At 35.5% G+C, this 57,671-nt stretch carries 62 protein-coding genes, 1 tRNA gene and 5 pseudogenes (1 of these 68 running past the window's edge); 10 read left to right on the forward strand and 58 right to left on the reverse strand.

Features of this window, described 5'->3' with window-relative positions; genetic code table 11:
* Positions 1–113 precede the first annotated feature (113 nt).
* On the reverse strand, positions 114–452 hold the full coding sequence (locus ACSU6B_RS21110; protein WP_410888278.1) for a winged helix-turn-helix transcriptional regulator: 339 nt from the start codon (positions 450–452) through the stop codon (positions 114–116).
* Positions 453–557: 105 nt separating this feature from the next.
* On the opposite strand from ACSU6B_RS21110, the gene ACSU6B_RS21115 reads away from it, so the two are divergent.
* Positions 558–1,415 carry a pirin family protein gene (locus tag ACSU6B_RS21115; protein WP_410888280.1) on the forward strand — a complete coding sequence of 286 codons (858 nt, stop codon included), beginning with the start codon at positions 558–560 and terminating at the stop codon, positions 1,413–1,415.
* 79 nt (positions 1,416–1,494) lie between these two features.
* A complete protein-coding gene (locus tag ACSU6B_RS21120; protein WP_410888282.1) occupies positions 1,495–1,893 on the forward strand; it encodes a DoxX family protein in 399 nt (132 codons plus the stop codon).
* Positions 1,894–2,157: 264 nt separating this feature from the next.
* Here ACSU6B_RS21120 and ACSU6B_RS21125 read toward each other — a convergent pair whose 3' ends face one another.
* The 4 genes from ACSU6B_RS21125 to ACSU6B_RS21140 form a co-directional block, all read right to left on the reverse strand.
* Positions 2,158–2,547 carry a hypothetical protein gene (locus ACSU6B_RS21125; RefSeq protein ID WP_410888284.1) on the reverse strand — a complete coding sequence of 130 codons (390 nt, stop codon included), beginning with the start codon at positions 2,545–2,547 and terminating at the stop codon, positions 2,158–2,160.
* 197 nt (positions 2,548–2,744) lie between these two features.
* On the reverse strand, positions 2,745–3,248 hold the full coding sequence (locus ACSU6B_RS21130) for a GNAT family N-acetyltransferase (RefSeq protein WP_410888286.1): 504 nt from the start codon (positions 3,246–3,248) through the stop codon (positions 2,745–2,747).
* 216 nt (positions 3,249–3,464) lie between these two features.
* The gene (locus ACSU6B_RS21135; protein WP_410888288.1) at positions 3,465–3,884 is read right to left on the reverse strand and encodes a DUF4279 domain-containing protein; all 420 of its coding nucleotides are present in this window, start codon (positions 3,882–3,884) and stop codon (positions 3,465–3,467) included.
* 287 nt (positions 3,885–4,171) lie between these two features.
* Positions 4,172–4,939 (reverse strand): SDR family NAD(P)-dependent oxidoreductase, encoded by a 768-nt coding sequence (locus ACSU6B_RS21140; RefSeq protein WP_410888290.1) that lies wholly within the window; start codon positions 4,937–4,939, stop codon positions 4,172–4,174.
* Between the two features lie 139 nt (positions 4,940–5,078).
* On the opposite strand from ACSU6B_RS21140, the gene ACSU6B_RS21145 reads away from it, so the two are divergent.
* Positions 5,079–5,459, forward strand: a complete 381-nt coding sequence (locus tag ACSU6B_RS21145; protein WP_410888292.1) for a MerR family transcriptional regulator — start codon at positions 5,079–5,081, stop codon at positions 5,457–5,459.
* A gap of 168 nt (positions 5,460–5,627) precedes the next feature.
* Here ACSU6B_RS21145 and ACSU6B_RS21150 read toward each other — a convergent pair whose 3' ends face one another.
* The 5 genes from ACSU6B_RS21150 to ACSU6B_RS21170 all read right to left on the reverse strand — a co-directional run bounded on the left by ACSU6B_RS21150 (position 5,628) and on the right by ACSU6B_RS21170 (position 8,880).
* A complete protein-coding gene (locus ACSU6B_RS21150; protein WP_410888294.1) occupies positions 5,628–6,566 on the reverse strand; it encodes a peptidase MA family metallohydrolase in 939 nt (312 codons plus the stop codon).
* A 336-nt stretch (positions 6,567–6,902) separates the two neighbouring features.
* On the reverse strand, positions 6,903–7,304 hold the full coding sequence (locus ACSU6B_RS21155; RefSeq protein ID WP_410888296.1) for a hypothetical protein: 402 nt from the start codon (positions 7,302–7,304) through the stop codon (positions 6,903–6,905).
* A gap of 263 nt (positions 7,305–7,567) precedes the next feature.
* Positions 7,568–7,762: a hypothetical protein gene (locus ACSU6B_RS21160; RefSeq protein ID WP_410888298.1), complete on the reverse strand. Its 195-nt coding sequence runs from the start codon at positions 7,760–7,762 to the stop codon at positions 7,568–7,570.
* Entirely contained in the window at positions 7,762–8,073 is a 312-nt protein-coding gene (locus ACSU6B_RS21165) for a hypothetical protein (RefSeq protein WP_410888300.1), read from the reverse strand. The genes ACSU6B_RS21160 and ACSU6B_RS21165 overlap by 1 nt, the downstream gene beginning before the upstream one ends.
* A gap of 414 nt (positions 8,074–8,487) precedes the next feature.
* A complete protein-coding gene (locus tag ACSU6B_RS21170) occupies positions 8,488–8,880 on the reverse strand; it encodes a hypothetical protein (protein WP_410888302.1) in 393 nt (130 codons plus the stop codon).
* Positions 8,881–9,060: 180 nt separating this feature from the next.
* Between ACSU6B_RS21170 and istA the strand changes: the two genes are divergently transcribed.
* Both istA and istB read left to right on the forward strand, forming a co-directional pair.
* Positions 9,061–10,620, forward strand: a complete 1,560-nt coding sequence (gene istA, locus ACSU6B_RS21175) for an IS21 family transposase (protein WP_410888304.1) — start codon at positions 9,061–9,063, stop codon at positions 10,618–10,620.
* Positions 10,617–11,381, forward strand: coding sequence for an IS21-like element helper ATPase IstB (gene istB / locus ACSU6B_RS21180; RefSeq protein ID WP_410888306.1), 765 nt, complete (start codon positions 10,617–10,619; stop codon positions 11,379–11,381). Before istA ends, istB begins: the two co-directional genes overlap by 4 nt.
* Before the next feature lie 91 nt (positions 11,382–11,472).
* Here istB and ACSU6B_RS21185 read toward each other — a convergent pair whose 3' ends face one another.
* The 6 genes from ACSU6B_RS21185 to ACSU6B_RS21210 all read right to left on the reverse strand — a co-directional run bounded on the left by ACSU6B_RS21185 (position 11,473) and on the right by ACSU6B_RS21210 (position 17,182).
* Positions 11,473–11,958, reverse strand: a complete 486-nt coding sequence (locus ACSU6B_RS21185) for a CBO0543 family protein (RefSeq protein ID WP_410888308.1) — start codon at positions 11,956–11,958, stop codon at positions 11,473–11,475.
* A 107-nt stretch (positions 11,959–12,065) separates the two neighbouring features.
* A complete protein-coding gene (locus ACSU6B_RS21190; protein ID WP_410888310.1) occupies positions 12,066–13,172 on the reverse strand; it encodes a GerAB/ArcD/ProY family transporter in 1,107 nt (368 codons plus the stop codon).
* A gap of 19 nt (positions 13,173–13,191) precedes the next feature.
* On the reverse strand, positions 13,192–14,295 hold the full coding sequence (locus tag ACSU6B_RS21195) for a Ger(x)C family spore germination protein (protein ID WP_410888312.1): 1,104 nt from the start codon (positions 14,293–14,295) through the stop codon (positions 13,192–13,194).
* On the reverse strand, positions 14,288–15,802 hold the full coding sequence (locus ACSU6B_RS21200) for a spore germination protein (RefSeq protein ID WP_410888314.1): 1,515 nt from the start codon (positions 15,800–15,802) through the stop codon (positions 14,288–14,290). Before ACSU6B_RS21200 ends, ACSU6B_RS21195 begins: the two co-directional genes overlap by 8 nt.
* Before the next feature lie 188 nt (positions 15,803–15,990).
* Positions 15,991–16,614, reverse strand: a complete 624-nt coding sequence (gene wrbA / locus ACSU6B_RS21205) for an NAD(P)H:quinone oxidoreductase (protein WP_410888316.1) — start codon at positions 16,612–16,614, stop codon at positions 15,991–15,993.
* 136 nt (positions 16,615–16,750) lie between these two features.
* The gene (locus ACSU6B_RS21210; RefSeq protein WP_410888318.1) at positions 16,751–17,182 is read right to left on the reverse strand and encodes an organic hydroperoxide resistance protein; all 432 of its coding nucleotides are present in this window, start codon (positions 17,180–17,182) and stop codon (positions 16,751–16,753) included.
* Positions 17,183–17,486: 304 nt separating this feature from the next.
* Here ACSU6B_RS21210 and ACSU6B_RS21215 point away from each other — a divergent pair.
* Positions 17,487–18,493 (forward strand): annotated as a pseudogene (locus ACSU6B_RS21215) (low temperature requirement protein A).
* A gap of 101 nt (positions 18,494–18,594) precedes the next feature.
* On the opposite strand, the gene wrbA (ACSU6B_RS21220) reads toward ACSU6B_RS21215, so the two are convergent.
* The 10 genes from wrbA (ACSU6B_RS21220) to ACSU6B_RS21265 all read right to left on the reverse strand — a co-directional run bounded on the left by wrbA (ACSU6B_RS21220) (position 18,595) and on the right by ACSU6B_RS21265 (position 26,348).
* The gene (gene wrbA, locus ACSU6B_RS21220) at positions 18,595–19,260 is read right to left on the reverse strand and encodes an NAD(P)H:quinone oxidoreductase (RefSeq protein ID WP_410888320.1); all 666 of its coding nucleotides are present in this window, start codon (positions 19,258–19,260) and stop codon (positions 18,595–18,597) included.
* Between the two features lie 49 nt (positions 19,261–19,309).
* Positions 19,310–19,735, reverse strand: a complete 426-nt coding sequence (locus ACSU6B_RS21225; protein WP_410888322.1) for a DoxX family protein — start codon at positions 19,733–19,735, stop codon at positions 19,310–19,312.
* A gap of 25 nt (positions 19,736–19,760) precedes the next feature.
* Positions 19,761–20,372, reverse strand: a complete 612-nt coding sequence (locus tag ACSU6B_RS21230) for an alpha/beta hydrolase (RefSeq protein ID WP_410888324.1) — start codon at positions 20,370–20,372, stop codon at positions 19,761–19,763.
* Positions 20,372–21,316: a ring-cleaving dioxygenase gene (locus ACSU6B_RS21235; RefSeq protein ID WP_410888326.1), complete on the reverse strand. Its 945-nt coding sequence runs from the start codon at positions 21,314–21,316 to the stop codon at positions 20,372–20,374. Before ACSU6B_RS21235 ends, ACSU6B_RS21230 begins: the two co-directional genes overlap by 1 nt.
* A gap of 35 nt (positions 21,317–21,351) precedes the next feature.
* Entirely contained in the window at positions 21,352–21,957 is a 606-nt protein-coding gene (locus tag ACSU6B_RS21240; protein ID WP_168243571.1) for a flavin reductase family protein, read from the reverse strand.
* A 23-nt stretch (positions 21,958–21,980) separates the two neighbouring features.
* Positions 21,981–22,919 (reverse strand): ring-cleaving dioxygenase, encoded by a 939-nt coding sequence (locus ACSU6B_RS21245; protein ID WP_410888328.1) that lies wholly within the window; start codon positions 22,917–22,919, stop codon positions 21,981–21,983.
* A 125-nt stretch (positions 22,920–23,044) separates the two neighbouring features.
* Positions 23,045–23,443: a DoxX family protein gene (locus tag ACSU6B_RS21250; RefSeq protein ID WP_410888330.1), complete on the reverse strand. Its 399-nt coding sequence runs from the start codon at positions 23,441–23,443 to the stop codon at positions 23,045–23,047.
* 61 nt (positions 23,444–23,504) lie between these two features.
* Positions 23,505–23,927, reverse strand: coding sequence for a MarR family winged helix-turn-helix transcriptional regulator (locus tag ACSU6B_RS21255; RefSeq protein ID WP_410888332.1), 423 nt, complete (start codon positions 23,925–23,927; stop codon positions 23,505–23,507).
* Positions 23,928–24,165: 238 nt separating this feature from the next.
* Positions 24,166–24,429, reverse strand: coding sequence for a hypothetical protein (locus tag ACSU6B_RS21260; RefSeq protein WP_410888334.1), 264 nt, complete (start codon positions 24,427–24,429; stop codon positions 24,166–24,168).
* A gap of 1,181 nt (positions 24,430–25,610) precedes the next feature.
* Complete coding sequence (locus ACSU6B_RS21265) at positions 25,611–26,348, reverse strand: SDR family NAD(P)-dependent oxidoreductase (RefSeq protein ID WP_088087428.1); 738 nt, start codon at positions 26,346–26,348, stop codon at positions 25,611–25,613.
* 200 nt (positions 26,349–26,548) lie between these two features.
* Here ACSU6B_RS21265 and ACSU6B_RS21270 point away from each other — a divergent pair, with 200 nt between their 5' ends.
* Positions 26,549–27,151 (forward strand): TetR/AcrR family transcriptional regulator, encoded by a 603-nt coding sequence (locus ACSU6B_RS21270; protein ID WP_088087427.1) that lies wholly within the window; start codon positions 26,549–26,551, stop codon positions 27,149–27,151.
* Between the two features lie 384 nt (positions 27,152–27,535).
* Here the strand turns inward: ACSU6B_RS21270 and ACSU6B_RS21275 are convergent, their stop codons facing one another.
* The 10 genes and pseudogenes from ACSU6B_RS21275 to ACSU6B_RS21320 all read right to left on the reverse strand — a co-directional run bounded on the left by ACSU6B_RS21275 (position 27,536) and on the right by ACSU6B_RS21320 (position 34,611).
* Positions 27,536–27,970, reverse strand: a complete 435-nt coding sequence (locus ACSU6B_RS21275; RefSeq protein WP_410888336.1) for a hypothetical protein — start codon at positions 27,968–27,970, stop codon at positions 27,536–27,538.
* Positions 27,971–29,254: 1,284 nt separating this feature from the next.
* A complete protein-coding gene (locus ACSU6B_RS21280; RefSeq protein ID WP_410888338.1) occupies positions 29,255–29,788 on the reverse strand; it encodes an SDR family oxidoreductase in 534 nt (177 codons plus the stop codon).
* On the reverse strand, positions 29,755–30,087 hold the full coding sequence (locus ACSU6B_RS21285; RefSeq protein WP_410888340.1) for an SDR family NAD(P)-dependent oxidoreductase: 333 nt from the start codon (positions 30,085–30,087) through the stop codon (positions 29,755–29,757). Before ACSU6B_RS21285 ends, ACSU6B_RS21280 begins: the two co-directional genes overlap by 34 nt.
* A 169-nt stretch (positions 30,088–30,256) precedes the next feature.
* Positions 30,257–30,847: an SDR family oxidoreductase gene (locus tag ACSU6B_RS21290; protein ID WP_410888342.1), complete on the reverse strand. Its 591-nt coding sequence runs from the start codon at positions 30,845–30,847 to the stop codon at positions 30,257–30,259.
* Positions 30,848–30,948: 101 nt separating this feature from the next.
* A pseudogene (locus tag ACSU6B_RS21295) lies at positions 30,949–32,087 on the reverse strand (multidrug effflux MFS transporter).
* Positions 32,088–32,182: 95 nt separating this feature from the next.
* Complete coding sequence (locus tag ACSU6B_RS21300) at positions 32,183–32,632, reverse strand: nuclear transport factor 2 family protein (protein WP_410888344.1); 450 nt, start codon at positions 32,630–32,632, stop codon at positions 32,183–32,185.
* Positions 32,633–32,657: 25 nt separating this feature from the next.
* Positions 32,658–33,125: a nuclear transport factor 2 family protein gene (locus tag ACSU6B_RS21305; protein WP_410888346.1), complete on the reverse strand. Its 468-nt coding sequence runs from the start codon at positions 33,123–33,125 to the stop codon at positions 32,658–32,660.
* Positions 33,126–33,180: 55 nt separating this feature from the next.
* A complete protein-coding gene (locus tag ACSU6B_RS21310; RefSeq protein ID WP_410888348.1) occupies positions 33,181–33,426 on the reverse strand; it encodes a hypothetical protein in 246 nt (81 codons plus the stop codon).
* A gap of 51 nt (positions 33,427–33,477) precedes the next feature.
* Positions 33,478–33,744, reverse strand: coding sequence for an SDR family NAD(P)-dependent oxidoreductase (locus ACSU6B_RS21315; RefSeq protein ID WP_410888350.1), 267 nt, complete (start codon positions 33,742–33,744; stop codon positions 33,478–33,480).
* Positions 33,745–33,759: 15 nt separating this feature from the next.
* Positions 33,760–34,611 carry an aldo/keto reductase gene (locus ACSU6B_RS21320; RefSeq protein ID WP_410888352.1) on the reverse strand — a complete coding sequence of 284 codons (852 nt, stop codon included), beginning with the start codon at positions 34,609–34,611 and terminating at the stop codon, positions 33,760–33,762.
* 161 nt (positions 34,612–34,772) lie between these two features.
* Between ACSU6B_RS21320 and ACSU6B_RS21325 the strand changes: the two genes are divergently transcribed.
* Positions 34,773–35,318 carry a TetR/AcrR family transcriptional regulator gene (locus tag ACSU6B_RS21325; protein WP_410888354.1) on the forward strand — a complete coding sequence of 182 codons (546 nt, stop codon included), beginning with the start codon at positions 34,773–34,775 and terminating at the stop codon, positions 35,316–35,318.
* Between the two features lie 231 nt (positions 35,319–35,549).
* Here the strand turns inward: ACSU6B_RS21325 and ACSU6B_RS21330 are convergent.
* The 6 genes and pseudogenes from ACSU6B_RS21330 to pfkB form a co-directional block, all read right to left on the reverse strand.
* A pseudogene (locus ACSU6B_RS21330) lies at positions 35,550–35,882 on the reverse strand (LD-carboxypeptidase); the annotation flags it as partial.
* Positions 35,883–36,091: 209 nt separating this feature from the next.
* Positions 36,092–37,669, reverse strand: coding sequence for a glutamate synthase-related protein (locus ACSU6B_RS21335; protein WP_410888356.1), 1,578 nt, complete (start codon positions 37,667–37,669; stop codon positions 36,092–36,094).
* Positions 37,670–38,792: 1,123 nt separating this feature from the next.
* On the reverse strand, positions 38,793–40,247 hold the full coding sequence (locus tag ACSU6B_RS21340; protein ID WP_410888358.1) for an NADP-dependent glyceraldehyde-3-phosphate dehydrogenase: 1,455 nt from the start codon (positions 40,245–40,247) through the stop codon (positions 38,793–38,795).
* Positions 40,248–40,475: 228 nt separating this feature from the next.
* Positions 40,476–40,742, reverse strand: coding sequence for a phosphocarrier protein HPr (locus ACSU6B_RS21345; protein WP_168243898.1), 267 nt, complete (start codon positions 40,740–40,742; stop codon positions 40,476–40,478).
* A gap of 213 nt (positions 40,743–40,955) precedes the next feature.
* Positions 40,956–42,860, reverse strand: coding sequence for a PTS fructose transporter subunit IIABC (locus tag ACSU6B_RS21350; RefSeq protein ID WP_410888360.1), 1,905 nt, complete (start codon positions 42,858–42,860; stop codon positions 40,956–40,958).
* Positions 42,857–43,792, reverse strand: coding sequence for a 1-phosphofructokinase (pfkB, locus tag ACSU6B_RS21355; RefSeq protein WP_410888393.1), 936 nt, complete (start codon positions 43,790–43,792; stop codon positions 42,857–42,859). The genes ACSU6B_RS21350 and pfkB overlap by 4 nt, the downstream gene beginning before the upstream one ends.
* Before the next feature lie 781 nt (positions 43,793–44,573).
* Between pfkB and ACSU6B_RS21360 the strand changes: the two genes are divergently transcribed.
* Complete coding sequence (locus ACSU6B_RS21360) at positions 44,574–45,134, forward strand: HPP family protein (RefSeq protein WP_410888361.1); 561 nt, start codon at positions 44,574–44,576, stop codon at positions 45,132–45,134.
* Between the two features lie 231 nt (positions 45,135–45,365).
* On the opposite strand, the gene ACSU6B_RS21365 is transcribed toward ACSU6B_RS21360, so the two are convergent.
* The 14 genes from ACSU6B_RS21365 to ACSU6B_RS21430 form a co-directional block, all read right to left on the reverse strand.
* Positions 45,366–45,447, reverse strand: a tRNA-Leu gene (locus ACSU6B_RS21365).
* 481 nt (positions 45,448–45,928) lie between these two features.
* A complete protein-coding gene (locus tag ACSU6B_RS21370; RefSeq protein ID WP_410888362.1) occupies positions 45,929–47,245 on the reverse strand; it encodes an MATE family efflux transporter in 1,317 nt (438 codons plus the stop codon).
* A gap of 94 nt (positions 47,246–47,339) precedes the next feature.
* Entirely contained in the window at positions 47,340–48,149 is an 810-nt protein-coding gene (gene nikE, locus ACSU6B_RS21375) for a nickel import ATP-binding protein NikE (RefSeq protein WP_410888363.1), read from the reverse strand.
* Between the two features lie 26 nt (positions 48,150–48,175).
* Positions 48,176–49,003, reverse strand: coding sequence for a nickel import ATP-binding protein NikD (nikD, locus tag ACSU6B_RS21380; protein ID WP_410888394.1), 828 nt, complete (start codon positions 49,001–49,003; stop codon positions 48,176–48,178).
* A 15-nt stretch (positions 49,004–49,018) separates the two neighbouring features.
* The gene (nikC, locus tag ACSU6B_RS21385; protein ID WP_410888364.1) at positions 49,019–49,852 is read right to left on the reverse strand and encodes a nickel ABC transporter permease subunit NikC; all 834 of its coding nucleotides are present in this window, start codon (positions 49,850–49,852) and stop codon (positions 49,019–49,021) included.
* Complete coding sequence (gene nikB, locus ACSU6B_RS21390) at positions 49,849–50,793, reverse strand: nickel ABC transporter permease subunit NikB (protein WP_410888365.1); 945 nt, start codon at positions 50,791–50,793, stop codon at positions 49,849–49,851. The genes nikC and nikB overlap by 4 nt, the downstream gene beginning before the upstream one ends.
* Positions 50,794–50,810: 17 nt before the next feature.
* Positions 50,811–52,436 carry a nickel ABC transporter substrate-binding protein gene (gene nikA / locus ACSU6B_RS21395; RefSeq protein WP_410888366.1) on the reverse strand — a complete coding sequence of 542 codons (1,626 nt, stop codon included), beginning with the start codon at positions 52,434–52,436 and terminating at the stop codon, positions 50,811–50,813.
* 118 nt (positions 52,437–52,554) lie between these two features.
* Complete coding sequence (locus ACSU6B_RS21400; RefSeq protein WP_410888367.1) at positions 52,555–52,707, reverse strand: hypothetical protein; 153 nt, start codon at positions 52,705–52,707, stop codon at positions 52,555–52,557.
* Positions 52,708–52,709: 2 nt separating this feature from the next.
* A complete protein-coding gene (locus tag ACSU6B_RS21405) occupies positions 52,710–53,009 on the reverse strand; it encodes a DnaD domain protein (protein ID WP_410888368.1) in 300 nt (99 codons plus the stop codon).
* 92 nt (positions 53,010–53,101) lie between these two features.
* A complete protein-coding gene (locus tag ACSU6B_RS21410) occupies positions 53,102–53,455 on the reverse strand; it encodes a hypothetical protein (protein ID WP_410888369.1) in 354 nt (117 codons plus the stop codon).
* A gap of 151 nt (positions 53,456–53,606) precedes the next feature.
* Positions 53,607–53,852 (reverse strand): GNAT family N-acetyltransferase, encoded by a 246-nt coding sequence (locus tag ACSU6B_RS21415; RefSeq protein ID WP_410888370.1) that lies wholly within the window; start codon positions 53,850–53,852, stop codon positions 53,607–53,609.
* A 221-nt stretch (positions 53,853–54,073) separates the two neighbouring features.
* Positions 54,074–54,628: a hypothetical protein gene (locus tag ACSU6B_RS21420; protein WP_410888371.1), complete on the reverse strand. Its 555-nt coding sequence runs from the start codon at positions 54,626–54,628 to the stop codon at positions 54,074–54,076.
* A gap of 15 nt (positions 54,629–54,643) precedes the next feature.
* Positions 54,644–54,769: a hypothetical protein gene (locus ACSU6B_RS21425; protein WP_410888372.1), complete on the reverse strand. Its 126-nt coding sequence runs from the start codon at positions 54,767–54,769 to the stop codon at positions 54,644–54,646.
* A gap of 258 nt (positions 54,770–55,027) precedes the next feature.
* Positions 55,028–56,179, reverse strand: coding sequence for a methyltransferase domain-containing protein (locus ACSU6B_RS21430; RefSeq protein WP_410888373.1), 1,152 nt, complete (start codon positions 56,177–56,179; stop codon positions 55,028–55,030).
* Positions 56,180–56,659: 480 nt separating this feature from the next.
* Between ACSU6B_RS21430 and ACSU6B_RS21435 the strand changes: the two are divergent.
* Positions 56,660–56,971, forward strand: a pseudogene (locus ACSU6B_RS21435) (group II intron maturase-specific domain-containing protein); the annotation flags it as partial.
* On the opposite strand, the pseudogene ACSU6B_RS21440 reads toward ACSU6B_RS21435, so the two are convergent.
* Both ACSU6B_RS21440 and ACSU6B_RS21445 read right to left on the reverse strand, forming a co-directional pair.
* Positions 56,956–57,063 (reverse strand): annotated as a pseudogene (locus ACSU6B_RS21440) (VOC family protein); the annotation flags it as partial. The pseudogenes ACSU6B_RS21435 and ACSU6B_RS21440 overlap by 16 nt on opposite strands.
* A 236-nt stretch (positions 57,064–57,299) precedes the next feature.
* Positions 57,300–57,671: the end of a TatD family hydrolase gene (locus ACSU6B_RS21445; RefSeq protein WP_410888374.1), read on the reverse strand. It continues 396 nt past the right edge of the window; 372 of the gene's 768 nt are visible here — the last part of the coding sequence; its start codon lies beyond the right edge, outside the window; the stop codon is at positions 57,300–57,302.

Genomic DNA, 57,671 nt, shown 5'->3' on the forward strand with positions numbered 1-57,671 from the left:
GCATGCATCTATTTTAAAATATTAATAACGATTTTAAACTTACACACCACGTTAGTTGAAGAACAAAATTCAGAAAATGTATTTTGTTCTTCATTATCAAAAGGAAGGAAATGTTAATCCATTGTATTTTGCAATTTTCTCTTTTTATGTTCCATACTCCATTCGTGCATTGAATCTAAAATCGGCTTCAATGTCATTCCATACTCAGTTATAGAATATTCCACTTTAGGTGGGACTTCACGATATACCTCTCGACTTATGAGCCCCTCCTCCTCTAGTTCTCGTAATTGATTTGTTAGCATTTTTGGGGTAATGCCTACAAGTGCTTTTTTTAATTCTCCATATCTCATTGTGCCTTGCGACATTAGATACAATAAGATGATAGGCTTCCATTTCCCAACCAAGATGGAAAGAGCGTCGTGTACTTTACAATATTCAGGTTTTATTTTCATCTTTACCTCCAATAGTATCTTTTTACATACTATATATCTTCAAAGTGCATACTTATGTAATTGATTTTAATGGTTTATTATGATTATGAAAAGGGGGCAAATAATATGAATACCGAAAATATTAAACGTCGTGAAATAAAAAAAGTATGGACAGTAACCGAACAAAAAATAAGCAATATTCATACCGCAAGTCCTATCCTTGCACCTGGCAACTGGGTAGATTATGACCCGTTCTTATTACTAATGGAAGATAAATTTCAAAAAGGAGCATTTAGTGAGCATCCTCATCGTGGTATAGAGACCTTAACATTTATCATTGACGGAAGGCTTAATCATTATGACAATGCTACGGGGGCGGGTGGAATCCTAGAAAAAGGGGACCTTCAATTTATGACTGCTGGTAGAGGCGTGATCCATAATGAATCACCACTTGACGGTGAAACAGTTCATCTTCTTCAGCTTTGGGTTAATCTACCTCGTAAATATAAAATGGTAAAACCCCGTTATCAAAATATGCACGCAAAAGATATGCCTGTTCGTCAAGAGAACGGTGCCTTAATTCGAGTATATTCAGGTTCGTCTAGAGATATTTTATCGAACACCCTGAATTACGCACCTGTCACGTTTGTAGAAATGGTGTTGGAAAAAGGAGCATTCATTAGTCAAGACCTTCCTGGTACCTATAATGGCTATATTTATGTATTAGAAGGAAGTGGAACATTTGGTGAAAATAAAGTTGTGGCGAAAAAAGGGCAAGCAATGTGGCTAGGTTCCGCAAATGATGGGGAAATGAGCAGTATTCACATTTCTGCAAACGAAAAATTAAGATTTTTTCTTTTTGCAGGTGAACCTCTCAGAGAACCTGTTGTAGCATATGGACCTTTCGTAATGAATTCAGAAGAAGAAATACGACAGGCTTATCGGGATTATCAGGAGGGTAAATTCGAAACTCCAGTAGATTAAAGATTTATGGAAACGGTGAATGAATTTGATTAACTCATCAACGAACAAATTAAATAAAGATAATTAAAGGAGCAAAAATATGATAGGGTTAGGTTTATTGTTAATACGCTTAGTATTTGGATTGTCATTCATAGCTCACGGAGCCCAAAAGTTATTCGGCTTTGGTGGCAGCGGTGGTTTAAAAGTAACTGGGGAGCATTTTGAAAAATTGGGAATAAGACCAGGTGTAACAATGGCGTTACTCGCTGGGCTATCGGAATTAATAGGTGGAGCTATGTTTGCGTTAGGGTTACTTACCCCACTTGCAGGCATTGTGATTGCTGGAACAATGGTAGTAGGGATTTTAAAAGTTCACGGACCAAATGGTTACTGGATTACAAAGGGTGGATATGAATACTGTCTTGCTGTATTAGTTGTAGCAATTGGTGTAGCTCTCACGGGGGCAGGACAATATTCACTCGATGCTATTTTATTTTAAATTATAACATTTTTAACGGCAAATTTTTTTGATTCAAGGAATCAGACGCTCAGAAGCTAATTCTGAGCGTTTGTTGTGAAACCATCATTAAGCATTTCTATAATAATTAAAGGGTCTTTGTATGGGACAGGCAGCAACATTCTTTCTTCAACTAAACTGCTTCTTTAGTTAAATAAGAGTAATGAAAAAGGACTGGTCAAAACAGTCCAGTTGTTGTCAAAATTAAAATAATCCGTTGAAAAAAGGAAAGCGAGTAAATGAAGATCAATGAAGTATCTTCTCATTATTTTTTAAATTTACGGTTTCAGTTTTATCATTCCAAGTTATGGTTGCTGTTATTTTTTCATTTTCTTGGGTAATTGAACAACCACTGCAAGAATCTTCACCTGTTCCCAATACCCCATTCTCGATAGTAGTTTCACCGCCCGTTTTTCCAGTAGCAGTTTCAACAGTATATTTTATCTTTTTAGGAACTGGCTTTTCCCCGATATATCTTATTGTAACTTTTGATGATTCACTTTTCTCGTCAAACACATTTACTGAATATTTAACTTGCCAATTTTTACTTTCTCCAAAGAAATTCATCAATTTATCCTCTGAACAAGCAGTTAATAAAACGGAAATAAGAGAAAACATTAAAAGCTTTTTTATCATACAAAACCCCCTCCCTGTTATTAATTATATATGAAAGAAATGGATTTTTCTTCCTTTTTCTTTTTCAACTAACCTACTTCGTTAGTGCAATAAGAAAAAGGGATCGCCGCAGCCATCCCAATCTTTAACTCTTGCACCCGTTTGTTTAAGTACATTTCTTCACAAACTTTTTTAAAAATTAAGAACTGAAAAATCAGCTATTGTCCAATTAAGTAATAACGCCAATTATTGCAGTGCATAAAGTTTCCTGGAGGATATTCAAATTCGCATTCAGAAATAAACTGAAAGTTAAGCTTCCGACAAATTGCATTAGAAGCAGGATTATCAATCGATGGGAATGCGTGAATGTATTTATATTTGTTCTCATTAGATGCCTCTTCTATTGCTAACTTTACTGCTTTTGTAGCTATTCCTTTTCCTTGATACGAGGGTAGAATGCTCCATCCAGTTTCATATACACTTTCATTATTCCAAGTAGTTTCCCAATAACCCACAGAACCTACTGATTCTAATTCTGGTAACAATATAATGCTGAACATACGTCCTCTATTACCAAGCTCAAGATATCGTTTATGTCGTTTCAAAACCTGCTCTTTACTCTCTGGACCTCCAAGATGCTGCATCATTTCTGGAGCGTTTATACGAAAAAGTAAATCAAGGTCATTATCCTCCCAAGGCTTTATCTGGCTGATATACTCCAAATTTTTTTCATCTCCTCATTTTTTATTATTTACTCTTTCTTTACGAAAGCTAAAAATCCTCTATTTAATGATATTGTTGTTTAATTAACCTAATCCGTTAGCACAAAAAGAAAATGAGCTGCGACAGCACCTCATTGTTTAACTCTTGCACCCGTTAGTTTAAGTGCATTATTTCACAATGAAGGAATTCAGAAAAGGGTTATCTACCACTTTTGTTCAACAAGAGGTATCTTCAACCTCACCAAATGAAAGAATATGCACTTCAAATCTAATATTTAATTCAGCTAATGATTTTATAGTCTTCGGCTGTAAATCAAACCCTAATTGTCCTAAATTTGATCGTAAGCTAAAATTTATATAAATATCATTACCATTCGAAATTTCACCAATAAAGGATTTATGAGTATGAAGAGTTTTCAACAACTCGTCAAAAGCTAAATAAAGCTCATCATAGCTTTTAAACTTTATCTGATAACTCCAATAGGAATCCTTCATTTTTATATCTTTGGCGATTAATTCACCTTTTCTTCTCACTTTTGAAGGTTTAAGGATTATATTTTTCTTAATTTCATCAGGGTTTAAATCTATCCCTCGAATAATGAAATTAAATGACCATGCGACAAAATTCTCTTCCATTTCTATGCACATCCCCAAGAAAACATATGTTATTTTTCTCCTTAAGTGTACCAAAATCCTTCTTCAACAAAACTGCTTACGTTAGCACTATAAGAAAAAGCCGCCATTTATGACAGCTGGATCTTCAACTCTTGCACCCGTTAGTTGAACAAATATATGAAAGGTTCTCCTAATGGAAGAACCTCTTTTTGATAAGATAATACAATTAGTAAAGAACTTATTATATACGTAAAATTATAAAGATAATAATCCAGAAATTTTTGAATACCGCTGATGAATCAACCTTATTAGCTTCTCATTCTTACTGCATAAGGATAAATTGGATCTTTTAATTGAAATTCATAAGTAAGACCATCTACAATTCCAACTATTTTTTCGCTATCGTAAAGATCAAGCATAAATCCAGCCATTTCTTTGGCTGTATGGTATTTAGGAATAAGTCCTTCAAACTTAACATTTTCTTCTAAATCATTCGATACTTTTGCAAATTCAGTTTCAGTTGCAGCAGGTGCTAATACTTTTGCTTGCATGCTTGCACCTTTTTCTTTTAATTCATGTGCAAGCCCTTCAGTAAAGGCACTTACATAGAATTTAGAAGCACAGTATGTGATTGCATTTCCAATAATCGTATAACCCCCACCTGATGAAACGTTAATTAATTGTGTTCCTTCAACTGTTGAATAGTCACGCACATAAAGAGAAGTTAAAATAGTTAAAGCCTCGATATTTAAATTAAGCATTCTTTCAATTTTAGTTAAATTTTGATCTCCAACTGATGCAAAATTACCAAATCCTGCGTTATTAATCCACGTTTCAATTTCATATTCCTTTAAATCTTCATATAATGTATAAGCATTTTTCGTATTTGATAAATCAACTGTTTTTATAACGACATCTAATTCTGCATTTACTTTCACAATCTCTGATTTTAGTTTTTCAAGCTCCTCAGTTCTACGTGCCACAATGACTAAATTTTTACCACGAGCAGCAAAAGCAAGAGCTGTTTCATATCCAATACCAGAACTTGAACCTGTAATAACTGTATATTTTTTCATTTTATTGCCTCCTAATATTTTGTTATACTAACAAAAATTGATTGTTAACATTTATGGATTTATTATAGTGGTTAGAGTAAACTCTAAGTCAAACCTATTTTTTACACTTGATTAGCATTGGTTAAAAATGGAGGGTTTTATGTATACAATTGGCGAAGTGGCACAACTAGTAGGAGTTAGCACACATACATTACGTTACTATGAAAAAGAGAATATCATTCTTCCAGATCGGAATGAACATGGAGAAAGAAAATATACTGAATCGCATCTTCAATGGCTAAAATTTGTTTTAAAATTAAAAGAGACGCAAATGCCGATCACAAAAATCAAAGAGTATGCCTTCTTGTATACTGAAGGAGAACATACAGCAATTAATCGATTAAAACTATTAGAAGATCATAAAAGTTCCATAGAAAACCAGTTAAAGACACTGAAAGAAACGAATAAATTGTTAGAACATAAAATTACTTCATATAAAGAAATGATTTTGAAAAGTAATGAAGTAGATACAAATGCATAATATTATATGAAAATGAAATATTCTTTAGTATTATTATATTTAGGGTAAATAACGTAAACACATAAAAAAAGGAACGCACATATTAGATGTGTATAATATGTGCGTTCCTTAATTAATTGTTATTGAACTAACGCACCCGTTAGCTTAAGTACATTTTTTCACAAAGACTTACTGATAATGGTTGATAATGTCTCTTTCAAGTTCCACTATGTCTTTCCCAGTAAAAGATTCGAGAGTCTGATAAAAGTCCTGAGTATTCGAAGTTTCCTTCAATAATGAGGAAATAATATTATCTCCATATGTATTAATTAAAAAAGCAATTGTGAAATAGCCCTGAAAATATGGATTTTCACCTTTTTCACTTTTAAGTGACCTAGCAAATTGCCATTCCTTTTCTGTATTTAACTTTGTTAATTCGATAAAGTGTGTTCCAAATGAATGATAATCGAGATTTTCCTCATTTTCCCCAATATATTCTGCAATGCCTTCAATAAACCAGACTGGAAAATCATCTATTTTCGCCTTTGTTCCAATCTCATCTAATACCCTGTACGTTGCATAATGAGTATACTCGTGCAGTATTGACTTTTGAAAAAGATATAAAGATGTTTCATTTTTATTAAGAATATTCCCTACTTCCGCATCTTCAAGGTCAACTGCTATTACTTTTTCAAAGTCCGAATATGACCCCGAAATATCATTTAGCTTACTAAATCTTTGTAACTGATTTGAATCCATAAAAATAAAGTCAACTGGTCTACCTTGATATTCTCCCAGATACTTTTTCGTAAGTTTTTCTGCTCGGTCTATAGTCTCCTTGGTAAGTGGAAGAATATCTTTTTGATTTGTACCATAGTAAAGTGTTATTTGTTTTATCTTTTGTGTTTTATGGTCCTTTTTTAGCTTTTTCTCATCAATACCATCGTAATTCAAAGTCGTTACAGCCTTAATCGCTTCAAAAAATTTAACGTCTTCTCCTACTTTTTGTGAGAGTTCCTTTTGAATTCCTTTAAATAAAAGGAAAGCAAGACCAGCAATTAGAATAGTAATACAACTAAAAACAATGAGGATAATTTTAGTTCGTTTTTTTAAGTACAACGACTTCATTAACTCACCTACCGTAAATTTACATTTACAGTAAACATTCGACAAAAATCGTATTTATCCTTTATCTTTTAGTTTTTTGAACAAACCTGCTTCTTTAGTTGAATAAGAAAAAGACCGAAATTGACCCAAATGTAATAAAATATATATTATGTTACATTTTTTAAGGTACAAAAAAAGTTGCATATTCAGCTAATGCTTTGCAACTATCGCGCCCGATTACGGAAGATATCTGTAATGCTCACAGATAAATCAAAAAAATCCAATCTTCCGGTACTATGAAAAAAAATTAAGCCATATTAAATACAATTCCCTTTAAATTAATAAAGGGGATTTACTTTATCTATCTGAATCATGATTAAAATAAATAGGAATGAAAGACAAACCCTTTTCTTTTCTAACTTTTTCAGCTTCTTCTGGATTTCCAGCCTGAATTTCACTAAGAATACCAGATGTTTGTGATATGGCAACTTCTATAACTTTTGAATTTTCCTGATTTTTCACTTTTCCTATTACAGTTCTATCAATTGAAAATTTTTTTGTATATTTTTCAAGATATAAATCCATTTCTTTCATTTCATCATTCGACAGTGGTTCTGCTGTAAATCCATTTTCAGCTAACAATGCGTCTATATTTGGTTTTTTACTACCTTCCGCTTGGTTTTCTATAGTTCCACTACCGAAGATTAATCCTGCTGACATGATTCCTACTCCCACTAAACCAAAAATTATTCTTTTCATTTTATGATATCCTTTCTATATTCAATTATGTATAAAGGCGATTTTATTATTTTTAATCATAATATTGAGCATACAAATTATCAATTACCACTAGCAATCATTTTTGGCTTTTTGGGTTCCTTCAATGTAACAAAACATCCATTAAGTTACATTCATTTTTACGCCAGATTCCATAAAAAAAGCTGCATTGCAGCTTTTTTTAACTATCGCACCCTTTAGTTGAATATGTATAAAGAAGCCATCAAATGACTTTGCTTGATTAACTAAGTAGTTTGTTGTTGCTGCTGTTGCTCTTGTTGCTTCTGCTCTTGTTCAGCTTTTTTCTTATCTCTTGCATCCTTTACGATTAGCATTAAAAACTCCCACAATAATTCCATTATTTTGTCTTGATGTTTTATGAAGAAGATCTTTATAAAATTGTAAATGACTTTTATAATAGAGAACACTTTATTTACCATTATTTCTCCCACCACTTATCGTTTAGCATTTTAGATGCTATTTTTTTCATGAATTTATTCTCGCCATTGGCGGCTACTTCCTTAAGTAGACTAATAGCAACCTCAGTATCAGATAGTTTTTCATTTTTTTCAATTAGTCTACTTGCCACATTGGACAAATTTTGTGTATCTACTTTAAAATCCTTATGTAATTGTGCCATTAGCTGATCTATTTCACTCGGAGCAATAATATTATTTTCTTTGGCTGCTGTTAATGCTAAGTCTGTAACTTTTTTATTAAAATCTTGTTCAACTTTATCTAAGTTTGACATAAAATCTCCTTTCTCCTGAACCAATATCTGTTTTATTTTACCATTAAATTCAAATTGTTACCAAAAATTAAGATAATTAAGGAGTACCCATAAAAGGTACCAACATTTTTCGTAACGGTTTCCGTTACCTATCGCTAATCTGAAAATGCAACCAAATTCGCACGGTGTTTTGTATATGTATTTGTAATTAAAAATAAAATGGGTCAGTTCACTATGCTGAGACAAATCTTAATATCAATTTTCGATAGCTTGTTCAACTAACGCACCCTATAGTTTAAGTACATTGCTTCACAATCTTTTCGCATATAATAAAAAAGGGTTGCCGTAGCAACCATTAATTCCTATAACCTAATATATACTGTAAAATTATCTTTTGATTCAATTTCCAAAAAGATTTACTTCCCTTATCCTTTATTAAGAAGGTTTCCCATTATAATCGGGTTTAGAACCTATTTTTATTAAAATATGACGAATGATAAATCCAATTCCTAACCCAGGAATCAAAGACAACATTGGAAGCCAAATAGGACCAAATGATATACCAAAAATAATATTAGGTGAATACATAAGACCTATTGTGACAAAATAGGCTGCAAAAGCAAATGGGACAAACGATAACCGGGGATTTTCCCCTTCCGCAAATTTATATGCATCATACATGGCAAACATATAAACACATGGATAAAACATAAGCCATTGATGATCAACCACTCTGGCAGCCTCATTTATCTTCCCAAGAAAACTAAACATGATAGCTTGGTTAAATAAACTATTAACATTAATTGTGAATTCTAAAATAATAAACATAATTCCTTTTATAAGATGACCATTTAATAGTTGACCAAAACCGGGAAATGCCACACTTGTAAGTGCTAGACTAAATTGAACAGTTTACGACAATTAAATTTGAACACTTATTTACTAAGATTGTTCTCCACCTTATGATAGATTTTTATACTTCTATGATTAGGCGGAGGAATTGAAAAGGTGGATAAGTTTGAAATGTATGTTGAAATTAGAGGAATGCTCAATCAGAAATACAGTATTTCTACTATCGCTAGGAAACTAAATATATCAAGAAATACGGTTTACAATTATATTCGTAAATCACCAGAGGAAATGGCAGAGTGGACGGCATCGACAATGACTAGAAGTAAGAAGTTAGACATTCATAAGGAATTAATCCTTCATTGGTTAAGAGAATTTCCAGATTTAACTGCAGCTCAAGTGCAAGACTGGCTTAAAGAGAAATATCCTGAATTCAAAGTTGGGGAAAGTACGGTAAGAAGCTATGTAAGGTGTCTTCGAGAGGATTTTCAAATTCCAAAAGAATCAAGTACTAGGGATTATCAAGCAGTCCCTGATCCTCCAATGGGTGAACAAATCCAAGCAGACTTTGGATTTAAAACGGTAAAGAACCGATTTGGTAAACCAGTTAAGTTAGTTTTTATTGTATTTGTCTTAGCACATTCCAGATACAAATACGTCGAATATCAAAATCGCCCTTTCACGACAAAGGATGTAATTTCAGCTCATAGGAATGCATTTAAGGAATTGGGGGGTGTTTCAAAAGAGATCTTGTATGACCAGGATCGACTAATTGTTGTATCTGAGAACGAGGGGGATATTTTACTCACCGAAGAGTTTCAACAATTTGTAAATGAAATTAAATTTGAAGTTAAACTCTGTAGAAAAGCTGATCCAGAAAGTAAAGGGAAAGTAGAAAATGCGGTTAAGTTTATCAAGAATAACTTCATTAATAATAGAATTTTTCATAACATTGATTCCTGGAACGAGCAGTCTCAGAAATGGTTAAAAAGAACAGGTAATGGCAAAATTCATAACGGCACAAAAAGAAGACCCGCCGATGTGTTTCTCCTCGAAAAGCAACACATGCGACAGGTCAACTCGCTAAATCATATTCACAAAGCTAGTATAACAAGAAGTGTTCGAAAGGACAATACAATCCTATATCTCTCGAACAGATACTCTGTTCCGTTAGGAACATTTCAAAAGTATCCAGAAGTCCTTTATTATGTGACCGATGATAATAAGCTAGTAATCTATGTCCAGGAGTCAGGGGAAATACTGGCAACACATTGCATTAGCCCTGATAAAGGAAAACTCATTCAAAATAGATCCCATCAACGGGATAGATCGAAGGGAATAAAAGAGCTTATTGAAGTCGTTAGTGAACATTTTACAAATAAATCACAAGCTACTAAGTACCTGAATGAGTTACGAAATAGGTATCCTCGTTATATACGAGACCAGTTAAGCTTAATAAAAAAATGCATCGAATTAGGCTCATTAGAAGTAATAGATGAGGCACTAGCACTCTGTATGGAGAGGCAACTCTTTAGTGCGAATGACTTTCAAGATGTTGTATCCCTCTTTAAGCGACAACGCCAAGTGAACAGTACAAACGACAGCGATCAACAGATTGATACAAATTATAACGACATCGCTGAGTTAACACTAACAGATACTGAGGCAAACCAGCGTCCATTGGAAGATTATTATACTATCATGGAGAGTACAAAATGAAGCAGATAAAATATCTTCAAGACTCCCTCATTTCACTTCGTTTGGTGGAAACATCAAAAAAGCTCCCTTCTCTTCTCGAAGAAGCTGAAAAGGAGCAGCTTAGTTATATTGCTTTCCTGAACAATGTAGTGGAGTACGAGCGAAAAATGAGAGACGAGAAAAACATCGAAAAACGATTGAAACTCGCAGAATTCCCATGTATTACTCCGTTGGAGCAATTTAATTTAGATGAACAAGAATCCCTAAGCTTAAAACAGTTTAATCAATTAAAAGAATTAGCTTGGATTGAGCAGTTATTTAATCTTATTCTATTGGGACCGCCAGGTGTGGGGAAAACACATATGGCGGTTGGCTTAGGATTAGAAGCGATTAAACGAGGTTATAGAGTCTCCTTTATAGCAATGGGAGACTTGGTTCATACCTTGAAAACTATGGACATTACGAGAAAATCCCAAACAAGGATTAAGAGAATTAAAGAATCACAATTAGTCATTATTGATGATTTGATGTACGCAGCGATGGATCCAAGGGAAGCTAATTTGTTTTTCCAATTGGTTAATGACCTGTATAACAATTCATCGATAATCCTTACTTCCAATCGCTCTCCAAAAGAGTGGACCGAACTACTGGGGGATGTAGGGGTAGCGACAGCTATATTGGATCGGCTCATCCATCGGGCAGAAATCGTTCATTTTAACGATTCAAGTTATAGGATGAAGCATCGTGAGACAATTTTTAAAGAAGAAAGTGTTCAAAATTAATAAGCAAAATTGTTCAAATGTACTTGACGCTTACACACACTCCAAAGAATAGCTTCTAACTTATAAGTTTTATTCATAATATCAACCTTTATTATTCGGTTATATTTTGATTTCCCTTTAATTTATCCAATTTTTTCAATAATCCAACAAACCCTCTAATTGTAAACAATGTAAAATTCACGCTACCAAAAGTATGGAATGGTGACCATTTTTTCCATTTAAATAATCTTGAATTCTTTTCCATATACCATTGACCGATACTCATGGGAACACTAAATAGCAAACTTTTCAATAGAATTTTTCCAAAATTATCATTGTAGGACATTTTTACCCAAAGGACACTTAAAATTGGGAAAAACAATATATCATAAATGATGTTAGTTTTAAAGATATTTGCCAAAGGTCGAACCGGATATTCAATTCTTTTGGTTCCAACAACATAAGCATCAATTAGAGTTGCTATAACTCCTTTTGAGAAAAAAATAACAAGATTTTCTCTCATCTTTGATCCCTTGAATAAGAATGGAAAAGAAGCAATACATACTACTGTAAGCAAGTTTAACAACCTTTTCTCCATTTATAAACATCCTCTCAAATATGTAATAGTAATAGTGATATTATTACAATTTCCCAATACTTATCATAAATACATTTAGTTTTTTTATAATCCCATGTCAAACGACCCTAAGGATTAATTCTCACAAACTTTTTAACCACTTGAATGATGATTAAAATAATAAACAAAATTGGTAAATAAATATATATGAAGCTAGAGCTAATTAAGGTTAAGAAAGAGCCCATTTCATCGACATCCGTTTTACTTTTGATATTAATAACAATGAAATGAACAATAAAAATTGACAACCATAATGACATTTTAGAATTTAATTTAAAGGATTCTTTCAAGATTCGTATTCCTCCCCACAGTGAAATACAACACTGAGGCAGAATCACTAAAAGCCAAGTAAAAATGTAGATATATTCAAACCTTTCGACAAATGGAAGTTGGATAATCTTTGACATGATAAGGGTTGCCCAAAGTGTATGTTCAAGTTGTCCGTGACTAAAATAAACAAATGATAAGATAGTTATAAATAAATATAAAATAATTGTATAGATCTGTGAAATGTGTGCCCATTTTTGGGATATTTTATTATTTTTAATAAAAGGAAAATAAAGGAGTAGAAATTCTGGTCCAGTGTACATAAGAACACTATTTTTAGCTGAAACAAAATAGTCATTCAAACTGTGATTAAAAACGGGTAATAAATTCGTCCAGTAAGCGTATTGTAATGGGAAATACAATGTCAATATAAGTAGAGTAGGAATCACCATACCCCAAAAACATATACCTGTAATAACCCTGAAACCGCCAATAACAATATATGAAATGACCAATATCATAATAATAGATAAGACCCAAATAGGCGTATAAGGAAAAACCCAGGTAATCAAAACTGATAAATAGGATCTAATCACTGTTGAAAAAATTAAAAGCATATACCCATAAAAAAAAAGATTTAAAGCGTTTCCTAAAAATCTCCCAAATAATTGTTGATGTAAGGACATAATATCTCCGTTATTTGATTTCTTTAATAAGAAAAATATTATCCAAATTATAAAATGAAAACTGATTCCAACTAATGCTACCGAAACCCAGGCATCCTGTTCTGCTCCCTTTATTATTTTGCTTTGATAGTTCAATAACCCTACACCTGTTTGCGTACTGTGAATAAGAAAAAATAAAAAAAAGGGAGAGACAGTCAAACTTTCATTAACTTGTTTACTCATTTTCAATCACCTATTCTTTTTATTCGCCAATCCCTGCTTGAAAGAGTTCTAATTTTATATTTATATCGAATGCAATTGTTGGGTACACCTTTTCATAAAACTCTCTTTCGTTCCATTCTTTTGAATACGCTCTTGCTAAATCACCTATACCTAAAGGGTCAACTTGATGTTCTTGAAGTTTTACAAATAGCTTTTTAAAATCCTTTTTCATTTGTTTTTCCAATTGCTTTTTTAGTAAGATGTTATTCTTGTTTTTTCTTAAATCTAGCCAGTCTGGGTAATCCTTCACCATACTCTTTAATGTCAAGTTAAATGTCACCTTTGAATCAGTATCTTTATTTAAAATTGATCTTTTGTTTTGCCCATATAAAATAGTTAATAACGCTAAGTCCTCTTTCTGCCCTTTATGTATATTAAATGCTGTTTCCCCTCTAATAACTCTCCCTCTTAGTATTTTATATAAGAAGGTTTCTTTTTGATTTAGGGTAAGTACCAGTCTGTCTTTATTAAACAATGCTAGCCCGCTTACCTCAATATTCCCCTTTTGATTTATCTTTAAATAAGGGATAGAAACATCCCTTCCTTCCCCATAGTAATCAAATAAAAAACTTTGTAATGTAGGAATGGGTGTATTTTGGTTTTTGTAATTTTGTTCAATTAATTGATAAAGGTATTTACTATTTTTATCATTAATTTTTTTTAATAATTCTCCGGCAGGAACTTCTGAAACAGCGATGAACATATTGCTTCCAATCAAGGGATCCCTACAAATTGTTTTAACAAAATAAGATACCCCATTTTCAGCTAGATTTTTTCCAAAAATTAAAAGGTTCAACTTTCCTATTTCTATCGGTTTTGGTGATTGTCCATTTATGGATTCTCTGATGATATGGGCTTTCTTTCCTTTGCCTTGTAAAATAAAACTCCCACCTTTTTTTTCATCTCCTGTATAGTCAGAATAAAGAGCTGTTCCGACATACTCATTATCTACTCTGTCAAAACCCAGTACGGTTTGAAGTTGCACATCATCAATGATTTTTTGCCGAGGATAGGAGCAACCAGGTATAAACATTAAAAGAGCCAAGAGAACAAACCATATTTTTTTTAGCTTTTTACTATTCATTACTAATATCATCCTCATCTCGATTTGGTGCATATCTTTTTAATGAAAGAGGTCTTAAAAATTTACTTCGATTAGTTGTATATTTGTATGACGAACGAATAAAACTGTCTCGAAAATTCTTTATTCTAAAAGGATATAAAGGAACCATATAAGGATTCCCCAAGGATTTGAGTTTCAATAAATGACCTAATAGAAGAACAAACCCTATTGCAATGCCAAAACCGCCCAAAAAAGCTGCAAGTAAAATAAACGGAAAACGTATTAGACGAATTGCATTTGACATTTTAAAGATAGGGGTTGTAAAAGAAGCCAGTGCAGATAATGAAACAATAATAAGTAATATATTACTTGTTAGAGCAGCTTGTACAGATGCCTGCCCTATAACAATACCACCTACAATACCCAAGGTTTGACCAATTTTAGTCGGTAATCTTGCCCCCGCTTCTCTCAACAATTCAATCGTAATTTCTAAAAAAATTGCCTCCCAAACTGGTGGAAATGGAACATGTGCTCTGGAACTAATAAGGGGTTCAAGTAAATCTTCAGGTACTACTTCATAATGAAAGGTTAAAACTGCTACATAAATAGGGGTTGAAAATAACGAGAATATAACACTAAAAATTCTAATAATTCGAAAAAATGATCCAACCATCCAAGAAAGATAGTAATCTTCAGGCGAAATGAAAAAATCTAATATTGTTGTTGGACCTGTAATAATATAGGGAGATCCATTTGATAATATGGCAACCTGCCCTGAAATCATCGCATATACAACCCTGTCCATCCGCTCAGTAGATAAAAAAATTGGAAAGGGCGTGTTGGAATTATCTGATATTATTTGATCAATTTGAGAACTATCGAAAATAACATCGAAATCAATATTCTTTAATCGTTGTCGAACAGTTTGAATATATTGCGGATTGGTGACTCCATCTAAATAGGCAATGACAACTTCCGTTTTAGACATTGTGCCAATTTTTATTTCCTCAAAAATTAATTCAGTAACAGCCATTTGCTTTCTTAATAAATGAAGATTGACAGCCATATTCTCCACAAATCCAACTTTTGGTCCAATAACACTAAATTCATTCTCGGTATCATTACTTTCCCTATAACCAAGATTTGAGTTTTCAATATTTATGGTCATAAAATCTTTGTGGCTGAAATTTTTTGAATGTACAATAACATATCCCTTAATAAGTGTCTTTTCCACAACTAAAGGGTCATCAGTAACAAGGACTTCTTCAAAAGGAATAAACTTTTTTAGATCATTAATATTACTAATTTTCTCATAATTTTCTTGAATCGCTGGAAGAAGAAGTTCATTCAGCCTCTTTGTATCAACCATGCTTTTATAGTAACTAATAATAATATCCTTTTCTTCCGATGGTGAGAATTGATGGAAATCATTAGATTTACCAGCTTGTTGAAATATAGTTTTTATTGACTTTGTTTCTTTATTAGACTTCTGGTTATTTATAAACCTCTCTAAAAACTTGAAAGACATGGCATCACCTAAATGGATTTTTTATAAATTTATTTGAGGATGTTATTCAAAGGTAAAAAGGAAAGAATAGAGTTTCAGATATATACATTAGGTTACCACTATAATTATTTACGATACCTATATCCCTTTTTTATCTGTTTATTTTTAAAATAAAAGAGCTAATCAGAAATTTCCGATTAGCTTTTCTTTTATTTATTTGCTTTCTTTACCCATTCTGCAACCGTAACAGTCCGTTTTGCCTGATGTTTTACTGCAGCTTGCACAGCTGAAAAATCTTCAACCATCTTGCCATTCTGATCAACTGTTACACTTGTTCCATATGGATTTCCCCCAGCTCCAAATATTACTGGATCAGTATATCCTGGAGTTGTAACAATTGCTCCCCAATGGTGCATTGTTGTATATAAGGATAAAATTGTCGCTTCCTGACCCCCATGTGGGTTCTGGGCAGAAGTCATAGCACTAACTACTTTATTCATTAGCTTTCCGTTAAACCACAAACCGCCGGTTGTATCTAAGAACTGCTTCATCTGAGAAGGCATATTTCCAAATCGAGTTGGTACACTGAAAATAATTGCATCTGCCCATTCTAAATCATCTAGTGAAACAGTCGGAACACATGCCGCAACTTCCTCTGAATAATGCTTCCATGCAGGATTTGAATCAATAACCTCTTTTGGAGCTAATTCAGGAACTTTTAAGACCTTAACATCTGCTCCAACTTCTCTCGCACCTTCGGATGCCAAATGTGTTAATTGATAATTGGTACCTGTTGAACTATAAAAAATGATTGCAAGATTCACATTTGACATAAATGCCATTCTCCTTTTCAATAATGAAAAATTTTTATAAAAAGTTATACTGGATTATTAAATCCATAGTCAATGTTCCCCTTCTCTCTATTTCCAATAGAATTTTAATTATTGGTTATTAGCAAATCGATAATTATTATTCAACAACTTCCAAAGTAACTTCAATATTCCCTCTTGTTGCTTTTGAATATGGACAGAATTCATGTGCCTTATGTACAAGCTCTTCTAATTTTGCCTTTTCAATACCATGTCCTTTTACTTGCAACGTTACAGCAATTTTGAATCCTTGATCAACCTCATCTTTTAAGAAACTAACATTTGCAGTTACTTGTGATTCGAATTTGACATGTTCTTGCCTAGCTACATGCTGCAAAGCCCCATCAAAACAAGCAGAGTAACCACAAGCGAACAACTGTTCAGGATTTGTGGCATTTGGTAATTCTTTTGCTCTTGGGGTTCCTGGCATTGCTAAATCCATTTTTATATTGCCATCAGACGATTCCACTCTTCCTTGTCTTCCCCCAACAGCTGTTGCAGAGGATGTGAATAAAGGTTGTTGTTTAGTCATGGTTTATCTCCTTATTGTTAAATTTCAGCACTTTAAGGTATACAAAAAGTGAAATAAAAAACTCTTCTCTTTTTCTCTAATTCAACGATTTTTTTGAAAAGATTTTCCTAAATATTATCTCTTTGGGTACAGAGTAATATTCATTAGAGTTTTAAAGTATTAATTAATCAATTAATTGAAACTTCTAACAAGAGGTTAGTATATTCTCTATGAGACTTAAAGTTAAATAATTTAATTCAGAATAAGGGACCTAATATAACTAAAAATATTTTTGAATGATATCATCAGAAAATGGAGTATTAAAATGGCAGAAAAAAAAGTAACCTGGTTAGAACTTTTTTGCGACCTTCTATATGTTGCTGCAATTTCCAAGTCAACCCATGTATTATTAGGGGTTAATGAAGGAGAGTTATTATTTGTATATTTACTTAAATTCAATTTAATATTTATTCCGGTCTGGTGGGCATGGGTTGGACAAACAATGTTTGTAAACCGTTTCGGAAGGGACAAATTTCATGATAGGTTTTTACTGATTTTCCAAATGGTATTTGTGTTAATATTAATCTCAAGTTTATCGGTTGACTTTGATCGTTATTATATCCCTTTTTTAGTTGGATACATCGGCGTTAGAGCATTAACCGCATTTCAATACTTATCGGTTATTAGAAAGGGAAAGAGTGAGCAAAACAAGGCTGCGTATTATTTAGCAACAAGGTTTTGGATAGGTATTTTGATTTCAACCTGCTCGATATTCTTTTCTTCGTGGTATAAATATATTGTTCTTTATCTAGGAATTTTAGTGGATATTTTCATTCCTATATTTGGTAGGAGATATCTTGTAAAACATCCTGTAAATACTTCTCATTTATTAGAACGATTTGGACTTTTAACTCTTATATTATTTGGCGACTCCATTATTAGCATTTTGTCTGTTCTCCATCCCAAGATTGGAAGTTGGAAAGCTATAGGGTATTCTGTTTTGTCTTTTTCATTGATTATTTCATTTTGGTGGCAATATTTTGATAATCTCGAAAAAAAAATTGATAAATCTGTTAACACAACCGGACAAATAATCCTTTATGGACATCTCTTCATTTATATTTCTTTAAGTATGATTGCTGCTTCTATCCAACTTTTATTTCTTAAAGAAATTAGCTATTATTTCATACTTAACTTTATTTTTTGTGAGGATTGTTTTTAGGGATTCTTTTTTCCTTTTTTATTTTCGACCTTTTCATTCCCGTTCCCAGTTTGATTATTTTACTTCAAATTAATGTGTTTTTTGTTATCTATGCTAAAGTTTCAACATGAAACATAAAAAAATCCTTGTGCTCTATATACCCAATCTTAAGAATCAAAACATAGAAAAAGCTAATCGTGAAGTTACCGATTTGCTTTTTCTATTAAATAGTTTACTGATTTGCTTTTTTTACCCATTCTGCAACTGTAACTGTACGCTTGGCTTGGTGTTTTACAGCTGCTTGGACATCTTCAATCATTTTTCCATCTTGACCAACTGTAACACTTGTTCCATATGGGTTACCACCAGCTCCAAATGTAACCGGATCAGTATAACCGGGAGCCGCAACGATTGCCCCCCAATGGTACATCGTTGTATAAAGTGATAAAATTGTTGCCTCTTGACCGCCATGAGTGTTTTGAGCTGAAGTCATTGCACTAACAACCTTATTTACGAGCTTTCCGTTAAACCAAAGACCACCTGTTGTATCTAGGAATTGTTTCATTTGTGACGGCATGTTACCAAAACGAGTTGGTACACTGAAAATAATTGCGTCTGCCCATTCTAAATCATCTAATTTAACCTCAGGTACATCCTTGGTTGCTTCTACATGCGCTTTCCAAACCGGATTTCCTTCAATTGCTGATTGTGGAGCAAGTTCAGGAACCTTTAGAACCTTAACTTCGGCACCTGCTTCTTTTGCTCCTTCTTCAGCCCATTTTGATAGTTGATAGTTGGTTCCACCCATACTGTAATAAATCACTGCTAATTTTACATTTGTCATTTCTTCTGTCTCCTTATCAGCTGAATTTCCAAATAATTTGGATAAGAAACCCATTTTAATACACCACCTATTATTTCTTACTTTAGAAATCTACATTCATTTATTAAGCAGCTATTTTGAACTCATTGGAATCTTTTTGAAAAATCAATTGGCTTACTGATAATAGCTTGCTACCATTGATTACAAGATAAACTGCCATTGCCAAAAATGCTAAATCTAACTCATACCCTGCCATTTGACCATTTCCTAATAAACCAACCGCAACTTTCACCTTTAGTGTTGCTCCAATCATTAGCAATGCAAATAATGCGGATACAAGTCTTGTTGCTAACCCAATGATTATTGCTACACCTCCAATAATTTCAAGCAATGCAACTCCATAAGCCATAAATCCTGGTAATCCAATACTCTCAAACCAACCAACAATATTCTCAATTCCACCTTGAAACTTTACAATCCCGTGAATTAAAAATAATGCTCCTAATGTTACTCTTAATATAAGTGCTCCGATTTCGTTTTTTAACATCATTTCTACCTCTCCGTTTTCCTAATATTTATTTAATAATTACCTGACGATACCATGTTGCAGCGGCTTCTACCTCTTGCATTGTTAATTGATGACCTCGGTCTTCCCAATGAAGTTCTACATTTGCATGAGCCTTTTCTAATAACGATTGTAATTCTGCCGATTCCATTGGCGAGCAGATCGGATCATTTGTCCCAGCAGCAATAAACACAGACGTTCCTGACAAATCAGGAAGTTCAATACCCTTTCTTGGTACCATTGGATGGTGAAGAATCGCACCCTTTAGTGCATTTTGATAATGAAATAATAAACTTGCTGCTATATTCGCTCCATTTGAATATCCAATGGCTATAATATTATCCCGATCAAAACCATACTTTTCTGCTGCTTCATCTAGAAACTCATTTAATTCTTTTGTTCGGAAAACAAGGTCCTCTTCATCAAATACTCCTTCAGCCAATCTGCGGAAGAATCGAGGCATTCCATTTTCTAAAACATTCCCTCGAACGCTTAATACGGAAGCCTCATCATCAATTCTGCCTGCAAGAGGCAACATATCTAATTCATTACCACCGGTACCATGAAGCAATAATAATGTTGGTTTTGTAGAATCTTGTCCTTTATTGAATATATGTTTCATTATATTTCTCCCTCCAGAACACGAACCTCCACAGGAGGTAAAATTTCTTCTAATTCATCTCTTTTTGACTCTAACCAAGACGGCAGCATAAGTTTTTTTCCAAGTTCATCGACTGGTTCATCCACTGAAAATCCTGGTGGGTCCGTTGCTATTTCGAAGAGGATGCCCCCTCCTTCATGGAAATACACTGCTTTAAAGTAGTTACGATCACGAACTTCTGTTGGATAATAACCTTTCTCTTGGAGAAGTGCACTCCATCTGAGAAGCTCTTCTTCATCCTTCGCACTCCATGCTATATGGTGAACAGTTCCTGCTCCCATAAGCCCTCGGACAGAAGGATTTAAGTGAATATCAATGGTGTTTCCTATATTTCCATCAGATTTAAATCTTAGAAATTCATTTTCTTGACCAACGCAATCTAACCCTAAAATATTTTCTAAAACATCCGTTGTCTTATGTGGTTGTGCCGAGAATAGGACAGCACCACCAAATCCTTTAATCGCATTTTCTTTCTGAACTCCCCCAAAATTCCAAGTGTTCGTTGGTCCTTCGTCTCGTTCTATCAATTCAAGTTGGAGTCCGTCAGGATCGTTAAACTTCAAATAGTTCTCACCAAAGCGAACTGATGAAGTAAACTCAACTCCGAATTTCTGCAATCGATTTTCCCAAAATGTTACTGAACCCTCCGGTATAACATAACTGGTCACACCTACTTGTCCTTGTCCAATTCGCCCTTTTAACTGTTTTGCCCATGGAAAAAAAGTAATGACGGTACCTGGTTGACCCGTTTCATTTCCAAAATAAAGATGGTACACTTCTGGTCGATCAAAATTAATGGTTTTTTTAACGAGTCTTAACCCAAGTACACCTGCATAAAAGTCTATGTTTCGTTGAGCATCATTTACCATGGCTGTTATATGATGGATACCTGCTGTTTTTTGCATTTAAACCTCTCCATTTCATCAATGGGATTTAATCATTATGGTCTTTCAATCTCAAATATCTCACCTATTTTAGCGTAATTATTGCCTGCCAATCTGCTAACCGCAGCTAAACCCCTTGGGTTAATTCTTCCATTTTCATAAATGTCGCTATCAATGTGAAATTGAACAAGTCTTCCAATAATCAGTTCACAACCAGGAGTATCCGTGCCACCCAATTCTAAGGAATGCTCTAATGAACATTCCATTCGAATTTTTGCTTCCTTTACACCTGGTACGGAAATCTTTACACTTTCTATTGGAGTTAAGTTAGCTAACTCTATCTCACTCTGATCAGAAGGAAGGCTTGCAGCTGTTTTATTTATCTTTTCAACATTTTGTTCGTCAACAATATGAACCACAAATTGCTTCAACAAGTTGATGTTTCTTGCTGTATCCTTTTGTGTCCCCGATGATCGTTGGATAGATAAAGAAATCATCGGGGGATTCGAGGACACGATATTAAAATAGCTAAATGGTGCCCCATTTAAAACGCCGTCTTTTGACAAAGTTGTGACAAAAGCAATCGGTCTGGGTATTATGCTACCGATTAGAAATTTATAATTTTCTCTTTCAGACAATAAGGCAGGATCGATTGAAAGCAAAGAAATCATTCCCTTTCATATAATCAGTCTAGTTCTCTTACTTGAAACGGTAGTAATGCTCGTTCAATTTGTGCTCTATTAGGCTCATATTGTTCTGGTAGCTTCAATGTTTCACCCATTGTTTCAAGTGATTCATCATGTGCGAACCCTGGAGGATCAGTTGCAATTTCAAAAAGTATTTCTCCATGCTCTCTAAAGTAAATCGCATTAAAGTAGTTTCTATCCTGAACAGGAGTAACACCATAACCTTTTGATGCAACAAATCTTTGCCAATCTAATTGGTCTTGATCATCAATTGCTCTCCATGCAATGTGGTGAACAGTTCCTACACCCATTTGCCCACGTCCAATAGGAGTTAATTTTAGGTCGATAATATTACCAATATCAGCAGTAGAACGATAACGAGCGAAATCTCCTTCTTTGCCGACTAATTCTAGTCCCATTACTTTTTCTAACAATTCACCTGTTTTGTTTGGCTGTGTCGATAATAAAGTAGCCCCTCCGAATCCTTTTATAGCAACATCTGGTGTTACATCTCCAAAGGTCCAATTATTGACTTCTCCTTCTTCTCTTTCAACAATTTCCAAGTGAAGACCATGTGAATCATCAAATTCCAAATATTCTTCTCCAAAACGCTCCATCTTTGTGTAAGTAACGTTGAACTTTTTAAGTCTCTCTTCCCAAAATACCATTGCACCTTTCGGAACTACATAAGAAGTAACGCCTACTTGACCGTCTCCAATGATTCCTTGACGAGCTCCTGCCCATGGAAAGAATGTTATGATTGTTCCAGGCTTACCACCCTCATTACCAAAATAAAGGTGATAGGTACCCGGATCATCAAAATTGACTGTTTGCTTAACTAATCGTAAACCCAATACTCCTGCATAAAAATCAACATTTTCTTGCGGATGACCAACAATTGCCGTGATATGATGGATACCCATTGTTTTCTTACTCATTTTTTAACACTCCTTTTTAATGTACAGCTTATAAAGAAAATTTTTTAACTTATTTTGTTCCAACTTTGATTATTCAAGCCTTGTAAAATTTAGTTTTAATTTAAGAATCTCTAATTTGAGATATATTAGAATAAAAATGCATCTAAAGCTAATTGACCAGGACCTATTAAGGCAATACCAATAACAACCGCAATCAATGTCAGGTTATATTCATATCCATTAGCTGTTGCCCATAATCCATTTGGAGCATGCACTTTTATGATAGCCATTACCATGGTTCCTGCGATCAAAACTGTTGCAAGTGGGGTTAAAAGTCCTAATGCAAACAAAATTCCCCCAATAAGTTCTGCTAATCCTGCAAAAAGAGCCATGGTTACTCCGGGTTTCATGCCAATGGATTCAAACCAACCTCCTGTACCTTTTAAACCATAACCACCAAACCAACCAAACAATTTTTGAGCACCGTGACCCACAAATAGTAAACCAATTACCAAACGAATGATTAATAATCCAATATTTATCATATTAAATCCCCCTAAATATTATTTATCTCGAATTCGAGATAATGTATTAAAAAAAGAAAGGTTAAACTTTATTCTTTACTTTTTTCAAAAGCCGCACCAATGTCTCTGCCTCATCAGAATCTAATGAGTCAAACATTTGATTAACAAACTTATGATATTTCGGCATGATGTCGTTCATCCATTCGTTTCCATCATCAGTTAATGTCACATGTATCACCCGGCGATCATCTGGACAGGCATTTCGTCTTAATAAACCTCTTTGTTCTAGCTTATCTATAACATAGGTCATCGAACCACTTGAGACCAATATGCAACTTCCAATTTGTTGAATTGTTTGCTTCCCTTTTTGATATAGTACCTCTAAAGCAGAAAATTCCGTAATTCCAAGATTGTTTTTTGTCATTTCTTCCTTTATTCGATCATGAATTGTTTTAGATGTTTGCATTAATATCAGAAAGGGCAGATTATTGCATTTCCTCTCCATTATTTTCACCTCCCAAATAAATCTCGAATTAAGTTATCTTGAATCTGAGATAATAATATAACTTATTTTTTATCTTGTCAATATCCTTTTTTATTTTAGGTTAGATATAAATTTTGTTTTTTCTTGTTGAACTAAACTGCCAGATAGTTTAAGTACAACATTTCACAATCTTTCAAGTGAAAAAAAGGCGACCCTTCTTCATGAAGTATCGCTACCAGTAGTTGAATAAGAAAAGGAATTAGAAATATAGAAAGTATGCAAAAATAATGAATATTATAATAGAGGTAATTACTTTAATCCTCTTTACTTTTTTACTTATTCCAGCTTTTTGTTCTAAGTAGTTGGTGTAACTAATTGTTAATAGAAAGCCCAAAAATGTAATTATATATCCTTCAAAATCTTCATTTATTAATTGATACCTCAAAGCCCCTAACCCAACAAGGATTATCCCAATCGTACCTAAACCTACATTAAAATATATTACTCTTTTATCTTTGTTCAAGTTTCCTTTCACCCTTCCATAAATAAATTAATAAATCCTTTTCCACTACTGCTCCGTAAGTTTATGTACAAATCTTCACAATCTAAATTTTCCGGTTGTTTTTGTGAATTTCATTTTTTGGAGGAATCCTTTTTAATCTTATATCTGAAATATATGGTTACGACAATTGAAATTATTGCACCAATAATCAAAAATATTATTTTTTGTAGCAGCAAACCGAATGCTAAAGATAGTATAAGAATAATAAATCTTATCAACTTTTCGGCTTTTTGAATGTCCATAAACTTTATCCCCGTTCTTTTTATAAGTTGATGAATAATAGTATAAACCAGCTATCACCATTTTTTAACACAAAATGTGCCATTCCTTCTTCCACTAAACTGCCCCGTTAGCCATTCATGAAGCGCAAAAATCGGCGCTTCACCACAGAGAATGAAAATGGTTAGGAAGTGTCAATACTGATACTGACCTTAATCCAGTCAACCCTAATCCATAGACTTATTAATTATCGCTCTCCTCTTTTTTTTAACGATTGAGCAGGGTCTTCTGTCATTTTTCTAATCTTAAAGAAACTTATTTTCATGGTAGTGGAACAAGCAAAAAAGGGATGCCGCAGCATCTCCTTCTTAAGCTCAAGCTACCCTATAGTTTAAGTAGAAACCTTCACAATCTCTTATACATTTTAACATAATCCAATCCCTTAAATGTATTGTTCTAGAATCTAACTCATTACAAAAAGACGCCTTCATATTAAAGAATAGCGCCCGATTGTTGAAGATTATTGCTTAAACCTTTTTCAAGATAAGCACCCGATTGAGGAATATTTTCTAAGAATCCACCCGTCTTTTTATATTAAATACCAAATCTCTTTTGTAGTGATATGAAAAAGTTTTACTTTTTATCTTCCACCTTCAAAAAATGTCTTCATTTGCGTTAGTCATGTGTCTATCGACTTTAGATGAGTTTTTTATTTTTTCTTGCTCCTGGTGTAGAACTCCATCACGGTTTGCGGGGAATGCAAATTCCGTATCAATACTAGCTCTTGTTCTTCTTTACAATATCAGTGTTACTCCTCCTTATCACTTTGATTTTCACCTTAACTATGAACCCTGTACGAAAAGCCCACCACCGATTAAGGTGATGAGCAAGATGAAACGAGATTCTTTTTTTTACATATACAATTATTGAGCTGTATAGCCACCATCAACAGTTAAGCTATTCCCAGTCATGAATGAGGAATCGTCACTTGCCATGAATAGTACAGCTTTTGCCATTTCTTCTGCTTGGCCAAGACGCTTCATCGGAGTCATCGCAGCTAATGCTTGTTTACTTTCTTCTGGAATAATTGGGGTATCAATGAAACCAGGACATAATGAATTAATACGAATATTTTGTTCTGCATATTCAAGTGCAAGTGAACGTGTTAAGTTAATCACGCCGCCTTTTGCTGCGTTATAGGCTGCTGAACCAGGTGAACCAACCCAGCCGTACATAGATGCTGTATTCACTATTGTACCGCCGCCCGTTTTTAACATTTCACGGATTGCTTCCCGTGCTACTAAGAATACACCATCTAAATCAACATTTACGGTGTTCCGCCACTCAGAGTACTCTAAATCATGTGAAGAATGAACACGACCGATACCTGCATTGTTGAACACAACATCCACTTTACCAAAAGCTTCAACTGCTTGTTTAAAGACACCGGCTACATCTTCTTCACTAGTAATATTTGCTTTTACAAATAGAGCTTCGGCATTTAGAGATTTCAATTCTTCTTCAAATGCTTTCCCTTTTTCTTCATTTAAATCAACAAGAACCACTTTGGCTCCTTCCGATACGAATAAACGTGCTGTTGCTGCACCGATACCGGATGCTCCACCAGTAATCACGGCTACTTTATCTTGTAATTTTCCCATAATCGATTCCTCCCGTATAATAAATTCAAGCTAATATCACACCTTAGCCAGAAAAGATACATAAATCTAACTTTTGTGCTATTTTGTTCACAATTTAATTGTACTATTTTGTTCATATTTAACAACCATTAAGATATCATTAAGTGTCTAATGAGTAGACACTTAGAACTACACTGTCTATTTTCGGGAGGATTCTTTTGATGAATGATCAACAAAGCATGACATCGCAACGTAGAAATCGTACAAAAGAACATTTAAAGTTAGCACTAATCGAACTTATAAAGGAGAAAGGTTACCATTCTGTTTCAATAAAAGACATTGTAAGCTATGCTGCTTATAATCGTAGTACCTTTTATGTTCATTACCAAGATAAAATTGAACTTGCTAAAGATTTACTCGACTCCATGCTTCAAGGGTTAGAAGATTCAGTAGGAAAACCCTATGTACCTGGACATAAAGTATATTCAGCAAAGCTAAATGCACCTTCCTTTAATATTATTTCCTACATATATGGACACCGAAATTTTTTTGAGCTGATTAAATACGAAGACACATTACCAGAATTACATACTAGATTCCCTCAAACCATCTTAAAAATTTATCAAGAACAGTTTATATTTGAAACGATCAACAACATCCCAGTCAACATGGATTATTTTAAACGTTATACAGCCTATGGCTTTTACGGACTGCTTCTGAATTGGATTACAAATGATTTCAAAGAAACCCAAGATGAATTTATCCAAGAAGTGATTGAGCTAACGAAAACGCATATTTACTCTTTTGAGTATATTAGAGAATAACATATCTATCGCACCAATCACTCATTCATAGAAAAAATCTTCAGTGCTTCCTCCCAGCTAAAAAGCCCATTACCGATTAGGCTAATGAGCTTTTTTCTTGGATATATATATTTTTTTATATAAAAACCTCACATTTACTTATGATACGGTTGCCCACTATTAATGCGAAACTAAATCCTCAACAATATGGCCCGATTGCTGATCAAAGATCAAACAGGACTCTTCCACTAAACTACTCCTTTAGTTGAACAAGAAAAAAGCCTTACTCTTTATTGAAGTAAAGCACCAGTTACTTTAAGTACAATACTTCACAATCTTAACATAGCCAATAAAAAAGGTGACCCACATATTAAATATTACTAATGTAAATTGCGGAAGAAAGGGCTATTTGGTTTCTACTAACTTTCCGCTCTTTGATTGGTAAAGTTTTAATGAATATCCTTCTTCTGAATGAGGATAATATTCAACTTTACAACAATAGTCTCCTTCCTGAGCTTTATAATAATCATTAGTACCGAACCTAATACTATGTTTTCCAAAATTAGCCTCTAAACGTGCACCTCTCCCAGAATATATATCAATTTCACATTTCCCTTCATATTTTTTTGTATGATGAAATAATACATCTGGTAAATCTCGAACAAACATTGCGAATATACAAATGGATAACAACAGAATAAATAAGGCTGACAATGTTTCCTTTAAGGGTATTTGATCTATTTTTCCGTTTTTCTTCTTTTTATAAATAAACCAAAGATAAACTGCCGTTAAAATTATAAAAATTACAGACAAAATTAACATAAAAAAATACTCTACCATTAATTTTCTCCTTCCTCTCGAAATAAATTGAACATAAAATATTACCAGAATGATCCTTAATATTCATCTTAATAACTTTTCTCTTATTCAGCTAACCTGCTTCTTTAGTACAATAACCAAAAATGACTATAACTTAGACGTATGAAGAAGCCTCTATCAACTCCCTTATTCTTCAACGAGTTATTATTATCTTTACTTCACAATAGGGGTAAAACTTAAAAAAACGTTTACATAAAATTCATCAGAACTTAAAAAATTGCTTTTATAATATAATTATTAAGCCATAACTGTAGTTCTAGAGGAAGCAATATCCGCTGATCAAATTAGAGATTAACTTTTTTATTGGATTATCATAATCAAAATAGAAGGAGAAATTTTTTTGCTGTGGTTAGATAGTATCTTACTTATGTGGGTAAATAGAATTTTACTTATTGGTACCGTTTTTTCGTTTGTTTTAGCGGTCATTATATTTAAAAAGTCATCTGACCTTGATTTGCCGTTTATTTCTTTTATTATAGGTATTGGCTTTATCAGCACTTTTATTATAGTTAATTACAGATAAGATGAATAAAATTAACGAATATTTTTTGATTGCGTGTAAATAAAAAAAACCTCGTCATCTCCCAAGTGATTGGCGGGTTTCTTTGTGTTTTAATATACGAGTACCCTTATTTAACTAACGCACCCGTTAGTTGAAGAAGAGAGATGTACTAAAGGCTTTTTAATATACTGGAAATAATTGTTATTATGACAAATACAAGATAGTATAATGACAACTTTTTAGCTTTCTGATTATATTCCTCTTTAAGCACTTTTCTCTTTTTCATTTCTTTATTGAAGTACATATACACCTTAATGGTTTCATACAAGCCCAAAACAAGAAAAATAAAAAACAACAAAAAACTAATTAGTTTTAATATAGTTATTAACCCCATTGTGGTTTCTCCTTAATCCGACAATAACTTTAAAATAATTATAAATTATTATTGGGAAATTCGTATATATTTCTTCAACTAACCTGCCTCTTTAGTTTAAGTGAAATTCTTCACAACTATAGCTAACATTTCAATTTACCAAAAAAACCCTCACAGCACTAGTAAATCGTTCCGTTATGAGTTTTATATCATATAAATTTCAATGGAATCCGCGTGTGGACTGACAACAGTTTTGAAACGCCATTTTTCTGAGTTATAAAGTTTTTACATCTAAAAATACAAAATGATTAACTAAGCATCAAAAAAATACTGCCTCATTTCTAATTGAGACAGCATTTTGAGATTCCTTTCATTGTTCTGCTGGTTTAAGTGGTCCGTAAAAATAAGCAGCAGTCGCTCCACCGTCAATTAAGAAATCAGACCCGGTGATGAAAGCTCCCTGTGGCATCATCAGCAGCTCAGCCACATTTGCAACCTCATCGGCTGTTCCTGGTCGTCCGGCAGGGCACTTTGCAAACATATTCTTATAGAACTCTCCTCTTGGACCATTGAATTCGTCTATTGCCAATGGCGTTACGATAATTCCTGGAGAAATGGAATTGATACGGGCGTTTTTTTCTCCCCAACGTATAGATTCGAACATAACCCGTTTCACATTGCAACGTTTCGCCATTTGATAAGCGTGCAACGTGTCCTTGATGTTTTCTGGTCGAATGACTTCTAAACTAAGGAGTTCTTCAGTTGGTGTCGTTGCCAGCTGTTCGTCAATTTCAATCCCCAATTGAGGCATTCTATGTCCAGACTGACTGGAAATTGTTACACCAACGCCTCCAGGAGCTATGACCTTACCTACTTCCTCCAGCAATACTGCGGTTCCATACAAATCCACCCCAAAATCATTTCAATAGGTGCCTGACTAGGTGACACACCGGCTGCATTGATAAGAGTAGTGATTTCGCCGTATTTCTGACCTTCTGCAATCAATTTTAAAATAGATTCTCTGGAAGAAATGTCCGTTTCGACAGGCACCACATCAAATCCGGCTTCTTCCATAATTTTTGCAATAGCCTTGGCATTTTCTAGGTTCTTATCACCAACAATAATTTTCATACCAAAGCCGATTCTTCTTGCTATCGCCATGCCGATTTGTCCAGCTCCGGTCCAAAGAATAACTTCTTTCATTGTATATCCTCCTTACATTTACATAGGCTCATCTACTTTTAATGTTTTTCAACAGACCGCTTCTTTAGTGTCTGTTAGACCTCCAATTTTAGTACGTATGTTTGCAAACCATTACTAAATCAGCCGTTTTCCTATAAGAAAACGGCTATTGATAGTCGGATTTCATATTTTATGAATTGGGTTTGCTTACCCCTAAGCTGTGTCGAACTTCCAATCCAGGCGTTAGTGTTAATTTAACAATTAGGTCTGCAAGACTTTTTCGGGATATATCATGACCTTTAAATGGTTCGCCTTTCTGAGTTATCTCATAATCAATTTCATCTTTATTGGTAAACCATCCGGGTCTTAGAATCGTATAATCGAGTTCTGAGGCTTCAATTATTTCAGCCGAGTTTCGATAAGGGTCTAATAAACTACTATACCTCTGACCTGGAACTTCGTCATAAATTCCCATTGAACTGATCCAAATTATACGCTTTACCCCAGCTGCATTCATTACTTCTACAATGTTTTTTGCCATCCGCTCAAGAGAGCCAGCTAAATTGGCATAAACAACATCTTGCCCAACCATGGCTTCTTTTAGTTTTTCAAAGTCCAGAACATCTCCTTCGATTACCTTTACACGACGCGGATCCATATTTTTTATTCTGGATGAATTGCGCAAATAAAGAGTTAATTGTACATCAGTTTCTTTTAAGAATAAATCAATGGCAACACGAGCTATTGACCCGTTTGCTCCAAGAATTAAAACATTGGTCAAATTCAAAACTCCTTTTCATAATATTGTAAGTAATCATCAAGCTGCCCAATATAATAATTGGGCAGCATCAATTCATTTGCATCGAACAATTAATATCTGAATTAATCTAAGTTGATTTCTTCAGAAACAGACGCAGTTTTAGGGTTTTTAATTAGGACTAAATTGAAGAAAACAGCCAACAAACTGGTTGCAAAAATAATCACTCCTAATGGAATAGCAGAATATTCACCCTCCATACCAACAAGCGGAGAAGTTATGGAGCCTAATAAAAAGGGTAGAATGCCTAACAATGCAGAGGCACTACCTGCTATGTGCCCTTGTGATTCTATTGCTAAAGTAAATGATATAGGTCCAACAATACCCAGTGCTACATTGGATAAGAAAAGTGAAATAACGAGTGCAGCTAACGGTCCATGAGAAAGAACGACAATAAGTACCGCAATACTTGAAATAAAAGAAGATAACAATCCAATCAGAAAAATCTTATGTGGAGTTGTTCTTTCCGCTAATCTTTTTACTACTTGAGCTCCTAGCATTAAACTAATTCCATTCAAAGCAAATAGAATTGAAAACATTTGAGGAGATACACCATAAATGTTTTGGTAAATAAAAGGGCTTCCTGAAATGTAAGCAAAACAGCCTCCAAATAAAACACCGGATCAAGACCGTACCCCATAAATTTTCTATTTTGAAGCAAGGTTTTATAGTTATTTAATAATTCTTTAAAATCACTTGAGACACGATTCTCTGTTGGTAATGTTTCTTTCACTTTCCAAACTGTCATGATGGTCAAGTAAATTCCAACAATCCCCGTAAAGGCAAATACTCCTACCCATGAAGTGAAAGAAATGACCGCACTTCCTGCAAGTGGAGAAAGTAATGGGGTAACACTTGTAATCGTCGTAAGAAGTGCAAAAAACTTTGTTAATTCAACACCATCATACATATCACGAATAATAGCACGAGCTATAACAAGTCCAGCAGAAGCTGAAAATCCTTGTATAAAACGCAAAACAATAAATACTTCCACATTGGGTGAAATGGTACAACCGACAGAAGAAATGAAAAACAGAATCATTGAAAATAACAAAGGCTTTCGTCTGCCGTGAACATCACTTAAAGGACCTATTATGATCTGACCTAAGCTTAATCCTAAAAGAGCAGACGTTAAGCTCGCTTGAACCATGGATGCGTTTGTGTCAAAAAAACTCATAATTTCGGGAAATGATGAAAGATACATATCAACTGTAAATGGTCCTAACGCACAAAAGACTGCTAATAAAAGTGCAAATTGAACCTGATGTTTATTCGTATTCACTTATTTACAACTCCTTTTCAATTACTTGTTGCTATAGAATTAACTGGATACCAATTGTCTCCGCTTTTGTCAAAATGCATTTCCGTTTTCATACTCCAAGTGTTTCTAAATCCATAAATTCTAGCATCAATTTTTGTATCACAAATGAGAATAGCGGTATTACCATCTATTGTGATTGTTGTTTTTTGCGGCATAGTTTTGAAGTATTTCATTTCTTCATTTTCTATTTGTTCAAGCCATTCTTGTTTACTCTGCCGGTAACCAGTCATGTGTATTGATACAAAATCCTCACCAAGGATATTGTTCAATGTTTCAATATCTTTATTAACCATTGCATCATTAATCCGATTAAAAACTGCTAGGATTTTTTGTTTGTTTTCACTCATTTTTGTACTTGCAACCTCCTTTTGAACATCATCCAACCTATAAAACCATAAATGGGTCAATCCATTAATTGGATAACCCATCTTGGAATTTACTCAAAATAAGCAATTATTGATTTAATTCTTTTCTATCATTCCAAACAAAATTTGATGTTCTTTTAGCGATCAACCATTTTCCGTTTTCATAAACATACCCATCTTTATAAGATACTGCCGATGTATTGTTTATCTTTTTTCCATTTTCATTACTAATAAGGTCTACCCGACAATAGAGAGTTCCTTCAGCTTTATCCCCGTTTATCGACACCACATGTTGACCATTGATGTGATAAACCGTTTCAAAATTTGCCAAGAAACCTTCAAAAGCATTTCCTATATCTTGGGTCCCTTTGAAACTTGAAGTTAACTCACCGTTTACATATGAATCCACAGTCGCATCTTTTGTAAAAAGCTCTGTTTGTTTCCAAACTTCTTTCTTATCTGCCAGTATGGAAAAATTATCAACAAGTTCTCTAAGAGCTCTTACGTTCTCTAATTCGTTAATTCTTTCTTCCAATGATTTGTGATTTTGTGTCATTTTTCTTCCTCCTAATTTTCTTCATGACAATTTATTGTGTAATTATCAAGGTACTTTATTTATTCAAAATTGGTGTTGTCAGAAATTTCACGCCAAGCATCGTATTCGTAAATACGTGCATTATAAAACTGTTCGACAGCCCAACCATGCCCTTACCAACTAATAGGCGAAAAGGAGGATTGGAATCATTCACTGCTCTCATCAGTGCCTTAGCAAGTTTTACTGGTTCACCCGGCTCTTTACCGTAGGACGAAACGTACATATTGTTGAGTTTCATTGTCCCGAATATATTGGTTTCCATCTGTTGTCGAATCAATTCTTCAGACGTTTCTTCAAAATATCCTAGTTGACCTTAACCCGCGTTGTTGACCAATACATCAATACGACCGAACTTCTCCAAGGCATCGTTAACAGCAGATTGCACTTGTTCTTCACTCGTAATATCAAGGTTTGTTATTAACAAATTTGGAGAGTCGCCAAGAGTTTCTCTCATTCCTCCTGTTTTTCGCGCAGTCGCAACCACTTTATAACCATTATCCAAAGCTTCCTTAGCGATTGCAGCACCCAGCCCTTTGTTAGCTCCGGTTATAAACCATACTTGATTTTTTCTGTTTGTCATATTATCCCGCCCATATTAAATATTAAATTTAATGTTGTTTAACATCTTTACTCGTTCAACATCGCCAACACTATGGAATAAGCTTTTTTTCGTTTCTAATGAAGCAATCATATTCATATCCTCTTCGCTCAATTCAAAATCAAAGATATTGAAGTTTTCGATGATTCTTTCTTTACGTACAGACTTTGGAATGGCAACAACTCCTCTTTGTGTCAACCATCTCAAGATGACTTGCGCTACGGATTTGTTGTATTTTTTGGCAACTGATAGTAATACTTCATTTTGGAAGATGTTATTTTTGCCTTCGGCAAGAGGTCCCCAAGATTCTATCTGGACATTATTTTCTTTCATAAATTCAGCGCTTTCCGTTTGTTGAAAGAAAGGATGAACTTCCACCTGATTTACTGCAGGTACGACTTTATTATTCACCATGAGATCTAACAGTCGGTCTGGCTGAAAGTTGCTGACTCCAATTGCCCTGATTTTTCCTTGCGCGTAAAATTCCTCCATCGCACGCCAAGATCCATAAACATCACCATACGGCTGATGGATTAAATACAGATCCAAATAATCGAGTTGAAGTCTTTGCAATGATTTTTCAAATGCCTTCTTGGTACTTTCATAGCCTGCATCCTGAATCCAGAGTTTTGTCGTAACAAAAATCTCTTCTCTCGGTACACCACTTCGTTTAATGGCTCTGCCGACAGCTTCTTCATTTTGATAAGCAGCAGCTGTATCAATCAGGCGATAGCCCTCCATTAGAGCGTCGTAGACGCATTGTTCACATTCTTTTGCATCGTTAATTTGGAAAACACCAAATCCAAGTATAGGTATCTCAACACCGTTGTTTAGAATTACTTTTTGCATATATATTCCTCCCAAAGCTCTTTTAAATTCATATTGATGGTTTATTACTCACATGTGTATAATATAATAAAAAAAGAATGAACCCTATGACCAATTTCATGCATTTCGTGCATTAATACACACATTAAAAGAAATTGTGAATTATTCCGGAGGACATATTTATGACAAAAGTGGATAGAAGAGTTCTTAAATCACAAGAAGCAATTAAAAAAGCATTTATTGAACTACTGAATGAAAAAGGTTTTGATAAAATGACCATACAGGATATTTCCGACCTGGCAAATGTTAATAGAAGGACTGTTTATCTTCATTACTTAGATAAATTTGATCTTTTGGATAAACTGATTGAAGAACATATTAACAACCTAAAAGAAATGTTCGTTTCATTGTCTGAAACAGATATCAATACTGCAGGACAGATCATTTTTGAATATTTCCAAAGTAATTATTTATTCTTTTCAACTATGATGGTCGGCGGTGGAGCCCCGTATTTTCGATCTCGATACCTTGAGTTTTCCGTTGAGTTGTTGAAAGATGAAGTTGATACATCGGAAGGAAAAAATAAAGGATTAAATAAAGATATCATTCTTCGATTTGTTGCAGCAGCTTACGTTGAAATAGTGGAATGGTGGCTAAAGGAAGGAATGCCTCACCCACCTCGTGTTATGGCAGAACAGTTGGGAGAATTAGTAGAGAGAATATTATAATTACTACAAAAAAACAATTAAAGTGGGGAAGTTCAACAGCCAGATATGAACATGGCTGTTTTTTTCGCAATAATAAATAATCATTCAATAGAATAGGCACTTAATTAACTTAAGAAAGAATACTTTTTTTCTTAATATTGTGAAGAAATACACTTAAATTAAACTGCCCGTTACCACCAGAAGCGACTGCTCTTGTTTAGCAATCGCCCCGGGTAGCTTAACAATAGTTATTTAATATCTAGCACAATTATATTTAAAAGTTTGTAACACAGTACCTTGACCATTATCTGATTCAACTTCAGCGTATGCTCCATTTATGAAAGTAATTTGCGGTGGAACATGACCGCAATCAATATCGTATAAAATAGGAATTTGAAGCTCTTCTGAAAGCTCTTTATAAATATCCTCAGCTGTATATTTTTGAACAGGCGTATTAGCTAAACTTCTACCAAACATAATGCCATTACAATTCTCAAACCACCCAGCTAATTTCATTTGTACGAGGGACCTACGCAGGTCAGTAGTTGATAACTCGCAATTTTCGAGAAACCAAATGACAGAATCTCCTTCAATATAATTCTAAATTCATGGACATCCTTCTATCTGTAGGGGAACAAAAATAGCTTTGAAATACTTATCTTGCAGGTCCTCTTGGAGGTATCCAAATATTTTTGTCACCTTTTGATAAACCTCTATTGTTTTTCCATCAACAGATAATATAAATACAGGGTTAACTCATCCCGTTCATTTTCTTTTAAACTATAAAGTTCTTTTTATAATTCATCCGAAGAATCAGGAATTGGAAACAGTTCTGATAACCTTTTTATTTTTCCATCGACATCTTTAAATACAATGTGATCACGAGTGAATTTACGGGGGCTATCAATGCCACAAGCCGCAGCTAAGGCAAACAAACCTTGACGTACATTAATGATGTAGTTCATGACTCTCCATTTCTTTTCCTTTAGCACAAGTGCTTCTTGATATTTTGGATCGGTGGTCGTTACGCCCGTAGGGCATTTACCAGTATGGCATTGAAGAGCCATTATACAGCCGTTAGCAATCATAAATCCTCGCGCAGAGTTCACGGCATCTGCACCGATCGCAAGGGCAATAGCAATTTTATCGGCTGAAATTAACTTTCCTGAAGCAAAAATTTTCAGCTTATTTCGTAGACCAAACTGATAGGCCTTATCAACAACCGCAATTAAAGCAGGATATAAAGGAAGCCCCATTGTATCTGCCATTGATTTGTAAGTGGCGCCTGTTCCACCTTCTCCGCCATCAACCGTAATAAAGTCCGGATAAATCCTAAGATTATTCATGGCCTCGAAAAATTTATCCAAGCTGGATGGATATCCAACGACAATTTTGATTCCGACAGGTTTTCCACCTTCATCTTGCAGCATTTTGATAAACTGCAATGTTTCGAGCACATTATGCAAAAATGGAAAGCGATTTGGTGAATTAATGGTTTTCCCCACTGGAACTTTACGAATGTTTGCTACCTTCGTTGTAACCTTTGACCCCTCCAGATGTCCGCCACGGATTTTTGCTCCTTGACCGAATTTAAGCTCAAATGCTTTTATATTCGGCTCCTGGGCTTTAAACTTAAATTCATCAATAGAAAAATTCCCCTCTTCATCGCGAAAACCAAATAAACCAGGGCCAATTTGAGCGACCACATCTACACCACTTTCTAAATGCTCTGGTGCAACTCCGCCCTCCCCCGTATTAATCCATGAACCGCCTGCCAAACGGCTGCCATGACCTGTTGAAAGTATATAGTTTTCGCCGACTGCTCCGTAAGATGTGGCAGAGGCACCAAATGGACCGCGAAGTCTCCATGGAAATTTCCGATCACCGCCAACGATTATGGCATCTTCCTCATGGTAAAGCCAACGTGTTGTTTGGTCCTTTTCAAGCTGTTCGTGACGAGTAAACAATCCTTCATGATCAATTTTATATTTCATGGAATGGACTTTTCCTTGATTGTCAACCCTTAATTCTTCATTTAATAGGGGAAACAAACCATTCGCAATATAATAACCAGGCTTATCAAAGTCACGTTTGGAACCGAAGCTTAAAAGGTCACTTCGATATTTGGCAGAAAAAACAATCCCTAAAAAATCTGTTCGTGAAAATGGTTTGCCACTATTGTCATCATCAAACCAATATTGCCTGAATTCCGGGCCAATCTTTTCTAACAAGTAGCGCATCCATCCCAAATAAGGGTGTGCTCTGATAATCGAATGCTGTGGTTTCTTTGCTAAAAAATTTAACCACAAAAGCAAGGCAATCGGTCCTACAATAAACACAATCAATAGAAAGATAAAAATAGTCCATACCATCAAACAATCCCTCCTTTTCTAACTAATATTGAGACAAGATCCGCAATTCTGATGCTGGGCGGTTATTTTTTCATTACTAATATGTTTATTTAAAACTATCCTTTATGTTGCCTGATATTTATCTCAGATTGTATTTTCTCAAGCTAGAGATAATTAGCAAGATATTTTACTCGAAGATTTCTTTTTACTGTCCTACTGGCATTTCTTGGACTTAAAGTTCCATCAATACTGAGTGATGAGCATTCTTCTGCACCACAAAATATCGTATGTATCAAGAAAAATAGTCACTTTTAATTCTTTTACTTCTGCTCAAGATTATTTCCACTCTCTTTTAGCCCATTTTAATTGTTAATAATTTGTTCCACTCATACGAAAAACGACCGCAAGCTCTTAATCAAGCTCGTGGTCGTTTTCGGTTGTCCTTTATTGATCGATGCTTCATAAATTTTGTGGATGGATTTGGACAGCATCGATCGACTTTCAGGAAAGGCACAATGCCTTTCTTCTCCCATAGATAATCAGAGGGCGTCGAGTTAGGAGGCCTATGTTCAATTCAATGCGACCTGCCTTTTGTTTGTCTTCATAATATCAGTGTCATTATAAATACGAAAAAAAAAGATTTGATATACCTGAAAATGACATTTCAAATATTCCTTTTCCGCTTATCATAATTCAAGCCATGTTGCGATAAGAAATGGCCTATTGCAGTATTACTTGGACTAGTGTATTAAATACATTGCAGAATAAATTATAACAATTATACATTTGATATTTTGTTTTTTTATAAAAATTTGTACCACCCTTTTAAGTAGTAAGGTATGAAATTAGGTATACTAATTACGAACTAACTACAAAAAAACACAATAAGAGAATCCTACTTCTAAGGTGTGGCTAGTTCTACAATGTAATGAGAAGTCCATGACTAACTAAACTAAAATTAATTGTGTTAAAATTGCCTTTATAAATGATTGGGATGGCCTTGGTTGTCTGTGTCTTGTTTTTCTTCAGAACTTCGTTACCCTAAGTGAAATTATGTCAAGGCTTCAGTATCTTTAAAAGGAAATGTAACAAAGAGGGGACTAATTGGGACCCCTCTTTTGAGAGAATAAAATTACTTTTGAGATTACTCAGCAAGGTTTAATACAGTTACTTTTTCACGCGTCATCGATTCAATACTCTTACGGATACCTTGCGCTCCCATACCAGATCCTTTTACACCAATAAATGGGAAATGATCCGGGCCGCGTTCGGTACGTCCGTTTATTTGAACTGAGCCTGTTTCAATTTTATTCGCAATCGCAAATGCTTTATTAATATCTTTGGTAAAGACACTTGCCTGTAAACCAAATTCAGATTCATTCGCAATATTGATCGCTTCTTCATCAGAGGATACACGGATTATTGGCAGCACAGGTCCGAACGGTTCCTCCCAAGCTACGGCCATGCCTTCTGTCACATAATCAAGAAGAGTAGGGTAAATTAAATTGCGTTCACGCTTATTTCCTGTTACAAGAGTTGCACCTTTTTCAATGGCATCCTCAATTAATCCTTGAACAAAGTCAGCGGATTGATCATCAATTAACGGGACAACTGTGTTGCCTTCTTCCGGAGAACCTACAGCTAATTTTTCGATTTCTTCTTTTAAAATGGATACTATCTCGTCTGCTACACTTTCATGCACTAATACACGTTTAATAGCTGTGCAACGTTGACCGGAATAAGAAAACGCACCGCTGATAATATGTTTCGCCGCCTCGTGTAAATCAGCGTCTTCACGCACAATACCAGGGTCTTTCCCGCCAAGCTCAAGTACAAGTGGAATCATTCCTGCTTTTTTCGCTAAACTAATACCAGTATTTGTCCCGCCTGTAAAGGAGATCATATTAATACCTTTATGCTCAACTAAGTAATCACCAATGACAGAACCACGACCTGTCACGATATTGACAAGACCTTTTTGAAAGTTTGCTTTGTGAAGAGCCTCAATCATTTTAATACCACTAATAGCTCCTTGTGTAGCTGGTTTAAAGATAACTGCATTACCTGAAATGAGTGCCGGTGCTAATTTAGCAGCAGCTAAATTTACGGGATAGTTAAACGGAGGGATTGCTAGTATTACTCCTAGTGGAACACGTTCAACAATAGCAATCTTAGATTTAGATCCGCCTGGGAAGCTATCTCCCTTCATACTTTCACCATGCATATGCATTGCTTCTTCGACCGTATAACGAATGAAATCCGCAGTACGTACGACTTCATTCTTTGCATCTTTCAAACTTTTTCCTACTTCTTTCATAATGATTTCAGCAATTTCATCTTGCATGTTCACTAATTCATCTGCCCATTTATACAAAAACTTTGCTCGTTTTTGAAGGGAAGTTTCTGCCCAAATTTTTTGTGCCTCATGAGCAAAATTAATTGCCTTATCTATCTCTTCTATCGTAACCGCCTGTACTTTTCCAATAACTTCATAAAGATAAGGTGAAGTGATTTTAATAGTTTCACCAGACTTACTTTCTCTCCACTCCCCATTTATATAAAAATTGTAAGCTTTTAAAGATAATACGTTTATCGACATAATAAATCCTCCTTTAAGTAGGTGAATACCAATATGATTGAATAGGTATAATTTTCAGACTCTTATTATAAAAAAAACATAATAGTATTATTAAAAAACAGATTTCATCATTAAATATCGTCCAATTCACATTTATTACAAAGCTCTTTCATCCATAAAAATCATTAACATAAACTTTGGAATCATCCTCTATTTTTGTTGCTTATTCAATTTTCAATGTGCAAGTCATTAATCAATTAATTTATGGTTTTTTAATGTCTCAGTTAATTCCGATAACACATCATTCTCATCTGAGCCAGAAGCAGAAATTTTTATTTGGGCACCTTTAACGACACCTAATGACAAAACTCCCAAAATTGACTCTAAGTTTACCCGTCTCCCTTTATACTCAAGGTTTACATCCGATTTAAATTTAGTTGCAGCTTGAACTAGAACAGTTGCTGGACGTGCGTGAATCCCCGCTTCATCAATTATTGTAAAAATTTGCTCAGTCATTTAATACTCCCCCTATATTGTAAAAACTTAACTAGGTTTATTGGCTTTCTTTTTGTATCTAGGAACAATATTTCCAACTGTAAAACCATATTCCTCATGCCATTGGTCTACACAAACAGATCTCCAAAATATGAAATAACTATTGATCATACATAACTACAAGACGCCCAAGTTTTAAATGCCTTACTGTCAAAGGACCAGTCAATCCTCACTTTATGCGGCCCTTTCACCTTCAATATTGTTTTCTATTTTGATAGGTTTCAAGAAACCAACTATGAGCGCAGTTACAATTGATCCAATTAAAATGGCCAATGCATAAAGAAATGGATTACCTATGACAATTGGAATGACAAACACTCCACCGTGCGGGGCAGGCAAGCCAATTTTAAATAACATTGTTAAGGCACCCGCTATCGCTGAACCGATTACACATGCTGGAATGACACGGGCTGGGTCTGCTACCGCAAATGGTATCGCACCTTCAGTAATAAAGGATAACCCCATAATATAGCTCGTTTTTCCTGCTTCACGTTCTTGTTCTGTAAATTTGTTACGAAAAAATGTCGTTGCAAACGCAAGGCCTAATGGTGAAACCATACCACCCGCCATAATTGCTGCATGGGGAGCATAGTTACCTGCATCAATCATCGCAATTCCGAATGTGAGTGCTGCTTTATTAATTGGTCCTCCCATATCGATCGCCATCATCCCACCAAGAATTAAACCTAAAAATAACAAATTTGTTGACCCTAATCCTTGTAACCATGTTGTTAATCCATCATTAAACGCTTTTACAGGATTAATAATGATATACATCATGATAAGACTTGTCAGTAATACACCAAATAACGGGTATAATAAAACTGGCTTAATACCATCTAATGAGTGCGGCAGACGAATAAGCGCTTTTTTTAAGCCAACGACAATATATCCTCCAAGAAAACCAGCAATTATACCTCCTAAAAATCCTGCCCCGCCCAATGATGCCATTAAACCGCCTACCATACCAGCAACAAAACCAGGGCGATCCGCAATACTCATAGCAATAAAACCAGCTAATACAGGAATCATTAACGAAAATACATATTTACTTCCAATAGTCTTTAAGGTCGCGGCAATTGGATTATAAGATGGGGAGTTTGGATCTGACGCATGGACCCCAAAAATAAATGAAATGGCAATTAAAATCCCACCAGCAACAACGAATGGCAGCATGTTGGATACACCGTTCATTAAATGTTTATAAAAGCCGCGGCGTTCTGTTGAGTCTGTTTTTACTTCCTCTCTCGATGCGGAACCACCGCCAACTTTATAAACAGGTGCATCTTGTTTCAATGCCTGTTCAATTAGTTCTTGAGGGCGGCGAATCCCATGTGCTACCGGTACTTGAATGACATGTTTACCCTTGAAACGGTCTATTTCTACTTGTTTATCTGCTGCAACGATAATCGCGACTGCGCTTTCAATTTCTTCTGCTGTTAACTTTCCCTTTATTCCGCTGGAACCATTTGTTTCAACCTTCAAGTTGACATTCATTTCTTTTGCTTTTGCTTTTAAACTATCAGCTGCCATGTATGTATGGGCGATTCCTGTAGGACAAGCAGTAACAGCAAGGATGAGATTCTCGTTGCTATCTTCCACAACTTCATCCTCTTCTTCCCCTTCACGCTCCTTTGCATCAATCGCCTTAAGGACAAAATCAATGGAATCTGCTTTAAGCAACACTTGACGGAAATCTGCATCCATCAATAACATTGATAAACGAGAAAGTGTCTCTAAGTGGGTATTATTTGCCCCGTCACTAGCAGCAATCATAAAGAATAAACGTGCTGGCTGACCGTCAAGTGATTCATAATCAATTCCGTTAACTGCACGCCCAAATGCAATTGCTGGTGTTTTGACTGCACTTGTTTTCGCATGTGGTATTGCAATTCCTTCACCAATTCCAGTTGTACTTTGAGATTCCCGTTTTAAAATCGCTTCCTTATAATTTTCACGGCTTTCTAAACGGCCTGCGGCTTCTAGCTTTCCTACAAGTTCTTCAATTACATCAACTTTTGAGGTACTCTGCAAATCAAGGATAATCGTATCTTTTTTTAATAAGTCTGTAATTTTCATGCTAGAACTACTCCCAATCTAATTTTTTTGATTTCAACCTTCGGAATAAGACGCTCCACATCTTCCTGCGTACATAGCTCTAATGAGAACGCAGTCGCACTTCCAGTAGCAACACCCGTTCGAAACGCTTCCACAACATCCCCTTTTTGTAAATAATCCGCTAGATAACCAGCCACAAGTGAGTCCCCGGCACCAACTGAATTTTTTACGGTTCCTTTTGGAACAGATGCTTGATAGATCGCTTCCTTCGTAATCAGGAGCGCCCCTTTTCCAGCCATAGAAATGGCCACATTTTCAGCACCTAATTCAAGCAATCTTTGACCGTAAGGAATCGCCTCTTCTGGTGTCTTAATCGTAACGTCAAACAACTCACCGAGTTCATGATGATTCGGTTTAATGAAAAAAGGCCCTTGTTCAACGATATCAAGAAGTACTTTGCCGCTTGCATCCACCACCACTTTTGCCCCTTGCTTTTTTGCGATTTTTGTAAGCTTTGAATAAAAATCACTAGGCAGCGAGCTTGGAATGCTTCCAGCTAGTACAAGAACATCGTCATTTTGTAAGCTTTCTACTTGTTTGATAAGCTGCCTGACTTGGTCATTGCTAACCTCAGGGCCTTGCCCGTTAATCTCTGTTTCTGTTTCATCTGTTTTCAATTTGATATTAATACGGGAATCACCATTTACATGAATAAAATTTGTGGAAATGCCCTCTTCATTTAAAAATTCTTCGACATATGAACCTGTAAATCCACCAATAAACCCAAGGGCTTTACTTTCAACTCCCGCACGTTTTAAAACCCGGGAAACGTTAATACCTTTCCCACCTGGATATTTTACATCTAATGACATTCGATTTAATTCACCTAATTGAAAATCTTGTACATGTACGACGTAATCGACAGATGGATTTAATGTGCACGTATAAATCATCATTTCACAACCTTCATTATTGTTTTTCTTATTGAGTCATTTTAGAAAATTTCAGTAGCTAAGAAATGACCTTAAAAGTGACGGTGTTTGAAATCAATCTCATACCTTTAAAATTTGTTATATATAGGTATTGCCCTTTTTCGTTGAATGTTTTTGATTGTTTTTGATTGTTTTTAAAGTATTTTTCTAGATATTAACTATCCTAATTTCACATATGTATTCATAAACAAATGTCTTCAACGCCTAAATCTCGATAACAATAGATTCATCAAGTATCTGTTTTTTTTAAAATTCCCTATGTTTGCACAGTTTTTAGACCCTAAAAACAGCATCTCCCTTTTAAAGCTTTCCATTAAACTTATTCTTCCAGAGAAATCACTTCAATTTCTATAATTAAATTCTATCGAAGAGATTAACAAAAATCAATCACTTTCATTCAGAATCTTTCAAAAACATCCAAAATCTTTCAAAGTCCTATACTTTAAAAAGTTAAACTATTAATTCTTCAGTTTTTTACATTTAGTGACATTCCTCCTGTCCTAACTTATAGAAAATTAAGAATATCGGAAAATAATAGGATCGCTGCCAACCCAGCGGTAATATTAACTGATGTTGTATAGAGTATGTAGAATGAGAAGCGGATAAAAAACGGTCGTAATCGAAAAATTCGAATATATATTTTTCTTTAAATATTCATAGTTTTCGTATAAAATAACTTTTATGGCAAAAGCTCTGACAAAACCCTTGCCAAATTTAGTTTGAAAGCCAGAGGAAAAAAGTTATGAATCCTGAAAAAAGTTGGGAGAAAAGTTGGAGTAATCAACTAATTATAGGTTTAACAGCATATTTAAAGAAAATGAGGGGCGAAGCTACAAAAGATGACAGAATTGATTATATTGATTCTCTTATTTCAGCTACAGGTGGACTCATTGCTATAATCATCATTGGTTTAGTAGCGGTTAATTTAGGATATCCCATGACCTTGGGTCCTCTTGGTGCAAGTTGTCTGCTTGTATTTTGTGCTCATAAAGGTCAACTGTCTCAACCTCGCCACGTTTTTGGAGGACATTTATTTTCTACCACTATAGCACTTATCACTTGGAGTATATTAGGTAAGAGTCTATTCACTATTGGCCTAGTATTAGCTATCGTACTAATTTTAATGATCCTTACCAAAACGCTTCACCCTCCTGCAGCTGCTAGTGCTTTTGTGGCTGTTAACTCCCAAGCAGGATGGGGATTCCTTATTTCGGTTGTAATGGGTACTTTCCTATTAATTATTATATCAATCATCTATAATAACTTGTTTCAAACAAGACAATACCCACAGCGCTGGTTGTAAAACTAAGAAACTATAGAAGCTAACAAAACTAATCAAACGCCCTATATCGCTTATAAGGCGTTTTTATATGTTCATAAACCCAACCCTTATCCTCGTGTGAAACAGGTGCGTCAGATTTGAACTTATTCGTAGACGGTTTTTAGGGCAACGAAAAAAGCGTCCCTACCTTAGCAGGAACGCTTAAACGTTGATATGACGAGCATTCTCGTTTTTCTTTCGTATACAAATTGATACCGGTGATCGGGGTCGAACCGATACTCCTCACGGAACACGATTTTGAGTCGTGCGCGTCTGCCAATTCCGCCACACCGGCGTAACTATAGGCTTGCTATACTTTTAGGTCATTGCTAATCATGTTATTGTCCATATGATTCTTAACTACCTCAATGCATATTATTATACCCCCAATAGACTTATAGTCAAGGTGAAATAAAATATTATGATTTCAAGGGAATGATTGTCCGTTTTTTTAGGTGAAAGCCCGCATCCTTTGCACTTCTACGATATCGAGATTGGCAGGGTAAAGCGAATCGCCAATTTTCAAATTTGAGGGCATTTTTTGAGCGTAAATGTCAAAAAACGCCTTCAAATTTCATTTTTGAAGGCGTTTTTTGCATTTTCGAGTGATTTTCTAGCTATTTTTGTGCGAAGGCGATTTCTTTCTTAGGTTAATGTATTTAAAGAAATGTTAAGAATTGATCCTTCCTCAATAGATATTTCATTTGTATACCTGGCTATTTTTTATTCCTCCTTGTTACATGACAAATGATTCATTTCAAAAGTAGCTGTAATTTTCAGATTCCTTTGTTTATAGATAATAATCTTTTATTTAATCTAGGAGTATACATGATCAAGAATCCAGAACGCCCAAACGTGTATAGAATAAAAGCCAGCCATAGGCCATGATTATGCCAGATAGGTGTTGCCGTAATTTGTATAAGGATATAGACGATCATTGCGTAAATCATAGAGTTTCGAACGGGAGCAATTTCAGTTGCACCTGTGAAGGCACCATAAATGACAAGGCCAAAACACGCTGCAAACGGGTAAAGAATAAGCCATGTTCCATATGTAGTTGAAAGTTCGATTACACTTGGTAGATTGGTAAAAAGCGCAATAATTTGTTTTTGAAATAATCCATATATACAAGCTATCACAAAAGCCATAATCACCGACCATTGTTTTGATAAAGTAAGTGTTTGTTTATATAAATCCTTGTCGTTTGCTCCTACCGCTTTGCCGACGAGAATACTCGTAGCGTTAGCAAACCCCTCAAAGAAATAAGCCATTATATAATGGATTTGAAAAAGAACAGCATTGGCCGCTAAAAAGTTTGTTCCAAACGAAGCACCCTTTGCTGTAAACATATTAAAAACAACTAATAAACAAATCGTTCGAATAAACAAATCCTTATTAACGTTAAACATCTTTTTCATAGACTGTGTATCTATAACTTCATGAAAGGATGGTAACCTCCATTCAAACGGAGATGCCTTCTTCACAATGACCATCCCTAATAAAAAGGCAGTCACTTCAGCAATCAAAGCGGCAGCAGCGACCCCTTTTACAGCAAAAGAAAAGACATGGACAAAAAGAATGGCCAAAATCATATTCAAAACATTCATTAACACCTGTAAGCATAAAGATTCTTTAATCTTTGCCATCCCCATTAGCCAGCCAAGGATAACATAGTTCAGCAATGTAAAGGGTGCTCCCCAAATTCTAATTCGAAAATATTCAGCTGCAAACTGACTGACATCAGAATCATTTGAAAACAATATCAAAGCTACATATTCAATCGGCCATTGTAAGAGAATAAAACACACCCCAACCACAATAGCTAATAAAAATGGACGCGATAAAGCAAGTATTCCTTGGGCTTGATCGCTTGCTCCATTCGCTTGTGCGGCAAAAGCAGATGTACTCACCCGTAAAAAACCGAATACCCAATACAAAGTATTAAAAATAAGAGTCCCGACAGCAACTCCTCCAATATATGCCGCATCGGGAAGCTGCCCTACAACGGCTGTGTCTACAGCACCTAACAAGGGCGTTGTCATCGTCGAGATCGTTAGGGGAATCGCCAAGGTGAGGTACGCACGATGATTCATTAGGAATTTCCTCCTCCTATCCATTCAAATAGAACAATAGCCCCGATTATGCAAATGAAATCGAGGCATTCGAAAAGTGTATATACTGTTTAAATTAAGCACGTCTAACCGAACGAAAACGTGGGTGCTCAGCCAGCATGGAATCTCTCATCTCATTTACTACAGGATGTTCTGAAGTAAAAAACTGTGATTTTTCATCATAAAGCTCGACCAATTTTCCTTTTTCTAGTACACCTAATCTATCACTAATCGTATAGGCAGCTTTAATATCATGGGTAATAAAGAGAAATGATAACCCGAAATCTGCTTTTAACTCCTTGAGTAATTCTAAAATAAGGGTTTGATTCACCATATCTAGACTACTGACAGATTCGTCTAAGACAATCAGCTTTGGCTTGAGTGAGATAGCTCTTGCAATATTGATTCTTTGCAATTGCCCACCGCTAAATTGATTAGGGTATTTTTTTAAGTCCTCTTCACTTAGCCCTACCCTTTCTAATAAATCAATAACGGTTCGTTTTTGCTCAGCTATTGTTAGCTTTTCATAGTTTTCTAGCGGCTCTGTAATAATTCGTTCAGCCGTCATTCGAGGGTTAACCGATGAGTATGAGTCCTGAAATACAGCTTGAAGATCACGACGAATTTTTTGACGACTATGCTTATCTGCGTTATAAATATCATGCCCTTGAAACAGAACCTGTCCACATTGCGGCCGTTCCAGACCCAGAATCACTCTTCCTAAGGTACTTTTTCCAGCTCCGCTCGTACCAAGCAAACCTAAACAGGTTCCTTCCTCAATAGAGAGAGAAATGTCGGAAAGTATTTTTTTAGAACGATCTTTCCAGTTAAAAAACGTTGGAGATCCATAGCTATGGGTTACTTCATTTACTTGTAATAAACTCATTTTTTCACCCCTTATAAATGCCTAGGTCACGCCAAATGGATGACAGGTTTATCAAAATGTACTATTGACCGTGCATTTAAAAGTTTTTTTGTATACTCATGTTGTGGCTCATCAAATAGTTGGAATACACCCGCTTTTTCTACTATTCGACCATTTTGCATAACGGCAACTTCATCAGCCATTTCAGAAATGACACCGAGATCATGGGATATTAATAATATGGCTGAACCATATTCAGAACGAATTTTATCTAAGTGGTACAGCACTTTCTTTTGATTATTTACATCAAGAGCAGTTGTGGGTTCATCGGCAATAATGACGGCTGGATGTAAGCAAGCTGCAATAGCAATCATCACCCGTTGAAGCATACCACCACTCAATTGAGAAGGAAAGTATTTTAATAGTTTAACAGGATCTGGTAAGTTCACATGATGCATCGCCTCAATGGCAAGCTCTTTTGCTTGTTTTTTATTCCATTGTGTATGCGATCGAATGGTTTCAATAAATTGGTGGCCAATTGTAAAAACAGGCGTAAATGCATTCATCGGATTTTGCATAATAAAAGCGATATCCTTACCACGAATCATACGCATTTCTTTCTCTCCTAAACCGTTCAATTCGCGTCCTTTTAATACGATACTGCCTTCAATCGTTGTCGTTTTCCGATTGAGAAGCTGAAGAATGGACATACTCGTAACGGTTTTACCGCATCCACTTTCCCCAACAAGACCCAGTACCTCCCCACGCTTCAGTTCAAAATTGATATTCTCAACAAGTGTGGTAGCACCAGTTTTTGTTTTTACCTGTACATGTAAATCTCTCACTTGTAACACATACGATTGTTCTGTACCCAACATTCTCATTCCTTTTTATGATCGACGTTTGACACCGTAACGTTCGGATAATGCTTCGCCCAATAAATTGAAGTTCACAATTACGAGCATAATCATCAAACCTGGAAAAAGCATTAATTCAGGATTCGTCCGAATATACGACTTTCCTTCGTGAATCATCGCTCCCCATTCAGCTGTAGGCGGTTGTACTCCTAAACCAAGAAACGACATGGCGGATATATCCATGATGGCCCAACCCATTTCTAATGTACCCATGACCACAAGTGGAGGGAGTACATTTGGGACAATATGATTTTTAATAATCTTCCATTGCGATGAGCCGCTTATTTTCGCCGCTGCAATAAAGTTTTGTTCCTTCAGACTTAGAACCATTCCTCGGAACATTCTCGCGTAATATACCCATTGCACAAGCATCAGCGCTAAAATGACCTGCGAAAGTCCAGGACCGAAAATACCAACCAGTCCAAGTATAAGGATAAGACTAGGAAAAGCCATCACACCATCACAAAATCTCATCAAAACCTGATCCACCCAGCCGCCTTTATATCCAGAAAAGGTTCCAATTATTAAACCAATCGTTAAAGATGAAATGAAAATGAGCATGGCAAAGCCTAAAGATATTCGTCCCCCATATAAAAGGCGTGATAAGTTACATCTTCCTAAATGATCCGTTCCTAATGGGAATTCCCAGGAGGGAGGCTGTAGTTTATAAACTAAATTGACCGCAATCGGATCATTGGGTGCGATCCAGGGAGCCAATAACGTGACGATAAAAAGAATCCCTAAAACAATAGTACATATAGGAATCACTTTTTGACTTATAAATATCCTGCGTATACTGGTTATCATCGTTGTTGCCCTTCTTTCCTGGATATGCGCGGGTCAATAAACATTTGAATCAAATCCACCATTAGGTTGCTAAATATAAATAAACTAGCGGCTATTAGTACATAGCATTGAATGATAGGTATGTCACGGTTAAAAATCGCTTCAATAAAATAACGTCCAAATCCAGGCCAAGAAAAAACGGTCTCCACGATAATCGTTCCTGTCAGCAGTTTCCCAAGATTCATCCCCAGACCAGTAATCATCGGGGAAATGGCAATTCTTAAGACATGCTTGGCCATAATGGTTTTTTCTTTTATCCCCCTTGTCCTTGCAAATAGCACATAGGGCTCTTGTAAATTTTCAAGAATACTAGCACGCAACAATCTTGTGTACATCGCTATTAAAGGAAGAGCAAGCGTAATGGAAGGCAATACAAGATGTTGCCATGTTCCAAACCCTTCAACTGGGAAAAGATCCAATTTTACAGAAAAGAAAAAAATCAATAAATAACCTAGCCAAAAAGAAGGAATGGATGCCCCGAAAAAGGAAAGTATGCGACTGAAATGATCAATCGCGCTGTTTTTCTTTACTCCTGCTAGAAAGCCAAGAGGGACACTGACAAGCACCGCGATGAATAAACTCCCTAGCGCTAGCTGGAGGGTTGCTGGAATTCGGTAGATCACCTCGTCCCAAACGGGCTTATTCGAAACATAAGATATGCCAAAATCAAGTTGGCATATCTTCATAATAGAGTTTACATATTGAATGAAGAATGGTTGATCTAAACCAAATTCATGTCTTTTCTGGGCCAAAATCTGATCGGTCGGTTCGATATGTGCTGCTGTTAAATAAGCCTCAGCCGGATCCACCGGTGAAAAGTGAATCATTCCAGTTGTTAGAAGTGCGGCAAAAAGAAAAACCGGGATAATGGACATTATTCGTTTTATAATATAATTGCCCATAATAGCCTCCTACCTGCTTACTGCTCGATGATAATTCCTGTAAATGGATTTTCGTCACGATTCGCAGAGAAATTGAAGTTCTTGACATCTTTTTGATAAATCGCTGTTTTCTTAATATAAGAGATAGGAAGAATTGCTCCTTGGTCCTGCAGTGATGTTAATATAGATGTGTACAGCTGTTGACGTTCATTTTCGTCTGTTGTCTGAGGAACCCGGGCCATTTGTTGAAGTAATTCCGCTTTGTTTGGATAGGCTGAAATGGCTTCATTAAATCCAAATCCTTCTTTTGCCACAATGTTTATAAATGTATGCGGATCATATGGAGCACCGTAGTTACTAAAGAAATTAATATCAAACTTATTATCTTTAAATCTTTGAACTTGAACAGCAAGCTCTACCCCAACAATATTTAATTTCACACCAATGGCAGCCCATTCTGATTGTAGCGTTTCTGCCATTGCTTTTTGAATAGATTCTGCTGAATCGTACATCATTTCAATTTCAAGTGGCTGTCCATTTTTTTCCCGAACCGTTTTCCCCTTAGGAAGTGTCCAGCCTGCTTCGTCTAATAACGCTTCTGCTTTCTTAACATCATATCCAATCTTCTTAACATCAATTTCGGAAGTATAAGGCAAGTTTGTCGGTAAAATAAAATCTGCTGCTTCTTCTAGTCCAGAAGTGATTCCTTTCACCATTGCCTCTTTATTAAATCCATAATGTAACGCTTGGCGAACACGTACATCGGAAAGCTGTTCTCTGTTTGTATTCATAACAAGCTGTCTTGTCGCGACTGGCTCAGAAATGCTAGTTTCATATTTATCAGTTGATTCTAATTGTTTGAAAGCGTCTAAACTGATCACACCTTCTCCGTAAATTAAATCTAGCTCACCTTTTTCAAACGCTAGTACTCTCGTTTCTGCATCAGGAATGACTTTCACTTGAATTTTTTCTACTTTTGGAAGCTCACCCCAATAGTTTTCGTTTCGTTTGAAAATCGCATATTCATCCGCTTTATACTCTTCCAAAATCCATGGGCCTGTACCAACTGGTTTCACAATTCCTTTTGAGGTATCACCATTTTCAGGGAATCCAGCTTCACCTAAGAAACGAACAGGTCGAACAACAGCTAACTCCTGAATCGTTGGATAATAGGCTTCAGTTAATGTCATTTTAAACGTATTTTCGTCGATAACTTCTATATTTTTAATTTTAGAAAGGAAACCCAACCAACTATGTAATTCCATGTGATTCAAAATTGTATCAAAATTCTTTTTCACAATTTCTGCATTAAAACTTGTTCCATCAGAAAATTTCACATCTTTACGCAGATGAAATGTATATACTTTTCCGTCTTCAGAAATTTCCCATGACTCAGCAAGATGCGGTTTTAGCTCTCCTCCAACTCCGTAACTTACTAACGGTTCATATACCATTGACTGAGCAAATAATTGTGAAGGATTATAAACATGGGGATTCATTTCGCCCACATCCCTCGCCCAAGCGATCGTAAGCATATTATCTTTTACATTCTTTGACGTTGTATCCTTATCACTAGCATTTGTACAACCAAGTGATACTGATGATAATAAAAAAATAAAAATAAATGTTAATAAAATATTCCGACGATTAATTGCATAAAACATATAACTTCCTCCCAATTGATGTTGATAATCATTTTCAATTGTAAGAGCATTACATAGTCTTGTCAATGTAATGTTGGCTATTTTATTTTTTTAAACCCACTAGCTCCCATAGATAAAATTAATTTAAATAGTCAGTAAGCTGTTGAGGCAAACACAGCTTTCGCATTAATTCTTTATGCCGTGTACTTTCTAACTGTTCAGGTTGAATGACGGGATCTCGGAGTAAGTACTCCGCCTTCATCAAGCTTCCTAAAAACGCTTTTTCTGCCATACTCATCCCTCTTCACCTGCCGTAAGGTCAAGTTTAAATCCACTTGAAATTACTCTTCCGGCAGGAAAGGATTCGGTTGATTGCCTATGCTTTGGTGCAGAATTTTGACTCTCATAAAAAGAATCAATTTCTTCTACGGTCAGTAAGGAGTCATTTACCCAGTTTTTCAAAATCACAACCACATAACTCAGCCTTCGCTTGTTGTTGGCACAGGCAATTTTCATCGCTTTTAAAATCACCTCTTTCGGCTGTAAAAAGCTAGAATCCTCTAACCAAACGAACAGCTGCTCTTTCGCATTCATGTTCGAAAAACCAAATCCATTGTCGTCCCAAAACTCAATAATTTCTTTTACATCTACTTCTTTTTGATTATTTTCTGTGTCTGGATTTTTCTCTATATTTGGATTAAATGCTTCTTGTTGTTGTTTTTCTTTTTTTTATCTTTTTTATTTTCTTCTTCTTTTTGCCCCCTTCTCGTCTCACGATGCGTCAGCGTATCGTCAAGATCTCCACATTCAGGTTCTAGATATGTATCATTTTCAGCTTGGCCGCTAACTTCCTTGTCGAAAACCAGCTCTTCTTGTTCACAAAATGATTCAAATAAGCTGCGAATTTCCTGTTTTTGAATGGTTTCCGAAACATATTGAATGAGTGAGAGATCCTCCACATCCTTTAACTCGGAAGATATACAATCCATGAACGGTTTCCCGCCTTTATCCAGGTTATATTTTCCCCAGTTCTTGATCACTTGAAATAAACCCACGAAGTCACTTTTTCAAAGTATTTCATCGGTTGGAAGTGAAATTACAAAACTTTACCAGTCTATCCTAATTTTAGGAATTACTATTTGTTGTAGTATCATTGGAGTTTGAGAGTCTCTGTGGAAGAAGGTTCGATTTCTATAATTTTTTCGTTAAACAAATAATTGGGTTGGCTTCCTGAAATCCACTCTTCAGATGAAATCTTAAACTATCTATGTTATCTAGTTCCAGATCACTTGCAAATTCTTTACAGCCCCGTTCCTTTGCCCAAATTTCACAGGCTGCCAAAAGCTGTTTTCCCATCCCTTTTCTTCGAAAGCCCTCCTGTACAAAAATTCCTTCGAGATATCCCACTGGACTTAAATAAAAAATCCTTTTCACCATGCCTCTTGTCCGAGTTTTGTACAACAAATAAGATTTAATTTCATTAGGTAAAATAAAAAGGTACGCCACTTTGGTTCTTGAACTGTGACCCGTAAAGTGGACAGTTTAAAAAAGACCTTTTTATGCAGCTAGTAAATGACTCCGGTATTGGGCCGGAGTCATTTTATTTAACCCCCATTGATCCTTTCATTGTTTTTTTCCGTAAACGAGCCGCTTGAAATCTAGTTTAAATCTATTGGCCTTGTAAAGTTGTAATTCGTTCTAAAGAAACAATAAATCGGTTCAGATGATTTTGAATGAACAACAGTTGTTGGCGATTCGGGATTATCAATACTTAAAGATATAGTTACATGATCATCGTTTGGTAAATTAGGGTCATAGATATGAATGGACAGATTATTTTCATTGAAGTCATACCCATATGCAAGAACTTGATGGTTTTGTCTAATCTGAAAAGGATTAAGGGATTTTACTCTGACTAAACCAAGCGGTGATAGCTTTCCGTTATCAAGATCATTTTTTATTCTCGGCCATTCCTCATTAATCATGCTCCACGTTCTTCCGTGCGGTGCAGCTCCTAGTTTACTAGCGGTTGTTTCATGATCCGGGAGGACAGGATTCATCAAAACCATATATTTAATAAGACCAAAGGGCAAATGAAAGCTTTCCATCTGCCGATTAACGATATATTTGAACAATGGACCAGATGGAGGGGCTGTCGGATTGGACGGAATCGGCATTTTTGCTTCAAAGTAATCTATGACTGCATAAATCATTCCGCCACAAAGGCCTTATGATGCATTACCGATTGGAATCCGCAGACCCAAAACATCCATTTTCCATAATGGAACTTGTGGAAAGCTGTTTCCAAATTTAAAAGCGGAAGTGCTGGGCAGAAACCCTGTTAAGGTTGACATAATGACTTCCCTCTATTTCTTATAAAATGATTGTAAAAATATCGTGAAACATTGACCGATGGGATCTATTTTATGCATTTTTCCTGCTATCGAGAATAAACACTTGCCCCTTTTGAATTTTTAGAGAGAAAAAAAGCCTACAATTTCATGTAGACTCTCTAATTGCAAATTAATTTTATATTTAAACCCAATAGTTTCTTTATTGCCTTTGAATTAAGTATAAAATAGCTTTTCTGGACGTGCTTCCAGGCTGTTGTATTATACAATTGGTCCGAGGTGACTGGACTTTTCCTTTGCCTCCTCTATCAGCAGTTGTGCCTCTAAATATGCACCGGCAGAAAGTATGTCCAAATGACGATGCCCCATATTACCGTAATTATAGACAATCAGAAAACTGCTGGTCTCCCAAATTTCAAATCGAAACATATGCCAGTGGTTGGGCACATCCAGATAGTGGCCTGATTTGAATGTTTTCTCCCCCAAGCGGTGATAGGCAAACTCAGCTTTCGCCCCGCTGTAGGATTTCCCGGCCTCTAATACGATTGGATGATCTTTCGTATAAAGGTGTTCCATACCTTCTAAGGTTGTGATCCCAGTCTGCCTTTTTGTCGCTACAATAATAGGAGAACGCTTATTTGCTCCTAACTCATGATAATCTATGATGTCGCAGTCATCCCACTGGACTTGGAAATTGGCTTGTGATAGCGAATTTGCCCACTTCCCGACATCTGCGGGGTTTTCCAATCGCTCACAAGAGAGATAGGTTCCGTCGTCGGTTAACAAATCATCGACTATTTGTAAATACTTACTGTCTCCATATGTTGGATTTTCCTTCAAGTAATCTGGTAGTGACCAATACTTTGGGAAGAAAAGAGGTCCCATAATCTCATGAAAGGCCCGCACAGAAATAATGAGATCAAAAGAGTTCAGCAAAAAATGCTCTCTTAAATCCATAAAATCGATTCGATAAAAGCTCACATTAGTAAGACCTAGCTGCTTAGCCAACTCTTTGGCACACCGGATTCCGTTCCCTGACTGATCGATTCCAATTATCTCCGCATCCGGAAACCGTGTGGCGTACCAGCATGCCAACAATCCATTATCACATCCAATTTCCAAAATTCGCTTTGGCTTTAGTTGTTTTTGCTGGTTTATCCAAGTCAGGAAAGACTTATGAAATGACTTCGTCCATGATTCCACTGCCAAGCTGAAAGGCAAAGTACCATTCTTTACCTCATAAATATTTCCCTGCTTTTTGCGGCATATAAGTGGTTCAAGTTCCTCTGCCAAGACTGAATCTACTCCAGTAACGTGCTTCCAAAAGCCCCGCTTGCTTTTACAGTCCTTGATTCCGAGTGTCTTAAAATAAGCAGAAATTCTTGGTTTCCTTTGTTTCGTTTCGATTGACATGTTTTATCTCCAGTTTATTTGAAATTATTACTACATATTAGGACTTGGTCTTAAAAATGGTTAGTTTTATTATAATAGGAATTTGCTATTTTTTCAAAAAATTTCTGTTTTTTACTAGATAAAGTGTTTTGCTCAACGGTTTTATCGTAATATTCCTCCATTAGATGGTAGGTTGTATCAAAAAGAGCTTAGAAATTAAAAAACTATGTTAAACCTGTCTGTTGATTTCCACTCCAGGCGCTTCGCTTACCGCGGGCGTGCCGGTGAGCCTCCTCGGCGCTTTAGCCTTAGCAACGGATTTCCAAAACGCTAAACTCAATTTGGGATAGAGTTTAGCGTTTTTACTTTCTGTGGTACATAAAAGCTCACGCCATAATTCCGCTTTTATCATTCTCCACGCCCTTCCGTGGGGTGCAATACCTATTTTAGTTGTTTCATGGTCCGGCAGTGTTGGATTCATCCAATCCATATATTTCATAGGAAAGTATCAAAAGACTAAAGTCGAAAATACGGGAACTAACTTCACGTTCAAAATCCATCCCAATGGAAACAAGAATTGAGAAACTAAATCAATACCTAACGGGGTGGTGTGGTTACTTTGCTTTAGCGGATACACCAAGTAAGTTTAAAGAATTTGATGAGTGGATAAGAAGAAGACTCCGTATGATTGAATGGAAACAATGGAAAACACCCAAAACAAGAGTGAGAAAACTCATAGGTCTGGGAGTATCACAAAACAAGGCTTACGAATGGGGAAACTACAGCTCGGTGTACTACTTCTTTGCAGCTGCTAGGTCATCCGTCCAAAAACTGACTGTAGCGAGTCCTCGTAATGACTTTGTTTCGCTCATAATTGTTTTCCTCCTTAATGTTGAGTAGTACATCCAGATGGTAAACAAAATAACATCTTCTGCTTAACTTCGATTTACTTACAAATAACCCCTTCTCTTATTCAAGAAAGAGCTAAGAAGTAAACCCCTTAGATAAGAAGTTATTTCGGAGGAACCCCCCATTGATGGACCGTCTATTGCTAGAACATGCATGTTACTCTAGTGCGGAAATCAGGGAAGATAAAAAACTTTTACAAATAAAGAAGGCTGCCAATGTTTGATCGGCAGCTTCAAGATGTTAATTGATAAAACCCTTTTGTGTTTTGATGTAAAACATCTGAAACTTCCGCAGCGGAAAGCTTCTTAAGCAGGGCGAGTTTCCTTATGGATTCCTCCATCATATTCGGATGGGTCATTTTCCCTTCAAATGGACCTTCAAATGGCCAAGGACCATCTGTTTCAACCATCATGAGCTCGAGAGGATAGACGCTTACAAGCTGCTGGATTTCTCGTTCATACACCACATCCGGGGTAATAGAAATATGGTAGCCGTTTCTAATCATTCGGTCTATTGTTTTCTGATCCCCTTTAAACCAATGAAAATGCGCTTTGGAAACAGAATATTTTTCGAGAAGGTCACAAACGAGAGGCGCATCATCGTA

The organism is Neobacillus sp. C211, from assembly GCF_051842875.1.
Classification (GTDB): domain Bacteria; phylum Bacillota; class Bacilli; order Bacillales; family Cytobacillaceae; genus Neobacillus.

Coding starts and splice junctions, on each gene's coding strand:
- ACSU6B_RS21300 (WP_410888344.1), bottom strand. CDS start 32,632: ATGGGTTATCCAATTAATGGATTGACCCATTTATGGTTTTATAGGTTG.
- ACSU6B_RS21430 (WP_410888373.1), bottom strand. CDS start 56,179: ATGTCAATCGAAACGAAACAAAGGAAACCAAGAATTTCTGCTTATTTT.
- ACSU6B_RS21195 (WP_410888312.1), bottom strand. CDS start 14,295: ATGAATAGTAAAAAGCTAAAAAAAATATGGTTTGTTCTCTTGGCTCTT.
- ACSU6B_RS21350 (WP_410888360.1), bottom strand. CDS start 42,860: ATGAAAATTACAGACTTATTAAAAAAAGATACGATTATCCTTGATTTG.
- nikB (WP_410888365.1), bottom strand. CDS start 50,793: ATGGGCAATTATATTATAAAACGAATAATGTCCATTATCCCGGTTTTT.
- wrbA (WP_410888316.1), bottom strand. CDS start 16,614: ATGTCAAATGTGAATCTTGCAATCATTTTTTATAGTTCAACAGGTACC.
- ACSU6B_RS21155 (WP_410888296.1), bottom strand. CDS start 7,304: ATGAAAAGAATAATTTTTGGTTTAGTGGGAGTAGGAATCATGTCAGCA.
- ACSU6B_RS21305 (WP_410888346.1), bottom strand. CDS start 33,125: ATGACACAAAATCACAAATCATTGGAAGAAAGAATTAACGAATTAGAG.
- ACSU6B_RS21235 (WP_410888326.1), bottom strand. CDS start 21,316: ATGCAAAAAACAGCAGGTATCCATCATATAACAGCCATGGTAAATGAT.
- ACSU6B_RS21270 (WP_088087427.1), top strand. CDS start 26,549: ATGAATGATCAACAAAGCATGACATCGCAACGTAGAAATCGTACAAAA.
- ACSU6B_RS21275 (WP_410888336.1), bottom strand. CDS start 27,970: ATGGTAGAGTATTTTTTTATGTTAATTTTGTCTGTAATTTTTATAATT.
- ACSU6B_RS21345 (WP_168243898.1), bottom strand. CDS start 40,742: ATGACTGAGCAAATTTTTACAATAATTGATGAAGCGGGGATTCACGCA.
- ACSU6B_RS21370 (WP_410888362.1), bottom strand. CDS start 47,245: ATGAATCATCGTGCGTACCTCACCTTGGCGATTCCCCTAACGATCTCG.
- ACSU6B_RS21110 (WP_410888278.1), bottom strand. CDS start 452: ATGAAAATAAAACCTGAATATTGTAAAGTACACGACGCTCTTTCCATC.
- ACSU6B_RS21335 (WP_410888356.1), bottom strand. CDS start 37,669: ATGGTATGGACTATTTTTATCTTTCTATTGATTGTGTTTATTGTAGGA.
- ACSU6B_RS21255 (WP_410888332.1), bottom strand. CDS start 23,927: ATGGAGAGGAAATGCAATAATCTGCCCTTTCTGATATTAATGCAAACA.
- ACSU6B_RS21265 (WP_088087428.1), bottom strand. CDS start 26,348: ATGGGAAAATTACAAGATAAAGTAGCCGTGATTACTGGTGGAGCATCC.
- ACSU6B_RS21245 (WP_410888328.1), bottom strand. CDS start 22,919: ATGAGTAAGAAAACAATGGGTATCCATCATATCACGGCAATTGTTGGT.
- ACSU6B_RS21340 (WP_410888358.1), bottom strand. CDS start 40,247: ATGTCGATAAACGTATTATCTTTAAAAGCTTACAATTTTTATATAAAT.
- ACSU6B_RS21320 (WP_410888352.1), bottom strand. CDS start 34,611: ATGCAAAAAGTAATTCTAAACAACGGTGTTGAGATACCTATACTTGGA.
- ACSU6B_RS21115 (WP_410888280.1), top strand. CDS start 558: ATGAATACCGAAAATATTAAACGTCGTGAAATAAAAAAAGTATGGACA.
- ACSU6B_RS21210 (WP_410888318.1), bottom strand. CDS start 17,182: ATGACTAAACAACAACCTTTATTCACATCCTCTGCAACAGCTGTTGGG.
- ACSU6B_RS21420 (WP_410888371.1), bottom strand. CDS start 54,628: ATGATTTATGCAGTCATAGATTACTTTGAAGCAAAAATGCCGATTCCG.
- ACSU6B_RS21230 (WP_410888324.1), bottom strand. CDS start 20,372: ATGAAACATATATTCAATAAAGGACAAGATTCTACAAAACCAACATTA.
- ACSU6B_RS21250 (WP_410888330.1), bottom strand. CDS start 23,443: ATGATAAATATTGGATTATTAATCATTCGTTTGGTAATTGGTTTACTA.
- ACSU6B_RS21170 (WP_410888302.1), bottom strand. CDS start 8,880: ATGTTTATTATTTTAGAATTCACAATTAATGTTAATAGTTTATTTAAC.
- ACSU6B_RS21325 (WP_410888354.1), top strand. CDS start 34,773: ATGACAAAAGTGGATAGAAGAGTTCTTAAATCACAAGAAGCAATTAAA.
- ACSU6B_RS21160 (WP_410888298.1), bottom strand. CDS start 7,762: ATGGTAAATAAAGTGTTCTCTATTATAAAAGTCATTTACAATTTTATA.
- ACSU6B_RS21125 (WP_410888284.1), bottom strand. CDS start 2,547: ATGATAAAAAAGCTTTTAATGTTTTCTCTTATTTCCGTTTTATTAACT.
- nikC (WP_410888364.1), bottom strand. CDS start 49,852: ATGATAACCAGTATACGCAGGATATTTATAAGTCAAAAAGTGATTCCT.
- ACSU6B_RS21310 (WP_410888348.1), bottom strand. CDS start 33,426: ATGGAAACCAATATATTCGGGACAATGAAACTCAACAATATGTACGTT.
- ACSU6B_RS21315 (WP_410888350.1), bottom strand. CDS start 33,744: ATGACAAACAGAAAAAATCAAGTATGGTTTATAACCGGAGCTAACAAA.
- ACSU6B_RS21360 (WP_410888361.1), top strand. CDS start 44,574: ATGAATCCTGAAAAAAGTTGGGAGAAAAGTTGGAGTAATCAACTAATT.
- ACSU6B_RS21200 (WP_410888314.1), bottom strand. CDS start 15,802: ATGTCTTTCAAGTTTTTAGAGAGGTTTATAAATAACCAGAAGTCTAAT.
- nikA (WP_410888366.1), bottom strand. CDS start 52,436: ATGTTTTATGCAATTAATCGTCGGAATATTTTATTAACATTTATTTTT.
- ACSU6B_RS21120 (WP_410888282.1), top strand. CDS start 1,495: ATGATAGGGTTAGGTTTATTGTTAATACGCTTAGTATTTGGATTGTCA.
- ACSU6B_RS21415 (WP_410888370.1), bottom strand. CDS start 53,852: ATGGTGAAAAGGATTTTTTATTTAAGTCCAGTGGGATATCTCGAAGGA.
- ACSU6B_RS21135 (WP_410888288.1), bottom strand. CDS start 3,884: ATGGAAGAGAATTTTGTCGCATGGTCATTTAATTTCATTATTCGAGGG.
- nikE (WP_410888363.1), bottom strand. CDS start 48,149: ATGAGTTTATTACAAGTAAATGAAGTAACCCATAGCTATGGATCTCCA.
- ACSU6B_RS21140 (WP_410888290.1), bottom strand. CDS start 4,939: ATGAAAAAATATACAGTTATTACAGGTTCAAGTTCTGGTATTGGATAT.
- ACSU6B_RS21150 (WP_410888294.1), bottom strand. CDS start 6,566: ATGAAGTCGTTGTACTTAAAAAAACGAACTAAAATTATCCTCATTGTT.
- istB (WP_410888306.1), top strand. CDS start 10,617: ATGAAGCAGATAAAATATCTTCAAGACTCCCTCATTTCACTTCGTTTG.
- ACSU6B_RS21400 (WP_410888367.1), bottom strand. CDS start 52,707: ATGGCAGAAAAAGCGTTTTTAGGAAGCTTGATGAAGGCGGAGTACTTA.
- ACSU6B_RS21285 (WP_410888340.1), bottom strand. CDS start 30,087: ATGAAAGAAGTTATTCTTTGGACCGGAGCTGGACAAATCGGCATGGCG.
- ACSU6B_RS21225 (WP_410888322.1), bottom strand. CDS start 19,735: ATGATGTTAAAAAACGAAATCGGAGCACTTATATTAAGAGTAACATTA.
- ACSU6B_RS21145 (WP_410888292.1), top strand. CDS start 5,079: ATGTATACAATTGGCGAAGTGGCACAACTAGTAGGAGTTAGCACACAT.
- pfkB (WP_410888393.1), bottom strand. CDS start 43,792: ATGATTTATACGTGCACATTAAATCCATCTGTCGATTACGTCGTACAT.
- ACSU6B_RS21425 (WP_410888372.1), bottom strand. CDS start 54,769: ATGTCAACCTTAACAGGGTTTCTGCCCAGCACTTCCGCTTTTAAATTT.
- ACSU6B_RS21165 (WP_410888300.1), bottom strand. CDS start 8,073: ATGTCAAACTTAGATAAAGTTGAACAAGATTTTAATAAAAAAGTTACA.
- ACSU6B_RS21190 (WP_410888310.1), bottom strand. CDS start 13,172: ATGAGTAAACAAGTTAATGAAAGTTTGACTGTCTCTCCCTTTTTTTTA.
- ACSU6B_RS21185 (WP_410888308.1), bottom strand. CDS start 11,958: ATGGAGAAAAGGTTGTTAAACTTGCTTACAGTAGTATGTATTGCTTCT.
- wrbA (WP_410888320.1), bottom strand. CDS start 19,260: ATGGGTTTCTTATCCAAATTATTTGGAAATTCAGCTGATAAGGAGACA.
- ACSU6B_RS21405 (WP_410888368.1), bottom strand. CDS start 53,009: ATGAATGCGAAAGAGCAGCTGTTCGTTTGGTTAGAGGATTCTAGCTTT.